Annotated in this window: 37 protein-coding genes; all 37 read right to left on the bottom strand. The window is 50.6% G+C overall.

What is annotated here, in order from left to right; all coding sequences use genetic code 11:
* Positions 1–778 (bottom strand): class II glutamine amidotransferase (locus M0R35_04655; protein MCK9594949.1); only part of this gene is annotated, 778 nt, incomplete at its 3' end.
* 121 nt (positions 779–899) lie between these two features.
* On the bottom strand, positions 900–3470 hold the full coding sequence (locus tag M0R35_04650) for a PEP/pyruvate-binding domain-containing protein (GenBank protein ID MCK9594948.1): 2571 nt from the start codon (positions 3468–3470) through the stop codon (positions 900–902).
* A gap of 15 nt (positions 3471–3485) precedes the next feature.
* Positions 3486–4928 (bottom strand): glutamate synthase subunit beta, encoded by a 1443-nt coding sequence (locus tag M0R35_04645; GenBank protein MCK9594947.1) that lies wholly within the window; start codon positions 4926–4928, stop codon positions 3486–3488.
* 24 nt (positions 4929–4952) lie between these two features.
* Positions 4953–9521: a glutamate synthase large subunit gene (gltB, locus tag M0R35_04640; GenBank protein MCK9594946.1), complete on the bottom strand. Its 4569-nt coding sequence runs from the start codon at positions 9519–9521 to the stop codon at positions 4953–4955.
* Complete coding sequence (locus M0R35_04635; protein MCK9594945.1) at positions 9506–9886, bottom strand: hypothetical protein; 381 nt, start codon at positions 9884–9886, stop codon at positions 9506–9508. Before M0R35_04635 ends, gltB begins: the two co-directional genes overlap by 16 nt.
* 88 nt (positions 9887–9974) lie before the next feature.
* A complete protein-coding gene (locus M0R35_04630) occupies positions 9975–12164 on the bottom strand; it encodes a glutamine synthetase III (protein MCK9594944.1) in 2190 nt (729 codons plus the stop codon).
* Between the two features lie 257 nt (positions 12165–12421).
* Positions 12422–12877 (bottom strand): PTS sugar transporter subunit IIA, encoded by a 456-nt coding sequence (locus tag M0R35_04625; protein MCK9594943.1) that lies wholly within the window; start codon positions 12875–12877, stop codon positions 12422–12424.
* A gap of 1 nt (position 12878) precedes the next feature.
* On the bottom strand, positions 12879–13358 hold the full coding sequence (locus M0R35_04620) for a universal stress protein (GenBank protein ID MCK9594942.1): 480 nt from the start codon (positions 13356–13358) through the stop codon (positions 12879–12881).
* A 1-nt stretch (position 13359) separates the two neighbouring features.
* A complete protein-coding gene (locus M0R35_04615) occupies positions 13360–13980 on the bottom strand; it encodes a V-type ATP synthase subunit D (protein MCK9594941.1) in 621 nt (206 codons plus the stop codon).
* A complete protein-coding gene (locus M0R35_04610) occupies positions 13970–15358 on the bottom strand; it encodes a V-type ATP synthase subunit B (GenBank protein MCK9594940.1) in 1389 nt (462 codons plus the stop codon). Before M0R35_04610 ends, M0R35_04615 begins: the two co-directional genes overlap by 11 nt.
* Positions 15359–15370: 12 nt before the next feature.
* Positions 15371–17128 (bottom strand): V-type ATP synthase subunit A, encoded by a 1758-nt coding sequence (locus M0R35_04605; GenBank protein MCK9594939.1) that lies wholly within the window; start codon positions 17126–17128, stop codon positions 15371–15373.
* A complete protein-coding gene (locus tag M0R35_04600; GenBank protein ID MCK9594938.1) occupies positions 17121–17771 on the bottom strand; it encodes a V-type ATP synthase subunit E in 651 nt (216 codons plus the stop codon). The genes M0R35_04605 and M0R35_04600 overlap by 8 nt, the downstream gene beginning before the upstream one ends.
* A 2-nt stretch (positions 17772–17773) precedes the next feature.
* A complete protein-coding gene (locus tag M0R35_04595) occupies positions 17774–18076 on the bottom strand; it encodes a V-type ATP synthase subunit F (protein ID MCK9594937.1) in 303 nt (100 codons plus the stop codon).
* On the bottom strand, positions 18076–18402 hold the full coding sequence (locus M0R35_04590; protein MCK9594936.1) for an ATP synthase subunit C: 327 nt from the start codon (positions 18400–18402) through the stop codon (positions 18076–18078). Before M0R35_04590 ends, M0R35_04595 begins: the two co-directional genes overlap by 1 nt.
* A 179-nt stretch (positions 18403–18581) precedes the next feature.
* The gene (locus tag M0R35_04585) at positions 18582–20498 is read right to left on the bottom strand and encodes a hypothetical protein (GenBank protein ID MCK9594935.1); all 1917 of its coding nucleotides are present in this window, start codon (positions 20496–20498) and stop codon (positions 18582–18584) included.
* Complete coding sequence (locus M0R35_04580) at positions 20495–21535, bottom strand: V-type ATPase subunit (protein ID MCK9594934.1); 1041 nt, start codon at positions 21533–21535, stop codon at positions 20495–20497. The genes M0R35_04585 and M0R35_04580 overlap by 4 nt, the downstream gene beginning before the upstream one ends.
* A gap of 3 nt (positions 21536–21538) precedes the next feature.
* A complete protein-coding gene (locus M0R35_04575; protein ID MCK9594933.1) occupies positions 21539–21847 on the bottom strand; it encodes a hypothetical protein in 309 nt (102 codons plus the stop codon).
* A gap of 138 nt (positions 21848–21985) precedes the next feature.
* Complete coding sequence (locus M0R35_04570) at positions 21986–22327, bottom strand: P-II family nitrogen regulator (GenBank protein ID MCK9594932.1); 342 nt, start codon at positions 22325–22327, stop codon at positions 21986–21988.
* Positions 22328–22363: 36 nt separating this feature from the next.
* The gene (locus tag M0R35_04565) at positions 22364–23593 is read right to left on the bottom strand and encodes an ammonium transporter (GenBank protein MCK9594931.1); all 1230 of its coding nucleotides are present in this window, start codon (positions 23591–23593) and stop codon (positions 22364–22366) included.
* Positions 23594–23683: 90 nt separating this feature from the next.
* Positions 23684–24022: a P-II family nitrogen regulator gene (locus M0R35_04560; GenBank protein ID MCK9594930.1), complete on the bottom strand. Its 339-nt coding sequence runs from the start codon at positions 24020–24022 to the stop codon at positions 23684–23686.
* Between the two features lie 96 nt (positions 24023–24118).
* Positions 24119–24295 carry a hypothetical protein gene (locus M0R35_04555; GenBank protein ID MCK9594929.1) on the bottom strand — a complete coding sequence of 59 codons (177 nt, stop codon included), beginning with the start codon at positions 24293–24295 and terminating at the stop codon, positions 24119–24121.
* Positions 24296–24634, bottom strand: a complete 339-nt coding sequence (locus M0R35_04550; GenBank protein ID MCK9594928.1) for a P-II family nitrogen regulator — start codon at positions 24632–24634, stop codon at positions 24296–24298.
* Between the two features lie 60 nt (positions 24635–24694).
* On the bottom strand, positions 24695–26053 hold the full coding sequence (locus M0R35_04545; protein MCK9594927.1) for an ammonium transporter: 1359 nt from the start codon (positions 26051–26053) through the stop codon (positions 24695–24697).
* An 18-nt stretch (positions 26054–26071) separates the two neighbouring features.
* Positions 26072–26836: a hypothetical protein gene (locus tag M0R35_04540; GenBank protein ID MCK9594926.1), complete on the bottom strand. Its 765-nt coding sequence runs from the start codon at positions 26834–26836 to the stop codon at positions 26072–26074.
* 186 nt (positions 26837–27022) lie between these two features.
* Complete coding sequence (locus M0R35_04535; GenBank protein MCK9594925.1) at positions 27023–27553, bottom strand: sigma-70 family RNA polymerase sigma factor; 531 nt, start codon at positions 27551–27553, stop codon at positions 27023–27025.
* A gap of 2 nt (positions 27554–27555) precedes the next feature.
* The gene (locus tag M0R35_04530) at positions 27556–29235 is read right to left on the bottom strand and encodes an NAD+ synthase (protein ID MCK9594924.1); all 1680 of its coding nucleotides are present in this window, start codon (positions 29233–29235) and stop codon (positions 27556–27558) included.
* 230 nt (positions 29236–29465) lie between these two features.
* Positions 29466–30725 (bottom strand): [FeFe] hydrogenase H-cluster maturation GTPase HydF, encoded by a 1260-nt coding sequence (hydF, locus tag M0R35_04525; GenBank protein ID MCK9594923.1) that lies wholly within the window; start codon positions 30723–30725, stop codon positions 29466–29468.
* The gene (locus tag M0R35_04520; protein ID MCK9594922.1) at positions 30709–32097 is read right to left on the bottom strand and encodes an aspartate ammonia-lyase; all 1389 of its coding nucleotides are present in this window, start codon (positions 32095–32097) and stop codon (positions 30709–30711) included. The genes hydF and M0R35_04520 overlap by 17 nt, the downstream gene beginning before the upstream one ends.
* Positions 32098–32109: 12 nt before the next feature.
* The gene (gene hydG / locus M0R35_04515; protein ID MCK9594921.1) at positions 32110–33618 is read right to left on the bottom strand and encodes a [FeFe] hydrogenase H-cluster radical SAM maturase HydG; all 1509 of its coding nucleotides are present in this window, start codon (positions 33616–33618) and stop codon (positions 32110–32112) included.
* 156 nt (positions 33619–33774) lie between these two features.
* Positions 33775–34023 carry an iron-only hydrogenase system regulator gene (locus M0R35_04510; protein MCK9594920.1) on the bottom strand — a complete coding sequence of 83 codons (249 nt, stop codon included), beginning with the start codon at positions 34021–34023 and terminating at the stop codon, positions 33775–33777.
* 159 nt (positions 34024–34182) lie between these two features.
* On the bottom strand, positions 34183–34416 hold the full coding sequence (locus M0R35_04505; GenBank protein MCK9594919.1) for a cold shock domain-containing protein: 234 nt from the start codon (positions 34414–34416) through the stop codon (positions 34183–34185).
* Between the two features lie 72 nt (positions 34417–34488).
* The gene (locus M0R35_04500) at positions 34489–34689 is read right to left on the bottom strand and encodes a cold-shock protein (GenBank protein ID MCK9594918.1); all 201 of its coding nucleotides are present in this window, start codon (positions 34687–34689) and stop codon (positions 34489–34491) included.
* A gap of 330 nt (positions 34690–35019) precedes the next feature.
* On the bottom strand, positions 35020–36807 hold the full coding sequence (locus M0R35_04495; protein MCK9594917.1) for a TonB-dependent receptor: 1788 nt from the start codon (positions 36805–36807) through the stop codon (positions 35020–35022).
* 84 nt (positions 36808–36891) lie between these two features.
* Entirely contained in the window at positions 36892–38283 is a 1392-nt protein-coding gene (locus M0R35_04490) for an SH3 domain-containing protein (protein ID MCK9594916.1), read from the bottom strand.
* Entirely contained in the window at positions 38264–39142 is an 879-nt protein-coding gene (locus tag M0R35_04485; GenBank protein MCK9594915.1) for a DUF45 domain-containing protein, read from the bottom strand. The genes M0R35_04490 and M0R35_04485 overlap by 20 nt, the downstream gene beginning before the upstream one ends.
* A 28-nt stretch (positions 39143–39170) precedes the next feature.
* Complete coding sequence (locus tag M0R35_04480) at positions 39171–40919, bottom strand: cation:proton antiporter (protein ID MCK9594914.1); 1749 nt, start codon at positions 40917–40919, stop codon at positions 39171–39173.
* Between the two features lie 3 nt (positions 40920–40922).
* Positions 40923–41356 (bottom strand): nucleoside transporter (locus tag M0R35_04475; GenBank protein ID MCK9594913.1); only part of this gene is annotated, 434 nt, incomplete at its 5' end.

The following is a 41356-nucleotide window of genomic DNA, read 5'->3' as shown; positions in this document are numbered from 1 at the left end:
TCCTGGCCTGGTACACGCTGCGCTCAAAGATATTGCTATCCGGCCGGCTGAAATAAATATACTCGAATATGCAGCAGGCGCATTTCTTGAGCAGAGAAAGTTTAACAGACTCGATCTTATCCCCGCATATAAAAACGATCTCGCCGGGCTGGATATCCCGGACATATTGCGCGCCGACCAGGTCAAAGGCGCAGGTTTCGCTGGCCAGGACATAAGCCCCGTCCAGTTTACCCAGGCACAACGGACGGAATCCTAAAGGATCGCGGGCCCCGATCAAAACCTTATCCAGCATCAAAACCAAAGAATACGCGCCTTCCAACTGGCTAAGCGACCAGATGACCGTCTGTTTATAATCTGTTTCGTGGCTGTGGGCGATCAGGTGCGCGATGACCTCGGAATCCATAGTGGTCTGGAATAAGGCGCCCTTATTCTCCAAAATGCGGCGCAGGCTAAAGGCATTGGTAAGGTTGCCGTTGTGCGCTATAGCGATGTGCCCGGCCTTGGACCTGACATAAAACGGCTGGGCGTTCTTCAAGGTCGTGCTTCCAGTGGTCGAATAACGCACATGCCCTACAGCCAGGTCGCCTTTCAAACCGGAGATTATTTTCTCATCAAACACATCGCTGACCAGGCCTAAGGCCTTATGGATATGCGGCTTCTTACCGTTGCAGGAAACAATACCGGCTGACTCTTCGCCGCGGTGCTGCAGGGCGTAAAGCCCCAAATAAGTGATCTTTGCCGCTTCTTTATGTGGATAAATCCCGAAAATACCGCACATATTTATTACCTTTTCCTTTCCAGGCTAAAATAAAACAAAAAAGGCGTTTAGTGCCGACAATCCGGCCTGAAACGCCATTGTTTAAGTTAGTATATACCTTTTTTGCCATATGTCAACCTTTTTAAGACTGAGTGCAGAGTATCTTCTGGGTTAAAATATCCGCCATCAGGCGTATGCCTTTATCTTTAGCCTCATAAACCTTGATCACGCTCTGGTACTTGGAATACTCCGGGGCTGATCTAACGAACGAATTCGGCCAGGCCTTGATCAGCCCGGCGTTAAAGAAGGTGCCCTTCTCTTCCGGGAAGAGCGCCAGGTAAAATATCCTGGTCTCGATAAGGTCCTGGAAAAAATGCGTCCCGAAAGAAAGCTCGGGCACGCAGTTGGCCGTGGCAAAGGCGATCTCCCCCAATACTGCCATATTATTTATTTCGGAAAAACTCACCGGCACGCCCATAGACGGGGTAGTTGTCCCCCATCTGCCAGGGCCTAAAAGCATTACCGGCGTCTGGGCCTTGTCTTTGATCTGACGGTTGAGCTCGCCTATCGCCCTGGCAATGTCGTATTTCGCGGACAGCTCCAGCCTGCTGTAATTCGCCGGATCGATCAGAATGACCCTGCGGATATTCTGCGAAATGTTACCCCCCAAAAAATTACCTTTTGAAAAAAATATCGTCTTATCCCGCGCGATCCTCTTGGGGAACAGCGCCTTCTTCCCCAAGCCCATAGCCTGGATCGGCCGGCATTGCAGGAGATTGATCTTGAACGCGCCGCCTTTTTGGAAATTCACGGTGAATTCTATATCCACCGGATAGCCGTAATGCGCTTCCAGCGTTTTTAATATCTTATGCATTACCGTTTTAAAGGGGGTCCCGGAGAAAAGCTTGTCAAAGGTGATCAACCAGGCATCTTCCTCGATCCCCAGCTGGCGCATCTTCTCGGTAGTCTCATAATCCCTTGTCCCGGGCATCTCCAGATCGAACTTCGGGTCTTCCTTGAGCAATTCCCTTATGCTTATGGTCTGGAATTCATTCTTCTTTATGTTCAGCAGGTCCAGGTTATGCTGTGAAAAGGCCTGGGCAGCTTTCATATCCGCGTAAGGTTTAAGCAGCGGCTCGTCCAAAGAAGCGATGCGCGGATAATCGCCTTCCACCCGGTTTACCGCCCGGGTACCCAGGCCGACCACCAGCCTTAACATCCCGGCTTTGGGGTCTAATTCGTTCTTCCAGACAAATGTGTTATAAGAGATACCCACGCCGGCCATATCCGGGAAGAAATAATCCTTGTGATACGCCCCGGAAACCCGTTGCACCAGCAAGGCCATCTGCTCATCCATCCGGTCCAGTCCCCTTTGCTTGCGGTAAACCAAGGCGTCCTTGTTCATAGTCGAGGCGTAGATCCTGCGCACAGCTTCGACAAATTTGGCATACCTGGCTTCCGGGGTGCCCTGGTTGACCAGGAATATGCTTTCGTATTTTCCGGCGAAGATATTACCGAAACCGTCCTCCAATAAACTGGAGGAGCGCACAATGATCGGCGACTGGCCGAAATACTCGATCATCTGCTGGAACTGCTCTTTGATCTCTTCCGGGAAAGTTCCGCCCAGCATCTTCTCTTTTAACAGCTCGGCGGCCTTGAAATATCCATCCTCTGTCCTTTGCTCCATGCGCAGCTTCCACCAGCTGTTTTCCACGATATATGTGTAAAAGACATCCGAACCCACATAAAAGGAATCGTGCGGCTCAAAGAGTTTTTCCTCGGATAAAGACTTATCCCAGGAAAGAATGCTCCTGGCTACCAGCATGCCCACGGACTTGCCGCCGATGAAGCCGGTGCCGATCATCCGGGATTTGATGTTCAACAGGTCTTCCAGGGTGAGATTCTTCCTGGACAGTTCAAATGTCTTTTCCTCGCGGGCGATCATTATCCGGCATAACTGTTCCACCATCTTTTCTTTTTCCGGTTGTTCGCCGGACCTGCCGGAGAGCTCCTCGGCCTTCAGAAAAAGCCGGTCCCAGTAATCCAGGTTGCGTTTGGTGCTCTTTAAGCCTTTTTTGAATATATTTGAAAAAAGTTTGGCTGTATCCACGCTGTTGGCAATGGGAATAAAATTATCCTTGTTTTGGACATGAGGCAGGAACATTGTCGGCGAATATCGGTTCCAGACCTTCAAGGGATGCAGATAATAATTGCCCTGGTAATGGTAAAGGTCGATCAAAAGCTGGGTGGTCTCGCGGATACGGGCGACGGTCTTGAATGAATGCCGGTTGCGCAGAATGGAAAAATAGGCGATAGTGTTCAGTTCGTAAAGATACGGACAGGTTATCTTGAAGAAATTCCCGATCATCAGGTCGTTGGACCAGGCGGAGAGCAGGTCCGAAAGGCAGTCAAAGAGGTAAAACACGCCTTCGCCCTGTTCAGTAATGATATTGTTCAACTGCGTAGAGAAGGATTCAAACCCGGCGTAAGCGTCCAGCTTGAATACAGCCACGTCCTCTGTTGGATCCAAAAGTGGTTTATGATTGACAAAACGTATATAGACTATTTTTTTCTTATCTTGCCTGGCCCTGGCGATAAAAGGACGGACAAATTCCTCGTAATCGGCCACTGCGTCGATCTGCCAGACGACATTGTCGCCCAGCCGCAAGCCGTTTATCACCTTGTCTAATCCTTTAAGCCCGGTGCTTTCCATATCGCTCGCTCTTTTTTATACCGCGGGCAGGAAACTCTCGCCCATTAAATATTCGTCCATTGCCCTGGCGCATCTGCGTCCCTCGGAGACCGCCCAGACCACCAAAGACTGGCCCCTGCGCATATCCCCGGCTGAGAAGACCTTATCCACCGAAGTTTTATGGTCCGCTCCTGCCTTAACATTGCCCCTTTGGTCAAATTCCACTTTTAACTGCTCTAAAAGCCCGTTATGCTCGGGATGCAGGAAACCCGCGGCAATGACCACCAGATCAGCTTGAATAGTGAATTCCGAACCCGGGACCTCTTTCATCTGCCGGCAGCCTTTGGGATCTTTCTCAAAAACAACTTTCACGCATTCCAAAAACTTGACCCATCCGTTTTTACCGACGAACCTTTTGGTCAGAACAGACCAGTGCCTTTCTCCGCCTTCTTCATGGCTGGAGGTCGTTTTCAGGATCATCGGATAAACCGGCCAGGGCATATTCGCTGTGCGGCATTCCGGCGGCTGAGGCATGACCTCGATCTGGATCACGCAGGAAGCCCCCTGCCTGTTGGCAGTGCCCACGCAATCCGATCCGGTATCCCCTCCGCCGATAACCACTACGCTTTTACCCTTGGCGTCGATCAATTCCTGTCCGGTAATTTTCTCACCGGAAACCCGGCGGTTGGATTGCATCAGATAATCCATGGCAAAATAAACCCCTTTTAGATCCCGGCCTTCTATCTTCAGGTCGCGGGGAACGCGGCTTCCACCGCAAAGCGCCACTGCGTCGAATTTTTCCAAAAGCCTGGCGCAGGAATAATCCGTTCCCACATTAACACCGGGCCGGAATTCTATCCCCTCTTCTTCCCAGATCTTTATCCGGCGGTCAAGGATGTTCTTTTCCAGTTTAAAATCCGGGATGCCGTAACGCAGTATCCCGCCGATCCTGGCGTCGCGTTCAAACAAAGTAACGCTGTGCCCGGCGCGGTTCAACTGGTCGGCGCAGGCCATGCCTGACGGACCGGAACCGATAACCGCCGTTTTCTTGCCGGTGCGTTTTGCCGGAGGGCAAGCCTTGATCAAACCGTGCTTGAACCCATATTCCACGATACCCAGTTCGTTCTCCCGGACTGTCACCGGCTCGTTGTTTATCCCCAGGACGCAGGAATACTCGCACAAGGCCGGGCAGACCCTGCCGGTGATCTCCGGCAGGTTATTCGACGCGGAAAGCAGGTCCAGGGCCTTTTTCCACTGGTTGCGGAAAACAAGGTCGTTCCATTCCGGGATATAATTTCCCGCAGGACAGGCTGAATGGCAAAACGGCGTGCCGCAATCCATGCAGCGTGATGCCTGTTCGGCGGATTTTTTATCCGCCCGCAGGCTGGCCACGTGGCCGTAATCCTTTATCCTTTCGCATACAGGACGATACTGCGATGCCTCTCTTTTAACTTTCAGAAAACCTTTTGGGTCGCCCATATAACCGCTCCGTGGTATTATTTATCAGTCGATCTCTTGCGGATCATTGTTCTTTGCCGATTTACGCGCTTCCAATATCCTCTTGTATTCAAAAGGCATGACCTTGAGGAAATCCCCGGTCTCAGAGCTGAAATTATCCAACAGCCTCTTGGCCAGCGGGCTCTGCGTATATTGATAGTGGCTGTTCAAAAGCTTCTTTATGGTATGGATATCCTCCTGGTTGAGTTTTTCCAGGCCGGCCATATCGTAATTGCACCTGTCCTTGAACCTGCCCTCGCGGTCGTAAACATAGGCGATGCCTCCGGACATCCCGGCGGCGAAATTCCTTCCTGTCCGGCCCAGGACCAGCACCCTTCCGCCGGTCATGTATTCGCAGCCGTGGTCGCCCAGGCCTTCCACCACAGCACACAGCCCGGAATTGCGGATAGCGAAACGCTCGCCTGCCTTGCCGCGGATATACGCCTCTCCGGCAATAGCCCCGTAAAAAGCGGTATTGCCGATGATCATATTTTCCTGCGCGCTGAAGGTCACCTCATTGTCCGGATAAATGATCACCTTGCCGCCGGATATGCCTTTGCCGACGTAGTCGTTGGCCATGCCCTGCAGCTCGAAAGTCACTCCGTTGGCCAAGAACGCACCAAAGCTCTGTCCGGCGCAGCCCTTGAACTTGCAGCTGATCGTATTATCCGGCAATCCCTCTTCACCGAAATGCCTGCAGACCTCTCCGCTCAACATCGCGCCTACAGACCTGCGGGAATTCTTTATATCCAGCTCGATCTTCACCGGCTGTTTATTTTTGAACGCGGCCCTGGACATCCTGATCAGCTCCAGGTCCAGGACAGAGGAGATCCCGTGGTCCTGCGATATCGTATTCAACCTTTGCGTTTCTTTGGGGACCTGCGGCCTGTAGAGCACCCGGGAAAGGTCCAGTTTAGCGGCCTTCCAGGGAAGGATGGTTTTGTCCTCTTCCAGAAGATCGGTCCGGCCGATCATCTCATCGACCTTGCGCAGGCCTAATTCAGCCATGATCTGGCGTAATTCCTGGGCCACAAACCGGAAATAGTTCATGATGTATTCGGGCTTTCCGGCAAAATGCTTTTCCAGGAGTTCATCCTGGGTAGCCACGCCCAGAGAACAATTATTCAGGTTGCAGTGCCGTAACATCACGCAGCCCAGGGTCACCAGCACTGCCGAGGCAAACCCGTATTCCTCCGCGCCTAAAAGCGCGGCTATGGCCACGTCCCGGCCGGTGCGCATCTGCCCGTCTGTCTGCAGCCTTACCCTGCTGCGCAGATCGTTAAGGACCAGGGTCTGATGCGTCTCGGAAAGCCCCAATTCCCAGGGAAGCCCGGCGTGCTTGATCGAGCTCCACGGAGATGCCCCTGTGCCGCCGTCGCCTCCGGAAACCAGAATCATATCCGCGTGGCCTTTAGCTACGCCGGCGGCGACAGTCCCAACCCCGATCTCGGAAACCAGCTTTACGCTGATCCTGGCTCTGGGATTGACGTTCTTAAGGTCGAAGATCAATTGCGCCAGGTCTTCAATGGAATAAATATCGTGGTGCGGGGGCGGGGATATAAGAGTAACCCCGGGAGTGGTATACCTGGTCTTGGCAATGATCTCGCTGACCTTATGCCCCGGAAGTTGGCCGCCCTCTCCGGGTTTTGCGCCCTGGGAGATCTTGATCTGCAACTCATCTGCATTGATCAAATAATTCGTGGTAACTCCGAACCTGCCGGAAGCCACCTGCTTGACCGCGCTGCGGAAACTGTCGCCATTGGGTAAAGGAATAAATCTGGCAGGGTCTTCCCCGCCTTCTCCGGTATTCGACCTTCCGCCCAGCCTGTTCATGGCTAAAGCTATTGTCCGGTGCGTCTGTCCGCTGATCGAGCCGAAACTCATCGCGCCCACGGCAAACCTGCGGACAATGCTTTCCACCGGTTCCACTTCTTTTATGTCGATACCTTTGCCTGTTTTTCCGAGTTTGAACAGGCTTCGCAGGGTGGCCGGATTAACCGACTGGTTATTGATCAAAGCCGCGAAAGAATCATACTTATTCTGGTCATTGCTGCGCACAGCGTCCTGTAACGCGGCAATGCTGTCGGGATTCCAAAGATGGAACTCGCCGTCTTTTTTCCACTGGTATAATCCGCCGGCAGCCAGATTACGCTCATCAGCTCCTCTATGGTTGAAAGCCTGTTTGTGGCGCAGCAGTGTTTCTTTCGCGATAATATCCAGATCAGCTCCGCCGATCCGGGACACAGTCCCCCGGAAACTGCGTTCGATCACGCTCTTATCCAATCCCAAAGCCTCGAAGATCTGGGCTCCGCGGTAGCATTGCAAAGTGGAAATACCCATCTTGGAGAGGATCTTCAGAATGCCTTTGTTGATCGCCTTTACATAGTTATGCAGGTAATCATGGACATCGCCCCGGATGCCCTCTTCTTTGACGATATTCTCCACCACTTCATAGGCCAGGTAAGGATTAACGCAATCCGCGCCGAATCCGAAAAGCAGGGCAAAATGATGCACCTCTCTTGGCTCGGCGCTCTCGATAATGATCCCGATCTGGGTGCGCAGGGTTTTTTCCACCAGGAAATGATGCACAGTCGAGCAAGCCAACAGCGCCGGCAAAGCCGCGTGTTTCTTATCCACTCCCCTGTCGGTTAATATAATAAAGGTATAACCCTGTTTTATCGCTGATTCAGACTGGCGGCAGATCCTGTCCAGGCTCTTTGAAAAATCCCTGGGATGATCAGCCTCAAATAACAGAGAGATAGTCCTGGTTTTGAAAGAATTAAGTTCTATGCTGCGGATCTTTTCCAGCTCCTCGTTGCTCAACACCGGCTGTTTTACGAATAGCTTGTGGCAGTGCCTGGGGGATTCTTCCAGGATATTCTTCTCCGGCCCGAGATAAGTATGCAAGGACATAACCAGCTCTTCGCGGATCGGATCAATAGCCGGATTGGTCACCTGGGCAAAAAGCTGTTTGAAATAGCTGTAAAGAAGCTGGGGTTTCCGGGACAATACCGCGTGCGGGGTATCATTGCCCATTGATCCCACAGGCTCGGCTGCGTTTTCCATCATCGGCTTGATGATCGTCTTGATATCCTCGCGGGTATAGCCGAAGGCCTTTAACCTGCTGAACAGCTCAACCCATTCTTTACGGCCGGTTTTGGATTCAGGCAGATCGTCCAGGCTGCGCATATTATCCTGCACCCAGGCCTGATAAGGCTGTTTAGAAGAGATTATTTCCTTAAGTTCGCGGTCTTCAATGATCCTGCCCAACTCGGTATTCACAAAGAAGATCTTGCCCGGCTCAAGCCTTCCCGAAGAAAGTATGTCTTCAGGCTTGATGTCCAGGACGCCTACTTCCGAGGCCATAATAACCCGCTCGTCTTTAGTGATCAAATACCTGCAGGGACGCAAACCGTTGCGGTCGAGGATCGCTCCAACGCGTGTGCCGTCGGTAAAGGCGATGGCAGCCGGCCCATCCCAGGGTTCCATAAGGCAGCCGTGGTATTTGTAGAAGCTCCTTAATTTATCCCCCATTGCCTTGGATTGCTCCCAGGCCGAAGGGATAAGCATCATCATTGCCTGCGCCAGAGGCCTTCCGCTTAAAACCAGCAGCTCAAAGATATTATCCAGGTTCGAGGAATCGCTGCCTCCGGCAGCGATGACCGGCTTTATCTTTTTTATATCCTTGCCGAATAACCGCGACTTCAGCTGGCCTTCGCGGGCCTTCATCCAGTTAAGATTGCCGCGCAGGGTGTTTATTTCCCCGTTATGCGCCAGATAGCGGAAAGGCTGGGCCAGGTCCCAGGCAGGGAATGTGTTCGTCGAATAACGCGAATGCACCAGGCAGATTGCGCTTCTTAAGACCTCGTTTTTAAGGTCCGGGAAATAATTTTCCAATTGCTCGGGCATAAGCAGGCCTTTATAAGAAAAAACCCTGCTGGAAAGCCCGGTGATATAAAAGAACGATCCTTGTTCCAGGCCTGCCTCGCGGATCCGGCTCTCCGCCTGTTTGCGGATCACGTAAAGCTTGCGCTCGAAATAAAGGCTATCTTTAATCAGGTTCTCGTCTCCGAGAATAACCGGCTCTTCGCCTTTGCCGATAAATACCTGCTCGATAACCGGCTGGGTAAGTTTCGCTGTCCTGCCGATTTGGGCGTCATCCACCGGCACCTGCCGCCATCCCAAAAGACGCTGACCTTCTTTCTTGACTATAGCGGCGATGGTCTCTTTGCATAAAGCCCGCTCCCTGCTGTTCTTCGGCAGAAAAACCAGGCCTGTGGCATACTGGCCCGGCTGCGGCAGGTCGATCCTCAGTTTTACGCATTCCTCGAACAGGAAATCATGGGGCATCTGGATAAGTATGCCGGCCCCGTCCCCGGTCTGGGGGTCAGCTCCGGTAGCCCCGCGATGGGAAAGCCTGCGTAATACCTCCAGCCCCTGGCTGACGATATCATGGGATTTCTTCCCTTTTACGTGGCAGATGAACCCCACCCCGCAGGCATCGTGCTCGAACCTCGGGTCATAAAGCCCCTGTTCTTCTGGTAATCCGGCGCTGTTCATTATGCTACCTTCCATTTATCGGCGAGAATGCCTAATTTCCTTATCTTCACCCTGATGGTATTGCGGTTGATCCCCAGGATCCTGGCCGCTTTCATCTGATTGCCTTCAGTCCGTTCCAGGACCGATTCGATCAAAGGCTTTTCCACTGCTTCCAGAATAGCCTTATACAACAGGCCTTTCTTTTCGTCGTACAACGACCTTTCCAGCTCGATGATCTTATCCTCAATAGAAACCAACCCGCGGATATCTTCCTTTTCCATAACCTCCATAATCTCGCCTTGTTTGCGGATATAGATATTGGTATTGCCCAGTTTATTCAGCATCTCGGCGATGATCTCCTTTATCTTCGTTTCATTATCGGTAATGAATAGCCTGATCATTTTTTTAACCGGTTTATGCTTAAGTTTTAAGCATATGGTACTGAAAAATATCCTCATGGCCAGAAGGCCATGAGGACATCAAGTTATCTTATTTTATAAAAAGCATCTCCCTGTATTTCGGCAATACCCAGTTGTCGTCCGAAACCACGCGTTCCAGGGCGTCCACGTGCCTGCGGATATGCTCCATATACGGCTTGATCTTATCAAAGAAAAACTCGGCTTTTTTCTCCGCGGCCAGGCTCTCGGATTTATGCAGCATCTCGATCATTTCCCCGGTATTGTGGCGGACATAATAGATCATCGCCACAACATCCGACAGGTGGGACTTATGGTCATTGAAAGCCCGGGTATCCAGCTTAAGCCCGGTCTGTTTTTTCAACGCCACCAGCTTGGTCAGATTATCCGCCAGCATCTCCTCGTATTCCAGGGCCGGAGGCACCACGCTGGAATTAACCAGTTCGTTAAGGGCATTGACCTCGATCTCGATCAGTTTGCAATACATCTCCATCCAGATATGGTAGCGGGAAACCACTTCTTCCTTGGAAAGGACCTTATATTTCTCGAACAGCGCGATGTTCTCTTTCTTGATCAGCGCTTTCAGCGCTTCAGCGGTAGAGGCTATATTGGGAAGCTTCCTTTTCGTAGCCTCTTTAAGCCATTCTTCGGAATAGTTATTGCCTTCAAAACGGATATCCTTGGTTTCTTTGGCAACCTCCGATACTACCGAAAGGACCGCGGCGTTGAAATCCCGGGACTTGGAAGCGTCCTTGATCTTTTCCGCGACGTAATCAAGGGATTCGGCGATGATCGTGTTTACCACCATGATCGGAGTGGAAATGTTCTGCGAAGAGCCTACTGCCCGGAACTCGAACTTGTTGCCGGTAAAAGCAAAAGGCGAAGTGCGGTTGCGGTCAGTGGTATCTTTGTTGAATTGCGGGAGCTTTCCCACGCCCAGGTTGATCACGTCCGCCTTGGAGGCTGACGCCTTCACCCCTTTCTCCAGTTGATCGAGTATAGCGGTCAATTGTTCGCCCAGGAATACGCTGATGATCGCCGGAGGAGCTTCATTGGCCCCCAAACGGTGTTCATTACCTGAATGTGCGACGCTGGCACGCAGAAGATCGGAATGCTTGTGAACGGCCCGCAGGACCGCAACCAGAACAGCCAAAAACTGCAAGTTGGCTTCCGGGGTTTCTCCGGGGTTTAAAAGGTTGTTGCCGTTATTATCGGCCAAAGACCAGTTAAGGTGTTTTCCGCTTCCGTTGATCCCGGCGAACGGCTTCTCATGCAATAAACAGACCATATCGTGGCGGATGGCTACTTTCTTCAAGAGTTCCATAACCAGCTGATTATGGTCGGCGGCGAGGTTCGACTCCTCAAATATCGGGGCGAATTCATACTGATGCGGAGCAACTTCGTTATGCCGGGTCATCAGGGGTATGCCCAGCTTATACGCCTCCTGCGCGACCTCGAACATAAAATTAAGCACTCTTTCCTTGATCGACCCGAAATACTGGTCTTCCATCTGCTGGCCTTTGGGGGAAGCTGCGCCGATCAGGGTGCGGCCGGTCATGATCAAATCCGGGCGCAGATTATAATAATTTTTGTCGATCAGGAAATACTCCTGCTCCGGGCCGCAGGTAGAGAACACTTTTTTGGCGCCTTTGTGGCCGAAAAGCCGCAGCAGGTTGAGCGCGGCGCGGTTCAAGGCCTCATCGGATCGCAGAAGCGGAAGCTTTTTATCCAGTGCCTCTCCGTGATATGAAATAAAGATCGTCGGGATACACAGAGTCTTGCCTAATTTGCTTTCGGCTATGAACGCCGGGCTTGAAGGGTCCCAGGCGGTATAACCGCGGGCCTCAAAAGTGGAACGGACCCCGCCGGAAGGAAAACTGGAGGCGTCGGGTTCACCCTGGATCAATTTCGAACCGGAGAATTTCTCAATGACCTTCCCGGGTCCGGCAATGGATATGAAACTATCATGTTTTTCCGCAGTAAGGCCGGTCATCGGCTGGAACCAATGGGTATAGTAACTGGCGCCCTTGGCAATCGCCCAATTCATCATTGCCCCGGCGATTTCGTTAGCCTGTTCCTTGGTTATGACCTTGCCCTCAGAGATCCAGCGGTTGAACGCGCCGAAGGTTTCTTGGGAAATGGCCTTTTCCATTACACTTACGCTAAAAGTGTTCTCCCCGAAATATTCGGATACTTTCTTAGAAGACGCGTTATCCAATTTTACCGGCTTGATCCTTAACAACACTTCTTTACGAATTCCCATTTATCCCTCCGTTTAGATTTGTTCTGTGCTCAATAATTCGCGCGTATGACTTACGCCGTTCCCCCGCAGATTACGGTTCTGTAAACCATGGCCCAATAAAAAAAGGTGCCCATAAAGGTCAAAAATGACCAAAATGAACACCTCTGTTCAAATCTTGCGTGATTAATTTTGCACTACAATGTGCCTATAACTTGCTCACTGCATCTTCTGCTAATACAAGTAAGGCCCGGGGCCTTTTGGTAACCGTTTTTTTTCGCTTATTTTTCGTATTTACGGAATAGCCCGATTATCTGATCCGCGCTGGATGCGGACATAAATTCCTCCCGAAAAAGCCGGTCGTTCAACAGTTTGGAAAGGGTGGCTAAAAGCTTCAGGTAAACGTTCAGGTTATCCGGATTTGTCCCCATCAGAAAAACCAGATTGACCTCCTGCCCGTCCAATGATTGGAAATCGATACCGCCCCGGGAACGGCCGAAAGCCATAACCATTCCTTCTACGGATTTAGTCGGCGTATGAGGTATGGCGATACGGTTGCCTATTCCGGTAGAACCCAACTTTTCCCGCTCCATAATATGCTTGATGAAATCCTCATTGTCATTCACCTTTCCGGTAGCCGCCAGGACAGAGGCCAGTTCGCGGATAGCGCCTTCTTTTGTCGAAGACTTAAGGTCCATAATGCATGAATCGCTGCTTAAATACTCGGTCAATTTCATTTCATATCTCCTTATAAAAACTTTCCACGGCTGACGGGTCCTTCACGACTATAACCGAACAACCGGCCTTGCGCAAGATCCTCTCGCCTTCATCATAATATACATCAGTCCTTGAAGCCGGTTCCTTTATATCACCCATAACCAGTATGTCCGCGTTCAACTCCTTGGCCTTATTGGTCACTTCATCGCTGATCATCCCTTTTAACAGGATACCCTCGCATTTTACCGATTTAGTTTCCGACATCTTCTTGACCCTCTCCAGGAACACATTCCCCTGCTGCTCCAGGTCGCGTTCATATACCCTGGCCTCCACCTCCACAAATATCCTGCTTTTCAAAAGCTCATGCAGGACTTTCTCATCTACCACGTAAATAGCGGTTAATCCCGCATTAAGCACCTTGGCCAGAGCTATCGCGTATTTTGCGGTCATAACCGAACCCGGCCCGCCTGCCACGGAAACAACTATATTGGTTATCGCCATATCATTGCCTCATCTTTTCTTTTTTAATAAGTTTAAGCATTGAAAACGCCTCCCGGGATTCCTCGTCTAAACGATCGGATATGGATTTGAGCGTCTGGCGGTAATAAGGAAGATATATTTTCTCCAGGGCATTGACCTTGCGGATAGTCTTGCGCGCCTCTTCAGCCAAACGCAGCAAGGTGATCTTTTTTTCCGCCAGTAATGCCAGCAATTTCAGCACAGATTTGAACCTCTGGATCGCCTCATCCACGTAGATATTCACGTCATAAGAACTGTAATACGGCGGATTATCCTTAACATAAAGCTCGATCACCGGAACGCTCACCCCCATGATCCTGCGCTGAGAGATATCCAGGGAGGTCTTTACGTCGATAGCCAGGCTCAACTCCTCCAAGCGCGTCATGCCGGTACCGACCACCACTTTATCCAGGAGATCGTACGCCTGTTTTAACGCGTTATTCACGTCCTTCTGGCGCTGGTCAACGCTGTCGATGACGGCGGTAAGCTCCGACATCAATATCCTTCTTTTCTCATCCAGCAGGTCAAAGCCTTCCTCGGTGAGGGCAAGGGATTTCTTGGTCTTTAAAAGATTAGTCTTGGTAGCCGCCAGATCAACTTTCATTTCTCTTTTTATAGTGGTTCTTCACGTCCTCGGACTTGATGCGCACCAGTTCTTCCTCAGGCAAAAGGGAAAGGACATCCCAGCCCAGGTCAAGGCCGTCTTCGAGGGTGCGCCGCTCAAAATACCCCTGCGAAAGGAACCTTTTTTCGAATTCATCGCCGAACTTCATATATTGATGGTCCAGCGGGGTAAGCTCTTCTTCCCCGATGATCGAGGCCAGTGCGCGGATGTCTTTGACGTGCGCGTAAAAAGCGAAAAGCTGAGAAGCCAGCGAAGGATGGTCATCGCGGGTAAGCCCATTGCCTATATTATCTTTCATCAATCGGGATAATGAAGGAAGCCCGGCGACCGGCGGATAGATCCCCCGGCTGTGCAGCTCCCTTTCCAGGACGATCTGGCCCTCTGTAATATAACCGGTAAGATCGGGAATCGGATGGGTTATATCGTCATTGGGCATGGTCAATATAGGAAGCTGGGTTATCGAGCCGCTGGAGCCCTTGATCATTCCTGCGCGTTCATAAAGGCCGGCCAGATCGCTGTAAAGATAACCCGGGTATCCTTTTCTCGCCGGGATCTCACCTCGGATCGTGGACAATTCCCTTAACGCCTCGCAGTAATTAGACATATCGGTCATGATCACCAGGACATGCTTATTCTTTTCAAAGGCCAGGAATTCAGCGCAGGTCAGGGCAAACTTGGGGGTCAATAGGCGGGCGATCGAAGGGCTGTCCGCCAGGCTCAGAAATATAGCCACCCGGTCCAAAACGCCTGACTCCTCAAAACTCTTGATAAAGAAACGGGCGGTATCGTATTTTACGCCCATAGCCGCGAAGACTACGCAGAAATCCTCATCCTTGACCCTGGCCTGACGGGCGATCTGGGTGGCGATAAGGTCGTGCGGCAGGCCGCTGCCGGAGAATATCGGCAGTTTCTGCCCGCGGACCAGCGTATTCATTACATCGATCGAAGAGATCCCTGTTTCAATGATATTATTCGGATACTCGCGGGCAGTGGGGTTTATCGCCATGCCGTTGACATCCAGGGCATGTTCATATAGCGGTTTGGGCATGCCGTCCAGAGGGTTTCCCAGGCCGTCAAAAACCCGGCCTAACAGTTCTTCGGAAACTCCGACCTTAAGCGGCTCTTCCTTGAACCTTACCCTGCAGTTTGACAAAGATATCCCGCTGGTCCCACCCAGCACCTGGACCACGGCGTAGCCCTTGCCGACTTCCAGGGTCACCCCCAGCCGGTGTTTTCCATCCTTATCCACAACCTCCACCATCTCGTTATAACCGACGTTATGGATATTACGGATGATGAAAATAGGGCCGACCACCTCATCCAATCCCTTGTATTCCCTTAAGCTATGTTCGTTCATATATGCGCCTTTTTAGAAATCGAGTTCTCCGAGGGACTCGTCGATATTCGCCTTTAGCTGCGCGAACTTATCCAGTTCGTTCTCCGTATATTTCTGCTTCATCCGCAGCAGCTCTTCGTACACCGGGACCTGCCTCAATTCCTGGACATTGATCCCCTTTTTGATCAGCTCTTCGGACTTGCGGTAAAAATGCAGTATCGCGTTTAGCATCAGGAACTGTTTCCTGGCGGACGAAAAGGTGTCAACCGCGTCATAAGATACCTGCTGCAGGAAGGCATTGCGGAAGACAAAACAGACTTCCAGAACCAGCCTCTGGGCCTGCGGCAGCACATCCGGGCCGACCAGCTTTACCACCTGCTGCAAACGCTGCTCTCTCTGGAGCAGATCCATGATCGTGTATCTTAAAGAAAGCCATTCTTTATCTATGTTGGCATGCCACCAATCCTTGACGTCGTCGAGATATTCGGAATAACTGTCGATCCAGCTGATCGACGGATAATGCCTTGCGTTGGCCAGGTCGCGGTCCAGGGCCCAGAAACAACGGATGAACCTTTTGGTGTGCGAAGTTACCGGTTCTGAAAAATCCCCTCCCGGAGGGGAAACCGCGGCTATAATGGTAATGGACCCTTCTTTATCCTCGGCAGTCTTTATCTTTCCGGCGCGCTCGTAGAATTCCGCGAGGCGCGAAGGCAGGTATGCCGGGAACCCCTCTTCCAGAGGCATCTCTTCCAACCGGCCGGAAAGTTCCCTTAAGGCCTCGGCCCAGCGGGAAGTGGAATCCGCCATAAGCGCCACGTTATATCCCATATCCCTGTAATACTCCGCCAGGGTGATCCCGGTATATATTGAGGCCTCGCGGGCGGCCACAGGCATGTTCGAGGTGTTGGCGATGAAAATCGTCCGTTCCAGAAGCGGCCTTTGAGTGCGCGGGTCGATCAGCTTGGGAAAATGCAGAAGCACGTCGGTCATTTCATTGCCCCGTTCGCCGCAGCCGACATAGATCACTATATTGGCGTCGCTCCATTTAGCCAGCTGGTGCTGGATAACGGTCTTGCCTGTCCCGAACCCTCCGGGCACTGCCACACATCCGCCCTTTCCAATGGGAAATAAAGTATCAATAACCCTCTGCCCGGTGATCAATGGTTCGGAAATAGGCAGTCTTTCTTTGTACGGCCGGGGTTTTCTTACCGGCCAGCGCTGAAGCATGGAAATATCTTTTTCAACCCCGGCGTCAACAATAACAGCTATCTTATCCTCCAGGCAATATTCGCCTTCCGGGGCTATCCATTTTACCTGCCCCCCTGTATCAGGAGGAACCATTATCTTATGTTTGATCAAAAGCGTTTCCTGCACCAGGCCGAGAAGCTGCCCGCCTTTAAGTGTATCTCCGGCCTTAGCTGCGGGGAAAAACTGCCATTTTCTCTGTTTATCCAGCGGAGTCACGTGCACCCCGCGGCTTATATAAACCCCTTGTTTTTCTTTTATCAACTCCAGCGGCCTTTGAATGCCGTCGTAGATCGTTCCGATCAAACCCGGGCCGAGCTCCACGTAAAGAGGATAACCCTCCGTGTAAACAAAATCTCCGGCTTTTATGGATGTAGTATCTTCATAGACCTGAAGATAGGCGCGGTCTTCTTTAAGCCTGACTACCTCCCCGATCAAATGCTGCTCGCCGACCTCGACCATATCCAGCATCCTTAAAAAGGACACCTCTTCGATCTCGACGACCGGGCCGTTTACCCTGAATACCTTTCCCGCAACCTTAGCCAAAGGACACCTCTTTTAATAATTCCATGTAAACTTGATCATAGGACCGGGACAACCTTGCCGAAAACCGGTTGTCGAACATCACCCTTGCGTCCCGGGAATTAACGATCACGCCGATATCGGTAAAATCGCCTTTACAGGGCTTAATGCTCACGTTCTGCTTTAACGTATCTTTGCATATATTCTCTATCTTTCTGATAAAAACGTCGCTGACGATATTCTCGTCGCGGAAAGAATAAAAAAGATCCACCTTATCGCTTTCGATCACCCTTATCCCTTCAATGATCCATTTTTGCAGATAATCGGCATACGCCGGCTGCTCCCGGAACTTCTCCGCCAGCCCAGCCACAGATCCGAAGACAGACTGGACGAACCTGTTCTTACCTTCCAGGAGCAGGCGCTTCTTTTCCAGGTTCAAGGTGGAATTTATCCTTTCCCTGGACTTATCGATATCCTTATCCGCTTCCCTGCGTATATCATTCGCCTTTTTCTGCGCCTCGGCTTCAGCCTTTTTGATCATGCCGTCCTTCTCCCGAGAAGCCCTGTCCAGCAGGCCCTTAACCTCGTTCTCGGTGTCCTGCCTGATCTTGGCGCAGATCATATCCGCGTTCTCGCCATTAACCTGATCCAGGATTTTTTTATCCATAGTTATACGCCGATCCCCACCAGCTCTTTTAGCAATTCCCCGGCGCTCTTATGGGGTTTGATCTCGCCGCGGGATGGGATCTCCAACACCAAAGGTATGGGATCATGGGTAATATGCTGGGCTATCTCTTCCTTGACAAAAGACGCCGCCTTTTCGGTGATCAGGATGATCCCGACATCCCTGGTCGCCCGGGCAACGCTGAGAGCCTCAAGGGTATCCAACCTGGTGCTTACCTGCCTGGTCTGCACGCCGGCCAGTTTAAAGCCCAGCGAACTTTCCTTATCCGCGATGCAGAAAAAAGTCATTATATCTTGCCTAATATCATTATGGCGATGATCAAACCGTAAATGGCAATACCTTCGGCGAGGCCAACGTAGATAAGGGCCTTGCCCGCGACTTCCGGTTTTTCGCTCATCGCGCCCACAGCCGCGGCGCCTACATAAGCGACAGCCAATCCCGCGCCGATCGAACCTAACCCCGCGGCAATAGCTGCCGATAAGAACGCCCACCTGGCCACCGACGGATCGCCTGTAACCGCGCCTTCAGCCGCAAACACGCAATCAGCCGCAAAGAAAGTGACAACCAATAACAGCAATACCAACAAAAGAACCTTGACCTTTCCAGCCTTCATGTGACCTCCTTAATGAGCGGATGATTTACGGAGCGTTCAACTACGCTCTTTACGACGTAAATCATAGGCCTTGGGATTTACACCAAGGCCGTCCGCGAATTAATCCCGTAGCCTGCAAGATGATTTCGCAGAAATCACCGCCGCGTATAGGCGCAGGGATAATTTAAAAGTTGTTTTTATTAAGCCGCGTCATTCGTCAACGGCTTATAAACGTATTTGCCGCTTAAGAAAAACTTTGAAAAGAACTCGTAATAATTCAGCCTTAAAGACTGGATACTCACCACCAATCCCTCCAGGCAGATAACCAGAAGATTACCTAAAATTACCACTATCCAGGCGCCCAGGTCTCCGCCGGAGTTCCGGACGATCTTGGAGAGCTGGAATATCGCCACAAAAAGCCCGGCATGGGCTAAAGCGAACGCGCCGACACGGATGAACGAAACCGTGTTGGCCAGGTATCCCATAATTATCTCCAGGATATTGACCATACTTTCCATAAAGGATTCAAAGATGCCTTCTTTCTTCTTCTTAACAAAGAACTCTACCAAAGGATAAAGGAATAATGCCGTAAGCCCGCCAAAGATCAAAAACGAATAAACCGCCGGGATCCGGGCCTTGGCAAGGAACATTTTGCTGAACAACGCTATCGCCGACCAATATACGATGCCTCCGATAAGCCCGGCCTTGTCAAAAAGCGCTTTTAGATAATCCTTGTCCCGGAGCGAATTGACCACGTTTATAATTATGCCCAGGCTGATCATTGCCACTCCCAGCATAATGCTCAACCTGAATATCCCCGCCAGGTTATCCATAGGCTTCATCCACACAGAAGGGAAATCAAAACCAAAGACGCTTCCATAGAGGAACCCGAATAACGCCGAGCTTATTCCGCAGTACCTGATCAACGCCCCGGCCTGGCGGATCTTATCTTTTTTGCTGCGGGCCAGGAATAAACCCGCTAAAACCAGCAGCAAACCATGCCCCAGGTCGCCGAACATCCCGCCGAACATAAGCAGGAAGCTTATCGCCACGAATATAGTGGGATCGATAGTCCCGTAACGAGGCAGGCCGTAAGCCTCGATCAACAGCTCAAAAGGCCTGACCAGCGAATTATGCGCCAGCCGGACAGGGATATCTTCTTTATCCACCCCTGTCTGTTCGGGCTTTTTCGTCTCCACGTAAGAGACATCCGCGATGCACTTTATCGCGCTGACCACTTTTTCCTTGTCCTGGCCGGGGATCCAGCCGGAAAACAAAATGGTCTTATCCGTGGAACAAGAATATTTTCTGGCTTCCAGAATAGAATTCTTCAGCGTAACGAACGAATTGACCCGGGACAGCTCCTGCTGATATGTCCGGGCCAGGGCAGTTATCTTCTCCTGCGCCTCTTTTATGCCCCTGCGGTATTCCTCGGCCTTGCGGCCAAGGTCATCCTGCGCCTGCCGCGAAAGATACGCCGATTCCCTGGTATATTCTATCTCCTGCCAGGAGACATCCCGCAATACCTGCTCCAGCGAAGCCCGGTCCCTCCTTAAAGCAATGACCAAGGTCAAGACATTAACCCCTTCTTTCTGGAAAGGGTAGATCACGTGCGGGATATCTTTTAGACTGCGTTCCAGGACCACAAGGTTCTTCTCCTGGATCCTGCCGGTGGAAATCTCCAGGAACGTGTGAACCGATTTGCTCTTTACCGGGAAATTACGGTAATCTTTCAACTGGCCGAGTATGGACTGGTTGGTTTCCAGGGCCTGCTCAACCTCCGCTTTATTCGCCAGGACCGGAGATACCTGGTTATCTATCTTATCAAGGAGCTGGCTGCAGCCGGCATAGGAAAAGTCCGTGAAATCACCGGCAGTGGCAAACCTCTGATCCAGGAGCAATTTCCTGGACAGGGTTGTAACCCGGACCTTCATTTTTTCCAAATCCTGGCTTTCCTTATCGATCTGAAAAATAGAAAGCCCGTTTAGCCTGCTTTCAATACTCCTTATATCGACCGGATGAAAGATACCCATTTTGATAAGGCGGTCAGCCACGCCTTCAGCCTGATCTTTAAGGACAATAAAGCTCAACAACTCCATTGAAGATCTGGTTATCATATGTTCAACACCCCGGCGATCTCCTGTTTATTCCAGCCATATGACTTGGCATTAAGCAAAGAAATGATATTCCTGGTCTCCCGGTGCTTCAGGATCAAATAACCCAATATCGTGCCGATGGTGAAAGGAAACCCGGACAGGGCTTTTCTGACCTCGCGCAAGAGGATCTCATAAAGGAAATTCTCGATAAAAACAATGTTCGCCTCAACCATACCCTTGATCCCGGCATAAGGCCCCAGGGCGATGCTTTCCACCACCTTGGTCAGGCCGTCCGTGGTATAGGACTTCCTCACCGTGTCCTTATTCACCCAGGCGCCTCCGGGAACGATCCAGTCGAGCATCTGGCCGATCGAAAGCGAATAATACTTCCGGAAACGGATCAGGCTGTTGATGTTCTCTATATCTACCGCCACGCCCAGGACCTTATGGGCCACGTTCTTGTCAACGGTCGAGAATCCTTCGATGCAATCAAAGAGCCTTTGATAATAATCCACGTCCAGCCCGGCCTCAAGGTAGAATACAGATCTTTTTTCCTTGTAGGCGTCCTTTGCTTTCAGCAGAGCGGCCTTATAAGGCGTATGGTCAAGCAACAGGATCACTTCCTCGATGCTCTCGGAGCCGGTTATCTTCGGGAAATCTATGTCAAAACTGATCTTAGGCGCTATAAGATAATCCTTGATATCCAGGGGGAGTTTATTATGCCAGATCCTTAAAGCTACCTTGATCTCTTCCAATTCATAACGCTGGCGCATCAAAGAAACGAATTCTTTTTCCAAGCCGGAAGACAGCGACGACTGCACCTTGGCGTAAAGCCCCAGGTCATATTTCAGGAACTCGCGTTCGAGTTTCTCCGGGTCGACGTTATCCGCCTGCAGGCCCGCTATAACGCCCTTATAAACGGTCTTTTTCAGGCCTTCAATTACCTCATAAATATCCTTAGCCTCGGCCAAAGCCGCGAATGCTTCCGGCTGGATCAGATAAGAAAGCATTGCCCTGACCTTGGCGTTGACAAAAGAATATTTGGCGAGTTGGCGCATAAATTATCCGACGATCCGCCGGAACAGCCTTTCGGCTATAGCGGGAATATCTTTGCTTCTGGCTTCTATCTTGCCGGAGATCTGTTCACGGGTCTGCCCCAAGGCCTTCTCTTTTTCAGCGATGAAAACCTTGTATGCCTCTTCCTTTCTCCCCTTGGCGGAAATATCCGCCTGGCTGATGGCATCTTTGATGACCTTACGGGATTCATCCGCGGCCTGCGCGATCATTGATTTGCCCTCGCTATCCGCCTTCTCTATCCTCTTACGGGCAAGCTCTTCTTCCTGCAGTATCCTGTCCACGATCTCTTTCATGGCCTTTTCTCCGGCTTCTCCTGTAATTGTGCATATAATATTCAATTATTATATATCCATGCCAAACCAGTGTCCAGAGAAATATAGGGGCGGTTCTCAAAACAAAGCGAAAGTTTCCCTGCAAACCACCCCTATTATTTATCCTATAGCTATAGAACCGCGCTCTTCGGTGCGCACGCGGATACACTCCTTAAGATCAAGGATAAAGATCTTGCCATCGCCGGTTTCCCCGGTCTTAGCCCCGCCAATGATCGCCTTTATTGTAGGTTCAACATAATTATCGTTCACCGCGATCTCCATCCTGATCTTTTTAAGGAGATTCCCGGTTTCTTTAGCGCCCCGATAAACCTCGGCTATGCCTTTTTGCCGGCCGTGGCCCAACACCTCGCTTACCGTGATCAGGTTCACCTCGGACTTATAAAGCTCTTCCTTGACTTCTTCCAGTTTGTCCGGCTGAATTATCGCTATGATCAATTTCATTATTTAACCTCGCTTTCTTTGTCTAAAGTAAAATTATTATTCCAATACCGTATATGCCTTCTCGTGGTGCTGAGTCAGGTCAAGGCCTATTCCTTCGGCTTTTTCACTCACTCTGACCTTGATTACCGCGTCCACTATTTTATAGATCACGAACATGGCAACGCCTGAATAGGCCAACGTCACCGCTACCGCGTAAAACTGCACAAGCAACTGATGCGGGTTGCCGAAAAATAATCCATCCGCGCCTGCGGGATTAACCGCCTTTGAGGCGAATAAACCGGTTGCCAAAGCTCCCCATATACCGCCGACGCAATGAACGCCGAAGGCATCCAGAGAATCATCATAACCAAACTTCGGCTTTATAACGGTTACCGCGATGAAACAAAACACGCTCGCCAGGAAACCGATTATTATAGCCGGGACCACGCTGACAAAACCCGCGGCAGGCGTGACCGCCACCAATCCTGCTACCGCTCCCGAGCATACCCCGAAGATCGTAGGTTTGCCGTTGCGTAACCACTCTATAACAGCCCAGCTAAGGCCCGCTGCCGCAGCCGCTGTATTAGTTACCACGAAGGCGTTCACGGCAATGCCATTGGCAGCCAAAGCGCTTCCGGCGTTAAACCCGAACCAGCCGAACCATAACAGCGCTGTGCCTAATGCCACAAAAGGCATATTATGCGGGGCGGGGATATTCTTATCCAGGTTTTTCCTTTTCCCGATAAGCGATGCCAGGACCAAAGCGGCTATACCGGCATTGATATGCACGACAGTGCCTCCGGCAAAATCCAGCGCGCCCAGACCCCTTAACCACCCCCCGATTCCCCATATCCAGTGGCAGACCGGGTTGTAAACAAATAAAGCCCAGATCAGGATAATGCTTAAGAATGCGGAAAATTTCATCCGTTCGGCGAACGCGCCGATAATCAATGCCGGAGTAATGATCGCAAACATCGCCTGGAATATCATAAATGCCTGATGCGGGATAGTGGCCGCGTAATCAGGGTAAGGGGACAGTCCTACTCCGTTCAACCCCAGCCATCCCACCCCGCCCCAAAACCCTTTACCCGGGGCAAATGAAAGGCTGTAACCGCAGATCACCCATTCCACGCTTATCAGGCAAAGTATAAAAAAGCATTGCATAAGTACGCTCAAGACATTCTTTTTCCTGACCATACCGCCGTAAAAAAATGCCAGCCCCGGAATCATTAACATTACCAGCGCCGATGAGATCAACACCCATGCCGTATCGCCTGCATTCATCATCGCACCTCTCAAATTTTTCCGCTTAAAGCGGATAAATTTGACCTCGAGCCTGCCATAAGCCCCGCTTCTAGCAGGCGAGAGGCCTTTCCCCTATAAAGCTCTCTTGCCTTTTTCCCCTGTCCTGATCCTGATTATTTCCACTATATTTGAAACAAAGATCTTGCCGTCGCCGATCTGCCCGGTCCTTGCCGCATCCAGGATAGCCGCGGTTATCGGCCTCACATCCCGGTCATCGGCAATGATCTCAATCTTGGTCTTAGGCAGTATCCCGACCGCAAATTCCTCCCCCTGCAGTTTCTGCACCGTGCCCCTTTGCTTGCCGTGTCCGTCCACCTGGGTTATGGTAACCCCGCTGCAGCGCACCCCTTCCAAGGCCTTGCGCACAGCCCCTACTTTCTCCGAACGGATTATCGCCTCGATCTTTTTCATAGCCTGCCTCCCCTTACAATTGTTTAACCAATTGATTATGGGATGCCTAAAAAAAAGCATCCCGGTGCCCGTAACAATATCTATGCGCGTTCTAATTCAAATACCCAATTTTTCTCTTAAGATCTTGGCGTACAGCTTGTTTATCCGGCCGGTCTTCAGCCATCTTTCCAGGGTTGTTACCTGTATATCGATCTTCCGGGAAATGTCGTATAATGTATACTCGTTCTCCTGTTTAAAAACCCTGAGCTTATCGATCAATTCCTTATCCAGCATTTATATCGCGCCTTCGCCTTTCTCGCCGGTGCGGATGCGCACAGCATTATCAACGGGATAAATAAATATCTTCCCGTCACCGATCTCGCCGGTCCTGGCATTATCAGTTATGGTCTTAATGACCTTCTCGACATCGGCATCTTTGACCACGGCCTCGATCTTTATCTTTGGCAGGAAATTCACTTTATACTCTCTGCCCCTGAATTGCTCTACCAGTCCTTTCTGCCGGCCGTGCCCTTCAATACGGGTGATCATCATCCCGGGGCACCCGATCCTTTCCAGGGCCTCGACCATATCATCCAGTTTTTCCACGCGGATCACAGCTTCTATCTTTTTCATTTTTCCCTCCAGAGGCATCCCGCGGAGTTTCTCCGCGGGATGCGGCTGTTAAAATATCGTCTAATTGTTATAGTTATAGAAGTTAGGATAAGCGGGAGTCCCGTGCTCTATTATATCCAGCCCTTTTAGTTCCTCTTCCGGGGAAACCCGAACACCGAACTTCTTATCCATTATTTTGAATACCACGAATCCCAGCCCGAATGCCCAGGCAGCGCACACTACCGCACCGATCACCTGAGCCAACAGCTGTCCGGATCCTCCTCCATAGAATAACCCTTTCACCAAGGGCTCACTAGTAGTGCCCAAACCATAGGTACCGTCGGCAAAAAGCCCGACAGCGATAAGACCCCATATGCCATTGATACCGTGAACACTGACCGCGCCCACCGGATCGTCAACGCCCCGGGCTTCCCAGAAATAAACGCTCCCGACAACCAGCGCTCCGGCGATCGCGCCGATCACCACCGCTGCCCATGCCTCAACCCAGGCGCAGGGAGCGGTTATGGCAACAAGGCCCGCCAAACAACCGTTCAACATCATGCCTACGTCCCATTTCTTTGTTTTGGCAAAAACCAGCAGAATAGCCACTGCCGCGCCTGCTGCCGCAGCCAGGTTTGTATTCACGGCGATAACGGCGATCCTTAATTGATGCGCCGAGAACGTCGAACCGGGGTTGAACCCGAACCAGCCAAACCATAGAATGAACGTACCTAATGCCGCCAGCGTAATGCTGTGGCCGGGAATAGCCCTGGGTTTTCCGTCCTTGGCAAATTTCCCGAATCTCGGCCCTAAGACAATAGCTCCTGCCAACCCTACAAAACCGCCGATAGTATGCACTACTCCCGAACCCGCGAAATCAACATGCCCTATGCCAAAAGGCAGTTGCGACAACCATCCGCCGCCCCAGACCCAGTGGCCATATATAGGATAGATCAGAGCGGTTACGGCAAGGCTGTAGATAAAATACGCTTTGAATTTAAGGCGCTCGGCAATTGCCCCGGACACGATCGTCGCTGCCGTTCCCGCGAAAACCAGCTGCCAGAAAAACATTAAGTACTTTCCGACATCATAACTCTCGCCGTGAAGGAACCAGCCGGATATTCCCACCAGCCCGTGGTAATCGGTACCCATCATAAGGGCGAACCCAAAAGCCATGAAAATCAGCGAAGCGACGGTGAAATCAATAACATTCTTAGCCATAAGGTTCGTGGCATTCTTAGCCCGGCAAAAACCCGCTTCAACCATGGCAAAACCGGCCTGCATAAAGAAAACCAGGAAACCGCAGACCAAGACCCAGACATAATCCACCGGGGCCATCGGATTTGCGGCAAGCGTTTCAGCCCCCGAAGGGTCCTGGGCAAAGGCCAGAGTAGCTGCCCCCACCACCGCTGTCATCATTAATAATATTCGTTTTAACATCGCAACCTACCTCCTTATTTAGAACGCGTATGCCGCTACAACCCCCGTATAGAATCTTTTCTTCTGATCCCCGTATTCCTCCGCCTTCAGATCGCCCAGAGGTATGGAATAATTGATATTCGGCATCACCGAGAGGTTCTTGGTCAACTGGGTCTTGAAACCAACGGTCATTCCTATATCCGCGCCTTTGCCTGCCATAAAGAGCTTGTGGTTATAGCCGTAGTGCCCGGACAACTCCAGGCTTGACGGAACGCCTTTCAACTCAACCGGTATGCTTTTGGCCAGATTTAATACCGTGTAAGTGCCGAACCCGCCGCCATCATCTTCGCTGCCGTAGTCGCGGTAAAAGAACAATGACGGGCTAAGAAAAACTTCAGGGAGACTAACCCCGGTGTACCACTCGCGGCTGAAAGTGTCGGTATCCACAAAATCATAATATGTGTGGCCGATGGAAAGCCCGATATCCCCCAATGTATAGGTATAATCCAGGATATAATCATTCTCCTCGGATTTCAGGTTATCCTGGTTTTGGGTATCATGGCTAGACCAGACCTTCCCGGTCAGTTTTCCATACTTGGTATCAGGGGTAGAAATATAATAACCGGGTTGAAGGACATTATCCCGGTCCAGGACAAACCCCCTCCAGACATATTGCGTATAATAAGAAAGATCGCCTCCGGCGCTGAACCCCGAATCGGTGAACCATCCTTCACCGGCGAACGCAGCCGGGCTGCAGAACAAACCCAAAACAAGAGCTATGAACCCTGCGGTTATCTTTTTCATCTTGCCCCTTTCCTCTAAATAAACAAGGCGCCTTAAGGCCCAACCCTGGGCCTAAGACGCCTATGTCTAAAGCTTTAAAACAAAAAAAGACGTTTCTTTTCAGAAAGCGCCTTTGGTTTGATCACACAGCTATGTGTTTACTGCTTAACTACATCTATACAAGTAACAAACCAATACTTCTGGTAACTAAAATCTGTCTGTATGTTTACGGCATTTTTCGCGGATCACTTTGGTCATTTTAATGACCATAACGTGCGATATGCCCAGGTTCTCGCCGATCTCCCTCAAGGTTAATCCCTCGGCGAGAAAAGGCAAAAGCTTCTTCTCCCGTTCAGTCAAGCCGTTATTCATTATAGTATCAGCCAGCAGCTTATCGTTAAGCTCATCGCGGAAGTTTTCCGCGGTTCCATCCTTCAGATACAACCCCGGCTGCAATTCTTCTCCTTTTTCGCCTGCGAGGACAAAATCCAGGCTCAAAGGGCAGATCTTATCGCCGGCTTTACGGATATGGTTCCTCAGATAAAAATAACAACCCTGCAATATATAGCTGTCGGTCTTATCCACAAGCTTGCCGGAGTTGAATTCAAGCCATAGATGCAGCAGGGCCTCCTGAAAAAGATCGTCATGATCCGCGCAGGAAAGATAGCTGTTCAGTTTATAGGTTATGCCCTTTAATTTCGGGGTAAGCCTTTTTAAGAGTTTATCGTAAGCGTCCATTTTTATTTCCGGTATTTGTTGGTGATCGGCATTCGCCGGTCCTTACCGAAGGCCCGTGGCGTTATCTTAACCCCCGGAGGCGACTGCCGCCTTTTATATTCGCTTTTATCCACCAGCTCCAGCACCTTTTTCGCGGTTTCCCGGTCACAGCCTTTAGAAACGATATCCTTAAGATCCCGGTCTTCTTCCACATAAGCCTTCAGGATCGGATCCAGCTTTTCATACTCCGGTAAAGAATCCGAATCCTTCTGATCCATGCGCAGCTCCGCTGTAGGGGCTTTACTGATGACCCTCTCCGGGATGACCGCTTCCTGGGAATTGCGGTATTTGACCAATTCATAAACCATCGTCTTTGGCACATCTTTGATCAACGCCAATCCTCCGGCCATATCCCCGTAAAGCGTGGCGTATCCTGTGCTCATCTCGGATTTATTACCCGTGGTCAGGACCAGCCAGCCGAATTTATTGGAAAAAGCCATAAGGATATTCCCTCTTATCCTGGCCTGGAGGTTCTCCTCGGCAATATTCTTGGGCAGGCCGGTAAAATATGGCTCAAAGAGCAATAAATACATCTTATATATCTGTTCGATTGAAATACTTTTAAACTCGATCCGCAGGTTCTGCGCGAGTTGCCGGGCGTCCTCATCGGAATCCCGGGAAGAATAACGCGACGGCATGAATATGCCGATAACCTTGTTATGGCCCAGCGCATCCGCGGCTATAGCGGCGACCAGGCTGGAATCAATGCCTCCGCTTAATCCGATAACCGCCTCTTTAAATCCGTTCTTAGCGGCATAATCCCGTAACCCAAGGACCAAGGCCTGATAAACCTCGGCTGTTTGCGGCAATTCCTTAATTTCCCTTTTAAATAATTCAGTCTTCTCTACAGCGACAGGCCGGGACGGAAGCTTAATGGTTTTGGCCCCGAGCTTACCTTTCTCCGGGACCTTAAGGTCGGTGATCAGCAGGTCTTCGGTAAATGCCTCCGCCTTATTTATCAACCTGCCCTGCTTATCCAGGGCCATGCTCTGTCCGTCAAAAACCAGCTCATCCTGGCCACCGACCATGTTCGCGTAAACAATGGCCGTTTTATTCGCCTTGGCCTGCCTGGACAGAATATCCTGCCTGACCCTGCTTTTGCCGATGTGATAAGGCGAGGCATTTATATTCAGGATAAGCCCGGCTTTCCTGGCTGCCTGGGCATGAGCCGGGCCGTTGAGATCCCAGATATCTTCGCAGATATTCACCCCGAAAACCGCATTACCCAGGCTGAAGACTACAGGCTCGCTACCGGGAGTGAAGTAACGTTTTTCATCGAACACCCCGTAATTAGGCAAAAGCATCTTATGATACACGCCCTGGACTTTGCCTTCGCAGATCACTGCCGCGGCGTTATAAATATCCTTGCCCCTGCAGTCCACAAATCCCACCACCGCTATTGCCCCGGAAAGCGATTTGGCGAGTGAGTTCAGGCAATCCAGATTATCCAGGATAAACTTTGGCTTAAGCAACAGGTCTTCCGGAGGATAACCGGTAAGCGCCAGTTCCGGAAACAAAACGATATCCGCCTGGGAAAGCCCGGCTCCGCGGAACGCCTCTTTGATCTTTACGGCATTGCCTTCCAGATCACCTACTGTGCAATTTATCTGCCCTACAGCCACGCGTATTATGCGTTCTTTCATCTTAAAACCCCTTTTTGGCGGTTCCTAAAAAAAAATCCCGAACCGTGCCGTCAAACGACACAGTCCAGGACATCATTATCCTTGGTATTCCGTCTATGGAATCTTTCGCCTTAGCGCGAAAAAAAATGCCTTCGTGTGATCGCTCACAGAAGACATCATTGTCTTTCTAATGCACTATTGAGTACACAATAAGTGTACCACAATATCTTATTTTGTCAAGTGAAAAGGGATTATAACCCTTTTTTAAACCTTTCTTCAGCCCTGTTGAACGCGTCCAAGGCGGCAGGGAACGGAGAAAGCGTCCGGTGAACCACCCCCTGAAGCACAGACACCGCCACCCCGTAATTGGTGATCGCCACGCCCGCTTCTTTGGACTTTTCGATCCGGAAAAGCATTTCCCTGCGGGTGATCATGCATCCTCCGCAATGGATAACCAGCTTATATTCCTGCAGGTTCTCGGGATAATCCCTGCCAGAGTAAACATCGATCTGGATATCCCCTCCTATATACTGGCGCAGCCAGCGGGGGATCTTCACCCTGCCTATATCGTCCTCAATGGCGTGATGGCTGCAGGCCTCGGCGATGAGGATTTTGTCCTTAGGTTTTAAAGAATTAATAGCCGCCGCCCCTTTAGCCGCCTCAATCAGATCGCCTTTGTAACGCGAGAAAAGTATGGAAAACGTAGTGCACTTTACTTCCTTGGGCGTATCCGCGACCATCTTCAGGACCACCTGTGAATCGCAGACCACGATATCCGGCGGTTCCTTTAACTTGCGCAGGAGATGCCCGTATTCCCTTTCTTTGACCACCAGGGTCGCGGCGTCATTATCCAACGCGTCGCGGATAGTCTGAACCTGGGGAAGGATCAACCTGCCTTTAGGCGCCTGCAGGTCAATAGGGACTATCATCACCGCCAACCCCCCTGCGGGCAGCAGGTCCGCAATCAAAGGCGGAGGATTCAGGAACTCATCCGGGCAGACATCGAGTACTTCTTTTTTTAAGGCATTAACATATTTATCCCGGTTGGGCCAGTCAACACTCGAGCAACAGATAACCCGTTCAGCTTTTTCTTTTATCTTATTGATGAATTCCGCTGTTGGGGCTTTCAGATCTATTTTATTTATAACTGTAATAAACGGCGTCTGCCGCTTTACAGCCTCTTCCAGCACTTGGCCCTCGTAACTGCCCCAGTTATCAGCCTCGGTCAAAAGAACAATCACATCCGCGCGGTCAAAGATCTTGCGCGTCTTTTTCATCCTGGCCTCGGATAGAACAGACCGGTCATCCAGGCCTGCGGTATCCAGAAAAACCACCGGTCCTATAGGCATAAGCTCCATAGGCTTTTCCACCACATCCGTGGTTGTCCCGGCTACAGGCGAGGTAATAGCCACGTCCTGGCCCGCCGCCATATTCAGAAAACTGGATTTACCGACATTGGTCCTGCCGAAAATACCTATATGCAATCTCAGCGATTTAGGGGTTTTTTTCATTTGCCTGGTATCCTAAGGAAATAAGGTTATACGGGTCAAAGACCCTTTCGATCAATTCTTTGCCCAGTTTTTCGGCCAGAAATCCCCTGAGGTCCTTTACCCCTGAACCGAAAAACTCTTTAAGTAGGGCTTCGGCTTTTTCATAACCGATATGCGGGATAAGCACTGTGATTATGGCCGGGCTGCGGTCAAAATATTCGCGGCATTTTTCCGCATTCGCCTTTATCGCCGATATATGGCCGCCGAATATCTTGCTGCTTTCGCTCAAAATATCCAACGATTCCAGAATAGCGTCCGCCAGAAGCGGCATAAACTCATTTATCTGCAGGCTTGAGCGGGAACAGCATTCGGTGATTATCAGGTCATTGGCAATGACCTTAACAGCGACCTGAATGACCATTTCCAGCATGACCGGATTGATCTTGCCGGGCATAACCGATGAGCCGGCCTGTGATCCGGGCAACTCGATCTCCTGGAGCAGATTTAAAAGCCGCAGGTCATTGCAGATCTTTATTAAATTGCTGGCATGGGCTTTAAGTATCCCGGAAACCTCGACAAAGCAATCGCTGTTTGCGGTTTGATCCAGCACAGTTTCGCCCCGGCTCAAACCCAGGCCGGTGACATTGCGCAAGGTTTCAATTACCAGGAATATATAACTGCGCGGCGCGGTTATGCCTGTTCCAACAGCTGTGCCTCCGATATTAACCAGCCGCAGCCTCTCCTCGCATTTAAAGGTCCGCCACCGGTCTCGGGCAATAGCCTCGGCGAACGCCGAAAACTCCTGGCCCAGGGTCATGGGCACCGCTTCCTGAAGTTCGGTCCTGGCAATCTTGACTATCTTAGCAAATTCTTTTTCTTTTCTCTGGAAAGCGCCTTGAAGCCCGGCTATGGCCTGGCTCAAATCACGGAATCCCGTTATCGCGGCGATCTTTAAAGCAGTAGGATAGGTGTCATTGGTCGACTGGTTAAGGTTCACCTCTTCCAGGGGATGAACGATCGAATAATCCCCTCGTTTTCCACCCAGAAGCTCTATGGCCCGGTTGGCGATAACTTCATTTACGTTCATATTGGTCGAGGTGCCGGCGCCGCCCTGCAGGGCGTCCACGGGAAACTGGTCGGAAAATTTACCTTCAATAATTTCATCGCACGCCTGGATCACGGCTTTGGCTTTCTTATCCTCCAAAAGGCCTAATTCCTGGTTAGCCTGACAGCAGGCCTTTTTTACCTTCGCGTATGCCCGCAGCAATGCCGGATTGACTTTCCGGCCGCTGACGGAGAAGTTAGACAGCGCCCGTTGCGCATGGATACCCCAATATACGGTCTGCGGTACTTTTAATTCGCCGAGCAGGTCTTTTTCTATGCGGTATTCCATTTCATCTCCGGTTTAAAAACAAAGGTCTCTTTCCCCCGCCCTGATCCGGCTGTGGTATTCGCTGAAGGCCCGGAACATCTCCGCGGAAAAATCCGCGGGGACCCTGGCTTTTATCTGAGCGATCTCCCGGTCAATCAGGCCTTCGCCGATCTTGCGGGTCTGGTCGCTGCCAAAATCATCCAGCCATTCCTGAAAAGTGAGGACAGCGTTCAGTTTGCATAAACAACCTTCCCTGCCGGTCTTAAGCATAGACATGATATTGTCGCCGGTCCGGCCGCAGCGGTAACCCGCGGTGCAAAAAGAAGTAATATAACCCCTGGCAGCCAGATCCCTGATCACCTCATCCAGGGAACGGCTGTCACCGAGAATGAACTGCTGGATATTCTCCTCCTGGTTGTCCCCGCGCTCGCTGTAGGCGCCGATGCCGACCTTGGAGGAAGCGTCGCGCTGGGTGCACATGGCTATGACCTCGCCCATCATCCTGGGGGGTTCCCGGCAGGTAACGATCATACCGGCGTAAGGTATGGCAAGCCTCAAAACCGCCACCAGCTTCTTGAAATCATCGTCTTTTACAGCATGCTCGGTTTTATTTATGAAAGGGGTATTGGCCGCGGGCTCAAGCCTGGGAAAGGACACGGTGTGCGGGCCGATCCCGAAATATTTTTCCAGGTCGCGGGCATGGGCGAGCAAGCCCAGCACCTCAAAACGCCAGGCATACAAACCGAAAAGAGCCCCGATCGCCACATCGTCGATCCCCGCTTCCATGGCCCGGTGCAAAGAATAAAGCCGCCATCCGAAATCGCCCTTTATGGTATTTGCCGGGTGAACATTTCCATATGTCCGGCGGTGATACGTCTCCTGAAAAACCTGAAAAGTCCCGATCCCCGCGGCTTTGACCTTCTTGTAATCGGCTATGCTCATAGGGGCGGCGTTGACGTTGACCCTGCGGATAGCCCCGAAGCCGCGGCGGGTCTTGATCTTAACATCGTATATCTCGCGCATAACCTCGCAGATATAATCGGCGCCGGATGAAGGATGTTCGCCGAAGACCACGACCAGCCTTTTATGGCCGAGCTTTCCGGCAAGCACTTCAGCTTCTTTACGGACTTCAGAAATGCTCAATGTCCGGCGCTCAATGACCTGGTTCTCCCCGCGGAACCCGCAATAAGCGCAGTTGTTCACGCAAAGGCTGGAGCAATAAAGCGGGGCGAAAGTAACCACCCGGTTGTCATAAACCTTGCGCTTAATCCGGGCGGCGGCATCAAAGATCTCTTCCCAAAGCCCCTTATCTTCAACGTTAAGCAAAGCTGCGGCCTCTGACAGCTCGAGGCTCTGGATATCCCGGGATTTGCGGATAATATCGCGGACCTCGCCAGGCTCGATATCCCGGCGGACCTTTAACAAGCGGGATATCTCCGGATCATCTATAAAATCCTTGCCGCCGTTAAGATACTTGGCGTTCTCTTCCTCTTTGATGGTCATTTTCTTAAAATCCTTGATCTCTTTTAACGCGTTATGCATTTTCGATCCTCTTGCGTTTCTACATTCAAACTACCGGCTATAGATCAGCTACATCTTCACCAAGCCTTTATCTTATCCAAAACATTCTGCATCTTCGAGCCTTTTCTCTTTTTTACAACCCGATCAATCGACTATAGATTATCGATTATAGATCAGCTACACCTTTGCCAGCGTGGTCTTAACAGTCACGCTCTTGAACATTCCCAGTTTGCCGGTCAAAGCGCCGATCTCGTCTGTGGTCCCGTCCACAATAAGGGTGATCACGTTGACCCCGCGTTTCTCATAAGGGAACCCCGTCCTGGAAACGATGATATTGCCGAACTGCGAAAGCAATTCATTCACCCCGGATGCCGCTTCTTGCCTTTTTTTCACGATTATCACTACTGCTCCCAGATGTTTCTCCATCATTCTCTCCGCTTAAAAAACCTATAAAAAAAGGCCTATCCCCGCGAAAACAAGGATAGGCCTGATTTATCTCTCACCCTTGGCTACAGAATCGAGCTCCTTACCGCAGGATCATTTCTATCTATTATTATACTGCTTCTGCTATTTAAAACCAGGCTATTACGCCTGAGCTTCAGCTGACGGCGCTTCACCAGTAGAAGGCTTGACGTTTATGGCGCGAGGGCCTTTGGGCGATTTTTCTACCTCAAAATCAACCAACTGGTCTTCATTCAAAGCAGCAAACTGTACATCCACCAGGCTGCTCTGATGAAAGAAAACTTCCCTGCCGTCTGTGTCGCTGATGAAACCAAAACCTCTGTCGCGGACCAGCTTTTTAATTTTTCCGGTATGCATTTTGTCGCTCCTGTCTGTTTTAAAAAAACAAGGCCCGGCTCATTATGAAACCGGGCCTTTTGAAACTGTTGGTTATAACTTTACTACGTTTGTAGCCTGTTCGCCTTTAGGACCTTTTTCGATGTCAAACTCAACTTCCTGTCCTTCATCCAAAGTCTTATAGCCGTCACCCTGGATCGCGCTGTGATGCACAAATACATCCGCACCCGATTCAGGAGTAATAAATCCATAACCTTTTTGGTTTGAGAACCACTTTACTTTACCTTTTGCCATTATTCACTAACCTCCTTCCTATGTTATTTTTAGTAAATAACGGCAGTAACAAAAAAACCGCTCAGCGAGTCACTCTCTATCGCCTTACGGTCCCAGATAACTACTCCCTTATTTACTTGATAAACTATATCACAAATCTTATTTTTGTCAACTTTTATTTTAGGGGACGGTTCCTCGTTAAATTACTCTTTGCAGCGTATTAAGTTACAACTACGCCATTGCCATAATTTAACCGGCATATTACAAAATAGCTCTAGCAAAGTTGACAAATGGACAGATGTAACTTATTTGTCTGTATGATGTTATAATCAGAGGAACCGTCCCCTACCACTACCATTCAAGCCGCATCCCCGCCTCTACCCACCTGCCTGGCTGAGGAATGCCTTCTATTTCCTGATATTCACTGTTAAACAGGTTCTCCGCCTTCAGATATACTTTTATATTCTTATTTACCTGCCGGCTTATGCCGGTATTCACTATAGTCCAGCCATCCCTGCCGGGTTTTTTCTTATAGGTGACCCCGAGGAATGAATCCGCGAAAGGGAATTTAAAGCTAAACAGCATATTCGCCAGGTGCCGGGTATAATTCCGGCCGTATTTATAAAGGTATCCGTGTTTATCCGCCGGCTTATTTATATAGGTATAATTGGAATCCAGGCTTATCGCGGCATTTATATCCCTCTTAAAATAACTTTCAATACCTGAAACATCCACTCCCGGGATATTCCCGGCCTGCCATTTTTCCTGATCAGGGATACTTTTAACCCAATCGATTGTATTGTCTTCTTTTCTTATGAAGAAAACCGTGCCCCAGGAGCCCTTTTTGATCTTACGATCATAACCTACCTGGTAATTTATCGACCTCTCCTCCTTCAGCCCGGAATATCCTATGGTTGTGGGGTCGCTGTAATAAAGCTCGGTAAAAGAAGGCACGCGGATATTCCTGGACACAGCCAGAGACACCGATTCTTTGCCGGATAATCTATACCTGCTGTTTAGCGAACCGGTATACGCTTGGCCGAACCCGTCATAATCGTCTAATCTGGCTGATCCGCCTATCGCCCAAAGATCATTAAGCTCTTTTTCATCTTCTATATAGGCGCTTTTATGCCCGCGCTGGTGATCTCCCAGGGAGCCGGAACGCATCCTCTCCTGGCCGCACTCTAACCCTAAACCGGAGGCGCCTAAGAGCTCGCTTTCTCTCTGCAGATAAACAAACGGGGTATAAATATCGCTGCGGTGGTGGTTTATTGACTTGCTTTTATATCCGGTCTTATCCAGGATGAATTTATCATAATGCCTGCGCCACAGAAAACCCGGTTTTATCTTTAACTCCCCCTTCTGCCAGCCTAACCGGGAATCCAAAAGATAGGTCCGGGTATGCTCCTGGGAAGGATAACCTTTGCCCGGGGTATAAAAATCATAAGCCCCGTATTCCTTATCCTGGTATCCCAGGTTAATATCCGCCTGCAGGTCCGGGGCGTCAAAAGAAGAACTCACGGCAGTGGTGGATTTCCTGAAATCCGTATCCTCGCGAAACCCGCCTGAGATATGGTTCTCCTGGGAAAAACGCAGGCCCAGATCCCCGGCTTTGTCGCTGTAGCTGAACAGGTCGTAAAATGTTCCGTGCGAACCAGCCTTCGTTTCAATCACCGTTTTTTTAGCAATAGGCCTCTTAGGGATAATATTAACCACGCCTCCTACCGCGTCCGGGCCGAAAACCGATGAAGCGGCTCCGGGAATGATCTCGATCCTCTGGATATCTGCGGCTGTCAACGGGATATCGCAATTATAATGGCTCGTTTGCGGATCGTTTATCCTCTGATTTGCTATAGCGACAAGAACGCCCTGGGAGCCGGATCCGCGCAAAGACATATCCGTCTGGATATCTCCAAATAAATTACGGCTTTGCAGGTCTAAAGGAGTTTGGCTTAGCGATTTGAACGGAGAACCTTCGGATATGCCGCTACTCTCATCATAACTCAGCGAATATGCCTTTAAAAAGCGGGTATTGCTCCTGGCGACCACTATCGGCTCAAGGCTGAGAGGCTGATCCTGCGCGAAACAAACGGTGCAAGCGCAACCGACGGTTACTGCGGCTAATATGAGGCGGGTCATTCGCTCCGGCATGATCAAATTATAACAGCCGGAGAACAACTGTCAACTATATACTTATATTTGGTTTACAATGATAGGGACGGGTTAATCGGATATCTGCCTTACGCTTTTTAGCCTCTGCAAGAGAGAGCCCTTAAATGAGCCTTTCCCAAGATCAAGGCCGGTGACCACGACCCGGTTGACCCGCCTGACCGTATCCTTGCCGCCCGATCTCTGACGATAGGCCCAAAGGCTGTGGATCGCGTAAGGCCTTGCGCCAGCCATGCCCAGAAAAAGCATAATATGGCCTTTCAACCCTAAAATGGTAACTCCACCATAGACTTTCCCCAAGATGTCTATTTTGGATTGGGAGTCTTCCTTATTATTAAACTCCGCGATCAAAGCGCCTATCCCGGACTGACTGGAAGAATTCCGCGGGAGGCAGATACCGGAGCAGGCAAAGACCTCTTTAACAAACTGGGAACAATCCGCTTCTCCATTCATCCCTCCCCAGCCATAAGGGCTGTTAAGCTGCTTGAACGCCTGCTCGATCATATTGCGCGGAGTATAAGGAAGATAACCGGGGCTTAGATCATTTTTTTTCATGTACGCGGTCTTCTCAATAAAACCGCCGTCCACATCCTTCACAGGTACGCTAACCTTCACTATTGCATCCGTGAGATCAGCCTGGACCTTTATCCGCGAACCCATGCGCAGGTAATCATAATGATCGGTGAGACGATCATCCAGGAAAATATCGGCCCTGGCGCTGATGACCACGCTAAAACGCTGAGCGGACAAAAAACCCTTTAATTGCTGCCTGCTGCATAACGCCACATTATCCGCTTTTACCCAGCCATCGCTTAACGGAGCCAATAGATACAGCCATTTGCCGTCGACGCTCTGGTGCAGCACTGCCACCGGGGTAGCGATATCCAGGGAACTGTTCTGTAACTCGTCAAAGTCTATATCGTTTATCTTAGCGTACAGCCCATCTTCAAGAGGCAGAAGCCGCTGATCGCTGGAAGCGCTGATAAACCCGAATTTCACCTTAACCTGAGGCGCGACCCCTGCCAAACACATCAAGTCCTCGGCTGTTTTATAGAAATCCCTGCCGGCTTTTTTGCCGCTGAACGTATAAAGGCCGTGCTGATAAAGACTTTTGATCTGCCTGTTAAACTCTTCTGCCAATTCCCTGCCGGAATAAAGATCCGCCAGGCCGGTTATGTCCCTGACCAGACCCGGTTCTTCGCTTATACAACTGTTAAACCGCTCGATCTGCCCGCGATCCATTATTACCCGGTCCGGATCCGCGTGCCTGCTTATCCAGAACCCCGGAGTGTTCATTTGCCGGCAGGTTCCGCTTATGACAGTCGGCGCGGAATAATAAAGGCGCTCCCGCAAAGAAACACATCCGCAATTCAACAGGGCCAGCCCTAAAACGATCACGGGCAGTAACGGCCGTAAATAACAAAAATCAGAACTGTGATTCTTCATTATGATCGATCCCCTTAGCTAAAAGATAACCTTTGGCTCTTTCAGCAAGCTTGTAGTTCGCCACCAGATCCCAAAACGCCCTGCTGTGGTCAGGCACCAAAAGATGCGCCAGCTCATGCACCACCACATAATCCCTGACCCATTCCGGCATCGCGGCTATGCAATGGGCGATACGAATGGCTTTCTTATGATAATTACAGCACCCGAATTTACTCTTCTGGTCGGTAACGTATTCTATTGAATTAACGGTCAGCTTTCCCTGGAAATATTTACGGTTAAGCTCGGACGCGACCGTTCGCAGGTCTTTATCCCGGTTCAATTGCTTTTTCAAAGCCTGTTTGTTGAATTTTACCTTGAACTTCTCGACCGTCCGCACCAGGAAATCCTGCGGGGTATTCCGCGGGCAGAAAACGCATAGAACGCCGTCAACCATCCTGGCGGCAATGGTCTTTTTCCTTCTGGCGGTGCGCACGATCTTTACCTGTCCGGACGCGAGCCCATGCCCTCCGCATCCTCGCGATTTTCCCGAAGGCTTAAAATGCAAAGCCAGCCATACGGTCTTCTCACCCGGGGCAGTCCACTCCACCCGGTGTTGGCAATGACTGGGGATATAAACGTAATCCCCGGGTTTGAGCTCGCGGACAATATTTCCCCGTTCGAATAAAAGCCGGGCCTTCCCGCTTAAAAGGACCACCCATTCGTTATTTTCTTCATCCAGCCACTTGCCCTGCTCTGTGCGCTGGCCCTGCGATATTATACTTTCCAGCTCAAAAGAATCGTTTTTAAGAATGGCTTGAAATGCCTCTTTATCCTTATTATCCGCCGGATGCTCGAAGATGTTGCCCTGCTCCAAGATCATGGTTTCGCTCTTAATTGGAATATTGCTGTTATTTATCAGCCGGAGAATGGCCGGTTTTAGGCTTGCGGACAACGCGTTTTGCGGTGAGCGCGATTTGCAGAATGCCCCATAATCCCTGGGCATTGCCGCAGCGCATTATCGATTCCCGGGTATCTTTCTCGATCATGGTTTTGGCGATATGCCTTAATATCTGGATCTGGAATTCATCATCGCCCGCCGGGGTCAATATCAGAAAAACGAAGTGCGTGGGCTTACCGTCCGGGGAATCCCAGTCGATCCCGGTAACCGACCGGCCGAAAACCACCAGCGGCCTCCTTAACGAAGCGAAACGCCCGTGAGGCAAAGCTATCCCCTCTTCCACTGCAGTAGCCATCAAGTTTTCGCGTTCCATTACCCCGGAATAAAGCGTATCCGACTGCGGGGAATTGTCCTGTTCAGCGGCCAACGCGCAAAGCTCGTATATCGCGTTATCCCTGCTTTCCGACTTTAACTCAGGGATTATCGTTTCCCTTGAGAAGAACTCCAGTATGCTTATCTCCTTGCGCCGGGTGACCGAGTATTTCAGCCAGGGGCCGAATATTATCGAGGAAAGGATCGCCCCGCAAACAATAGCCACGAACATAACCGGGCTGATCAAATTATACTGCAGGGCCAGAAGCGCGATCACAATCTCGATCGAGCCACCGGGGGTATGGGCTATGGCTATGGAGAGCCGATTCGTCCTGGGAAGGCCGGTGAAATTCACTCCCAGCCACGCGCCCAGGAATTTACCGCTTATGCTTACGACAGTCACGAAAAACACCAGAAATAGATTGAAGTTCTTGAGAAAGTCGACATTCAACCCGATACACGCGAAGAAAAGCGGGACAAAAATGGCATAGACCATCTGCGATATTACCTGCCTGGTCCTGACCGAAAGCGACCGGGCCTCTCCGGCCATTACCCCGGCGACAAAGAACCCCATAAGGGCATTGATCCCGATCTTCTGGAACACCGCGCCGCAGAAAAAACCAAGCAGGCAAATAAAGGTCAATGAGCTGCCCGGTTCCGACATATTGAGCGTTTTGATCCTGGTGATCACCCTGTTCACCAGATTTTTCCCCACGGTCATACAAAAGATCATGAAACCGACCGCCACTGAAAAGACCAGGAAGATCCTGACCATATCCACATTCACGCTGGTAATAAAACTGAGGATCAGCGTGAATATGAGCCATCCGATGATCTCGTTTACCGCCAAAGCCGACATTATCAGGAAACCCAAATCGGTCTTGGAAAGATTAAGGTCATTAAGGGCCCTGATAGTCACAGGCATCGCGCTTATAGTCATTGCCGTAGCCATAAAAAGCGAAAAAACGACCCTCTGCCCCGGATCCACCAGATAATGCGCAGGCAAAAGATAACTGGCGGTAAAAGCGATGGTCATCGGCACGATTATATCGGTAAGCGCGATCGTCAGCGCCTCTGAGCGGTATCTCCAGGCTATGGAAAAATCCATTTTCAATCCGGTTTCCATAAGGAAGAACAACAGCCCCAACCAAGCGACTGTTTGTAACATATTAGATTGCAGCAGATCAGGCGGGAATATAGCCTGGTGCAAATGCGGAAAAAACCTGCCCAGGATAGTCGGCCCCAGCAATATGCCTACCAGTATCTCCGCGGTAAGCGCAGGCTGTTTGAACCTGTTAAACAACTCGCCCAGTCCCCGGGCCAAGCCCAGAAGAATAAAAATCTGGACTAAAAATATCAGGATATGATGTTCGCTGAGATACTGCATATTTTATTTGCCTAAAAGGATCGTCCCGTTCGCGTTGAAGAATACCCCGGCGACGCAGGCGGTCATAAGGCAAGCCAGAGTCGCCGCCGCCAGCGCCCGAAAAGCTATAGCTGAGATATCGCGGGTCCTTTTAGGCGCTAAAGCGGAAACCGCCCCCACAAAGATCGCCATTGATGCAAAATGCGCGAAACCGCATAAGGCATAGACCGTGATCACCGCTGAACGCGGGTCGCGCAGCAGGCCCTTGCTTAAAACAGCAGCCAGGTCCTGATAAGCCACCACCTCCGTTACGATCGTCCTTTCACCGACTATCCGTGCGACTGTCCCCGCGTCCTGTAACGGAACGCCCAGGATCACCGCGATAGGATAAAATACATAGCCTAAAATATTCTGCAGGGTCCAGACAAAGCTGATATGGAGAAATTTGTTGATCCCGG

Source organism: Candidatus Omnitrophota bacterium (assembly GCA_023227985.1).
In the GTDB taxonomy this organism is placed as follows: domain Bacteria; phylum Omnitrophota; class Gorgyraeia; order Gygaellales; family Profunditerraquicolaceae; genus JALOCB01.
This window is presented reverse-complemented; position numbering and strand designations above follow the sequence as displayed.

Bases quoted from the DNA above. Each gene is read 5' to 3' on its own strand.
- M0R35_04505 (MCK9594919.1), bottom strand. From the start codon at position 34,416: ATGCATACCGGAAAAATTAAAAAGCTGGTCCGCGACAGAGGTTTTGGT.
- M0R35_04480 (MCK9594914.1), bottom strand. From the start codon at position 40,919: ATGCAGTATCTCAGCGAACATCATATCCTGATATTTTTAGTCCAGATT.
- M0R35_04510 (MCK9594920.1), bottom strand. From the start codon at position 34,023: ATGGAGAAACATCTGGGAGCAGTAGTGATAATCGTGAAAAAAAGGCAA.
- M0R35_04560 (MCK9594930.1), bottom strand. From the start codon at position 24,022: ATGAAAAAGATCGAGGCGATAATCCGTTCGGAGAAAGTAGGGGCTGTG.
- gltB (MCK9594946.1), bottom strand. From the start codon at position 9,521: ATGGAAGGTAGCATAATGAACAGCGCCGGATTACCAGAAGAACAGGGG.
- M0R35_04580 (MCK9594934.1), bottom strand. From the start codon at position 21,535: ATGCGCCAACTCGCCAAATATTCTTTTGTCAACGCCAAGGTCAGGGCA.
- M0R35_04625 (MCK9594943.1), bottom strand. From the start codon at position 12,877: ATGAAATTGACCGAGTATTTAAGCAGCGATTCATGCATTATGGACCTT.
- M0R35_04645 (MCK9594947.1), bottom strand. From the start codon at position 4,928: ATGGGCGACCCAAAAGGTTTTCTGAAAGTTAAAAGAGAGGCATCGCAG.
- M0R35_04565 (MCK9594931.1), bottom strand. From the start codon at position 23,593: ATGATGAATGCAGGCGATACGGCATGGGTGTTGATCTCATCGGCGCTG.
- M0R35_04490 (MCK9594916.1), bottom strand. From the start codon at position 38,283: ATGAAGAATCACAGTTCTGATTTTTGTTATTTACGGCCGTTACTGCCC.
- M0R35_04590 (MCK9594936.1), bottom strand. From the start codon at position 18,402: ATGAAGGCTGGAAAGGTCAAGGTTCTTTTGTTGGTATTGCTGTTATTG.
- M0R35_04540 (MCK9594926.1), bottom strand. From the start codon at position 26,836: ATGAAAAAGATAACCGCAGGGTTCATAGCTCTTGTTTTGGGTTTGTTC.
- M0R35_04550 (MCK9594928.1), bottom strand. From the start codon at position 24,634: ATGAAAAAGATAGAAGCTGTGATCCGCGTGGAAAAACTGGATGATATG.
- M0R35_04615 (MCK9594941.1), bottom strand. From the start codon at position 13,980: ATGAAAGTTGATCTGGCGGCTACCAAGACTAATCTTTTAAAGACCAAG.
- hydG (MCK9594921.1), bottom strand. From the start codon at position 33,618: ATGCATAACGCGTTAAAAGAGATCAAGGATTTTAAGAAAATGACCATC.
- M0R35_04535 (MCK9594925.1), bottom strand. From the start codon at position 27,553: ATGGACGCTTACGATAAACTCTTAAAAAGGCTTACCCCGAAATTAAAG.
- M0R35_04555 (MCK9594929.1), bottom strand. From the start codon at position 24,295: ATGCTGGATAAGGAATTGATCGATAAGCTCAGGGTTTTTAAACAGGAG.
- M0R35_04610 (MCK9594940.1), bottom strand. From the start codon at position 15,358: ATGAACGAACATAGCTTAAGGGAATACAAGGGATTGGATGAGGTGGTC.
- M0R35_04585 (MCK9594935.1), bottom strand. From the start codon at position 20,498: ATGATAACCAGATCTTCAATGGAGTTGTTGAGCTTTATTGTCCTTAAA.
- M0R35_04600 (MCK9594938.1), bottom strand. From the start codon at position 17,771: ATGGATAAAAAAATCCTGGATCAGGTTAATGGCGAGAACGCGGATATG.
- M0R35_04530 (MCK9594924.1), bottom strand. From the start codon at position 29,235: ATGAAAGAACGCATAATACGCGTGGCTGTAGGGCAGATAAATTGCACA.
- M0R35_04570 (MCK9594932.1), bottom strand. From the start codon at position 22,327: ATGAAATTGATCATAGCGATAATTCAGCCGGACAAACTGGAAGAAGTC.
- M0R35_04495 (MCK9594917.1), bottom strand. From the start codon at position 36,807: ATGACCCGCCTCATATTAGCCGCAGTAACCGTCGGTTGCGCTTGCACC.
- M0R35_04545 (MCK9594927.1), bottom strand. From the start codon at position 26,053: ATGTTAAAACGAATATTATTAATGATGACAGCGGTGGTGGGGGCAGCT.
- M0R35_04520 (MCK9594922.1), bottom strand. From the start codon at position 32,097: ATGGAATACCGCATAGAAAAAGACCTGCTCGGCGAATTAAAAGTACCG.
- M0R35_04630 (MCK9594944.1), bottom strand. From the start codon at position 12,164: ATGGGAATTCGTAAAGAAGTGTTGTTAAGGATCAAGCCGGTAAAATTG.
- hydF (MCK9594923.1), bottom strand. From the start codon at position 30,725: ATGAAAAAAACCCCTAAATCGCTGAGATTGCATATAGGTATTTTCGGC.
- M0R35_04650 (MCK9594948.1), bottom strand. From the start codon at position 3,470: ATGGAAAGCACCGGGCTTAAAGGATTAGACAAGGTGATAAACGGCTTG.
- M0R35_04620 (MCK9594942.1), bottom strand. From the start codon at position 13,358: ATGGCGATAACCAATATAGTTGTTTCCGTGGCAGGCGGGCCGGGTTCG.
- M0R35_04485 (MCK9594915.1), bottom strand. From the start codon at position 39,142: ATGATCTTGGAGCAGGGCAACATCTTCGAGCATCCGGCGGATAATAAG.
- M0R35_04635 (MCK9594945.1), bottom strand. From the start codon at position 9,886: ATGATCAGGCTATTCATTACCGATAATGAAACGAAGATAAAGGAGATC.
- M0R35_04595 (MCK9594937.1), bottom strand. From the start codon at position 18,076: ATGACTTTTTTCTGCATCGCGGATAAGGAAAGTTCGCTGGGCTTTAAA.
- M0R35_04500 (MCK9594918.1), bottom strand. From the start codon at position 34,689: ATGGCAAAAGGTAAAGTAAAGTGGTTCTCAAACCAAAAAGGTTATGGA.
- M0R35_04575 (MCK9594933.1), bottom strand. From the start codon at position 21,847: ATGAAAGAGATCGTGGACAGGATACTGCAGGAAGAAGAGCTTGCCCGT.